Source organism: Kitasatospora sp. NBC_01539, from assembly GCF_045040525.1.
Classification (GTDB): Bacteria; Actinomycetota; Actinomycetes; order Streptomycetales; family Streptomycetaceae; genus Kitasatospora.
Genome location: NZ_CP109390.1, coordinates 2231212 through 2288375, shown reverse-complemented (window position 1 = coordinate 2288375; position 57164 = coordinate 2231212). Strand labels below are relative to the sequence as shown.

Sequence of the window (57164 nt, the reverse complement as noted above, 5' to 3'; positions counted from 1 at the left end):
GCGGTGTGCACCATGGCGACCGGTTCGCCGCCGATGACCTCCAGCCGCACCCGGGCGGTGGAGTAGTCGTCGAAGCCCTCGGAGAAGCCGACGTTCTTGATGCCGACCGAGTAGCCGATGCCGCGGACGATGCCCTCGCCGTGCGAGGTGTTGGAGAGCGCGCCGGGCAGGGTGCGCACGTCGACGTTCTCCGGGTCGAGCGGCGGCGGCAGCGGCATGTCCTTGACGCGCTGCAGCAGTTCGGCGACGGGCGCGGGCGCGTCGATCTCCTGGCCGGTGGGCATGAGGTCGCCCTGGGTGACGGCGTTGAGCTGGCGCAGCTCGACCGGGTCCATGCCGAGGGCGGTGGCGAGCTTGTCCATCTGCGACTCGTAGCCGAAGCAGGCCTGCACCGCGCCGAAGCCGCGCATCGCGCCGCAGCTCGGGTTGTTGGAGTAGAGCGCGAGCGCCTCCATCCGCACGTTCGGGATGACGTACGGGCCGTGGCCGAGCGAGGCCGCGTTGCCGACGACCGCGGGGGAGGCGGAGGCGTAGGCCCCGCCGTCCAGCACGATGCGGCAGTCGGCGAAGACCAGCCGGCCGTCGAGGGTGGCGCCGTGCTCGTACGTCATCGTCGCCGGGTGGCGGTGCACGTGGCCGAAGAACGACTCGTCGCGGGCGTAGACGATCTTGACGGGCTTGCCGGTGTGCAGGGCCAGCAGGCAGGCGTGGATCTGCATCGAGAGGTCCTCGCGGCCGCCGAAGGCGCCGCCGACGCCGGCCAGCGTGAGGCGCACCTTCTCCTCCGGCAGGGCCAGCACGGGCGCCATCTGCTGGCGGTCGACGTGCAGCCACTGGGTGGCGACGTAGAGGTCGACCCCGCCGTCCTCGGCGGGCACCGCCAGACCGGACTCCGGGCCGAGGAAGGCCTGGTCCTGCATGCCGACCTCGTAGCTGCCCTTGACGATCACGTCCGCCAGGGCCCGCACCTCGTCGGTGACGCCGAGGCCGGAGACCAGCCGCTGGCTGTGGCAGACGTTGCCGGAGCCGTGCGACTTGTACTCGTGCGGCTCGTGGACGTAGCCGTACGTCGCCGGGTCGAGGCACTGCTCCTCGGTGGTGATCGGGGTGAGCACCTCGTACTCGACCCGGATCCTCTTCATCGCGCGGCGGGCCGTCTCCGGGTGGTCCGCGGCGACCAGGGCGATCGCCTCGCCGTGGTAGCGGACCTTGTCGATGGCCAGCGCCGGCTGGTCCTGGATCTCCAGGCCGTAGAACTTCGTGCCGGGGATGTCCTCGTGGGTGAGCACGGCGTACACGCCGGGCACCTTCAGCGCCTCGGAGACGTCCACCGAGAGGATGTTCGCCCGCGGGTGGGGGGAGCGCAGCGCCGTGCCCCAGAGCATGTCCTCGTGCCACAGGTCGGACGAGTACGCGAACTCGCCCCGGACCTTCAGGTTGCCGTCCGGGCGCAGCGGGGAGCCGCCGATGCCGTCCTTGGACGCCTGGTGGATGTTCTGGAGGTTCTTCTCCCCCTGGATCGTCCGCGTCGTCATGCCGAGGCCGCCTTCTCGCACGTGCGGGCGGAGGCGAGCCGCACCGCGTCCATGATCTTCTCGTAGCCCGTGCACCGGCACAGGTTGCCCGACAGGGCCTCGCGGATGTCGGTGTCGCTGGGCTGCGGGTCCGCGGCGAGCAGCGCGTCGGTCTGCACCAGCAGGCCGGGCGTGCAGAAGCCGCACTGCACGGCGCCCGCGTCGACGAAGGCCTGCTGGACGATGCCGAGCTCGCCGTTCTCCTCGGTGAGCCCCTCGACGGTGCGCACCTCGCGGTCCTGCACCTGGCCGGCCGCGACCAGACAGGAACAGACCGGCACGCCGTCGAGGTAGACGGTGCAGGAGCCGCACTCGCCCTGCTCGCAGGCGTTCTTGGAGCCCGGCAGGCCCACGCGCTCGCGCAGCACGTACAGGAGGCTCTCGCCCTCCCACACGTCGTCGGCCTCGACCGGCCTGCCGTTGGCGGTGAATGTGACCCTCATGCCGCGCTCCTGATCTGCTTGCTGTAGTCGTTCCACGTCCAGGTGAGGGTGCGGCGGGCCATCACGGCCAGCGCGTGCCGCCGGTACGCGGCGGTGCCGCGGACGTCGTCGATCGGTGAGGCCGCGCCGCGCACGAGTTCGCCGAAGCGCTGCACGACCTCGGCGCCCAGCAGTCCGCCGGACTGCCACAGGCCGCGCTCGGCGAGCACGCCCCGCAGGTACTCCTCGGCCTCGACGGCCCGGCGCGGGGTCGGGGCGGCCGAACCGATGCCCGTGCCGACGGTGCCGTCCTTCGGGTGGAGGGCGAAGCCGAACGCGCACACCGCGATGACCATCGCGTTGCGGGTGCCGATCTTCGAGAACTGCTGCGGGCCGTCGGCGGCCGGGATGCGCACCGCGCGGATCAGCTCGTCCGGCTCCAGGCTGTTGCGCTTGACGCCCGTGTAGAAGTCGTCGATCGCGATCAGCCGGGTGCCGCGCACCGACGCGGCCTCCACGTAGACGTCGCGGCCCGCCGCGAGCAGCGCGGGGTGCGAGTCGCCCGCGGGGGAGGCGGCGCCGAGGTTGCCGCCGACGGAGCCCCGGTTGCGGATCTGCGGCGATCCGACCGTGTGCGCGGCCAGCGCCAGGCCCGGCAGCGGGCCGGACAGCTCGTCGATGATCCGGCTGTAGGGCACCGAGGCGCCGAGCCGGACGACGTCGCCGTCGTGCGACCACTCGGTCAGCTCGGTGACGCGGTTCAGGTCGAGAATCGCGGATGGCCGGTGCACGTCGAAGTTCAACTCGACCATGACGTCCGTACCGCCGGAGATGGGCAGCGCGGTCGGGTTCTCAGCCTTCGCCGCGAGTGCCTCGTCCCACGTAGCGGGCCGAAGGAACTCCATGCGGGTGTCTCCTCAAGTCGTCGCCAACCGGACAGTGGGCACAGTGCCCGGAACTCGGTACCGGGACCCTGCCACGGCTTCGTTGCGCCGGCGTCGATCCCTGGTCACCGGGGTGTTCCGTCGGCGTGTGGCCAGTGAACCCCTGTGACGGGGGCCACTGGCAGTCACCGATGGCATGAAGCCCGCGCGCCGGTCCCGGCCGGCGTCCTGTACGTTCCTCTAAGGCAGAGACATGCCCCGTCCGGCGGTTCTCCTACCACCGTCCCCGACCGTGATCCGGCCGTGACGGCGAGGCGACGGCCCCGTGATCCGCCCGCCCGCCGGGGCGGCCCGCCGGCGCCCACGGCATCGTGCACACTGTGAGCCCCCACACCACCCGACCCCCGCCCCCTGCACGAAGGAGTCTGCGGATGCGTGTCCGCGACCTGCTCGCCCCCGGCGCCCCGCGGCTGCGGCTGCTCGCCGCGGAGGACGAGCTCGACCGGCAGGTCGGCGGTGTGATGACCACCGACCTCCAGGACCCGGGCCGGTACCTGCACGGCGGCGAACTCGTGCTCACCGGCATGCTCTGGCGCACCGTGCCGGAGGACTCCGAGCGGTTCGTGCGCACCCTCGCCGCGGGCGGCGCGGTGGCCCTGGCGGCGGGCGAGGCCGAGGTCGGGCCGGTGCCGGACGACCTGGTCGAGGCGTGCCGCCGGCACCGGATGCCGCTCCTCGCGGTGCCCGACGACATCGCCTTCGGCACGGTCACCGAGTTCATCGGACGCCAGGTCTCCGCGGACCGCGCCGCCGACCTCGCCGCCCTCGTCGACCGCCACCGGCAGCTCGTCTCCGCGGCGGGCGGCGGCGGCCTCGACGCGGTGCTCGACCTCCTCGGCGGCGACCTCGACCTCGACTGCTGGGTGCTCACCCCCACCGGCCGGGTCATCGCCGGGCCCGCCGACCGGCTCTCCGCCGAGGACCGCGACCAGCTGGTGCGCGCCCACCTCGCCGCGCAGCGCCGCCGCCACCGCCCCCCCCACCGGGCCCGCCTCGCCGCCGGCGCGTACTCGCTGCTGCCCGCGCCCGCCGAGCCGTCCGGCGAGGTCCCGCAGCCCGAGCGGCTGCTCGCCGACTGGATGCTCGCCGTCGCGGGGGACGTCACCGAGTGGACGCCCAAACGCCAGCAGCTCGCCGACAACCTGGCCCGGCTGGTGGGCGCCGAGCGCACCCGCCGCGACGAGGGCCGCCGGCTGCGCCGCCGGATCGCCGACGAGGTGCTCGGCCTGCTCCAGCGGGACGCCGACCCGGCCGAGATCTCCCGCGCGCTGCTCGCCTCCGCCACCATGGCCCTGCGCTACGAGGGCGGGCGGCCGGAGGAGTCCGACGCCTGGCTGATCGTCTCGGCGGAGGGCACCGGCCTGCCGGACGGCGCCGTGCGCGGAGTGCTGGAGGAGGCCCTCACCGAGGCCACCGACCGCGCGCTGGTGGCCGGCGCCGGGAGCGGCGCGGTCGTGGTGCTGCCGGCGCCGGAGGGCGGGGTGCCCGCCGACGCGATCCGCGAACTGCTGGCCCCGCTGGAGGCGGGGCTGGGCCCGGAGGGCCGGATCACCGTCGGCGTCTCGGCCCCCGCGACCGAGGCGGGCGGCCTGCGCGGCGCCCTGGAGGAGGCCCGGCACGCCCGCCGGATCGCCGCCGCCCGGGTCGGCCGGGTGTGCGTGGCCGGGCCGGAGGAGCTGGCCTCGCACGTGCTGCTGCTCGCGGCGGTGCCCGACGAGGTCCGCCGGGCCTTCCGCAGCCGCCTGCTCGACAAGGTCATCGCGTACGACCTGGAGCACCAGGCCGACCTGGTGCGCACGCTGGAGGCGTTCCTGCGGTCCGACGGCTCGTGGACGCGCTGCGCGGCCCAGCTGCACGTGCACGTGAACACCCTGCGCTACCGCATCGGCCGGATCGAGGAGCTGACGGGCCGTGACCTCTCGCGGCTGGAGGACCGGGTCGACTTCTACCTTGCCCTGGAGCTGGCCTGACGCACCGGCGGCCCGCCGCGACCCCCCCCCGGGGGGGGTCGCGGCGGGCCGCCGGCGCGTCGGCGCTCAGTGCTCCGCGGGGATGACGCCGGTGAGCCAGATGAAGGCCTGCGGCAGCAGGGGCTTCCACACGTCGACGGCGTGCGGGCCGGCCGTCTCCACGACGGTCACCGTGGTGGGCGGCTTCGCCGCCTGACGGAGGGCCATGCCGCTCTCGTAGCCGTCGCCCCTGTTGCCGCTGACGAAGAGCGCGGTGCGCGGAGGCTTTGCCGCGTTCCGCAGGACGTGCAGCGGGTCGGCGGTCTCGCGCAGGTGCGGGTCCCTGGCGGTCAGCGAGTCGGGTTCGGCGGCGGGGTCGTTGTAGCCGGAGAGGCTGATGCCGGCGCGGTAGCGGTCGGGGTGCGCCAGGGCGAGCAGGGCGGCGCAGTGGCCGCCCGCGGAGTAGCCGGCCACCGCCCAGCGCGCGGGGGAGGGGTCGGCGCGGAAGTTGTCGAGCACCATCTGCGGGACGTCCCGGGAGAGCCAGGTGTCGGCGTTGACCTTGCCGGGCACGTCGGCGCAGCCGGTGTCGGTCGACCGGCCGAGCAGCAGGGTGCGCGGCGACACCAGGATGAACGGCGCGACCCTGCCCTCCCGCATCAGCGGCTCCAGCTGCCGGGTGACCTTGAGCGTGCCGTACCAGGTGCTGGAGGAGCCGGGGAAGCCGGGCACGAGCTCGACGACGGGGAAGTTCCGGTCGCGGTAGGCCGGGTCGTCGTACTGCGGGGGCGTCCAGACGAGCACCTCGCCGTCGACGCCGGAGGTGCGGCCCCTGAGGTCGGTGCGCCGGACGTCGTCGGGCACCATCGGGTCGTCGACCCGGCGGAACTGCTGCAGCACCTTCGGCTCGGCCGCGTCGTGCCCGGGGCCGCCCGCGGGGACGGTGGGCACGGCGCGTACGTGGCCGCCGGTGCCGAGCAGGTCGCCCCAGGTGCCGTAGATCAGGTTGGCGTTGTTGACCAGGACGAAGACCAGGGTCACGGCCGTCGCCTGGCAGAGCATCAGCATGACGAGTCTGCCCAGCAGTCGTACCGTGCGCGGGCCGCGCACCCGGCCCCACAGCAGCAGGGCGGCCGCGACGGAGACCGGCACGAGCACGATCGTGACGATGAGGAAGGGTGTTCCGGTCAGTTGCATTCAGGTTCTCGTATCCGGGGTCGCAGGCCGCCCGGGCCCGGCCCGGTACGCGTTCCGATGTGATCGACAGGTGGAGTCCGCGCCTCGGTTCCGCCCGATCCTGAGCGAAACCTGAGAGGAACATCACGTTTCCATGAGAATCCCCCGCGCGGCCCAGTCCGGTCCGCGGCCCGGGCGAGCGAATCCCCCGAACGGGGCAGTCCGTACGGTCATCCGGATGAGGAGGGCCGGGCCCCGGGCCGGTCGGCACCGGGGGAGGGCGGTGCCGGCGGGCACCGAGGGGGCAGGATGGCGGGAGCCGCCCCGCCGGCCGCCCCCGGAACGGCCGGTGCCCCCGCCCCCGCCGGACCCGACCCGAAGGAGCCCCCACCGCCGTGACCAGCCCCCACAGCAACCAGCGGCCGGCCGTCCTGCCCACCCTGCTCGGCCTCGGGCCGCGCAGCGCCGACCGCCGCCGGCGCACCCTGCCGGCCGGCGTGCTGCGGCTGCCCACGATCGGCGTCGACATCGGCGGCACCAAGGTGGTGGCGGGCGTCGTCGACGGCGAGGGCCGGGTGCTGGACCGCGTCCGCACCGAGACCCCGCACCGCAGCAAGAGTCCCAAGGTCGTCGAGGACGTCATCGTCGACCTCGTGCTCCGGCTCGCCGACAGGCACGACGTGCACGCGGTCGGGGTCGGCGCGGCGGGCTGGGTGGACGCCGACCGCTCCCGGGTGCTCTTCGCCCCCCACCTCAACTGGCGCGACGAGCCGCTGCAGGAGGCGCTCAGCGAGCGGCTGCGCTTCCCCGTCGTCGTGGAGAACGACGCCAACGCGGCGGCCTGGGCGGAGTGGCGGTTCGGCGCGGGCCGCGGCGAGGACCACATGGTGATGATCACGCTGGGCACCGGCATCGGCGGCGCCGTCGTGCGCGACGGCCACGTCGACCGCGGGAAGTACGGCCTGGCGGGCGAGTTCGGCCACATGCAGGTGGTGCCGGGCGGGCACCGCTGCCCGTGCGGCAACCGCGGCTGCTGGGAGCAGTACTCCTCCGGCAACGCGCTCGTCCGGGAGGCGCGGGAGCTCGTCGCGGAGGAGTCGCCGGTCGTCCAGCAGCTGCTGGCACGGGCCGGCGGCACCCCGGAGGGCATCACCGGCCCGCTCGTCACCGAGGCCGCCCGCGAGGGCGACGCGACCGCCGTCGAACTGCTCTACGAGATGGGCACCTGGCTGGGCGTCGGCATCGCGAACCTCGCCGCCGCCCTCGACCCGGGCCGGTTCGTCGTCGGCGGCGGCGTCTCCGAGGCCGGCGACCTGCTGATCGTCCCGGCCCGGGAGGCCTTCCGGCGCACCCTCACCGGCCGCGGCTTCCGCCCGGAGGCGGGCATCGTGCACGCCGCGCTCGGCAACGAGGCGGGCCTGGTCGGCGCCGCCGACCTGGCCCGCCAGGTCGCCCGGCGGTTCCGCACGATCAAGCGCCGCCGGGTGGAGCGGTCCGGATAGATCTGACTGAACGTCATGTCCGCAGCTTCCAAAGGGATCCCGGCCGGCCTCCCCTCCGCTACGGTGGGGGCCCGCCGTGTTCTGACGCGGCCTGTCGGGGCCTCGTGCGGGTGCCTCGTGTGACGTCCCTGAGGAAGGACCCTGCGACGCCCATGGCTGCGCTGACCCCGGACGAGTTCGAAGAAGAAGTCCGACGAGTTGCCCGTGCTCTCTGGCCTGCTGCCGAACACGGCGGGCCGGAAATGATCGACAACCGCGAGGTCGACGGCATCTTCGACACGGAGGAGGTGTCCCACCTCGTCGAGGCGACGATGGACCGGAGGGTCGACAAGGCGCACAACGTGGGGCCGAAGCTGCGCGATCACCTGAAGAGGGCCCGCGCGCGCGGTGACTTCGCGAAGTCGTGGTTCATTACGTTCCACCCGCCGACGGCGGACCAGCGGAAGGTGCTCCACTCGCAGTACGACCGGAGCATCCAGATCCTTTCGTACGACCAGTTCCGCTCGAAGATCGTCGATGCGAGGGAGTACCTCAGCCTTCGCACTCGAGCGAGCTGGGGCAGTGCGGCCAACCCGAAGACCAATAGCCCGACCGATCTGATCAAGTACGTTCCGCTCGGTATAGGCATGACTCCCGGGGCGTCCCAGGTCGGCTTGCGGCCGGACGCCAAGCGGTCGCGGAGCGGCCGGGAGTCCGCCTCCGTGTCGATCGCCGATCTCGCGTCCGCCGTCGAGGTGGGGCAGCGGGTGGCCCTCCTCGGAGACTACGGCGCAGGCAAGAGTATGACCCTGCGGGAGGTGCACACCCATCTTGCCTCGCTCTACCTGAGGAGCGAGTCGCACCGATTTCCGATCACCCTGTCGCTGCGGCGTCACTACGGCCAGGAGGATCCGGCGGAGGCCTTGACTCGGCATGCGATCCATCTGGGGTTCGCGAGCCCGCATAAGCTGGTGAACGCCTGGCGAAGTGGATACACCTACATCCTTCTGGACGGCTTCGACGAACTGGCGGCGCCCGGGTGGAGCGGATCACCCGAAGCGATCCGTGAGAATCGTAGGGCTGCCACCGTGCTGATCAAGGAGTTCTGCCGGGAGACGCCATCGGAAACCGGAATGATCGTCGCCGGTCGCCGTTTCTACTTCGACTCACTGGCCGAAATGGGTACGGCGCTCTTCGACGGCGGACAGCACAACATCGCTTCCCTGAACGACTTCACGGATCAGCAGGCGAAGAGGTTCCTCGCGCAGTTCGAGGAGGCCGGCAACGGAGCACTGCCCGAGTGGCTCCCCGTCAGGCCCCTTCTCCTGGGCCACCTGGCAGCCGAAGGCGTGCTCCAGACGTTCTCCGGGAGCGAGGGACTGGCGCCCGCCTCCGGCTGGGAGTGGCTGCTGGACAAGATCAGCGAGCGGGAGTCCTTCATCCGGCAGGGTGTCGACGGCGTCGCGGTGCGTTCGGTGATCGAACAGCTCGCAGGGTTCGCCCGGCAGACACCACAGGGCGTCGGGCCCGTGACGATGCGGGACATCGTCGACGCCTTCACAGTCGTGCGGCGTCAGGCCCCCAGCGACAAAGAACTGACCCTCCTGCAGCGGCTCCCCGGCCTCGGCGGCGAGGAGGACGACTCGGAGAAGGGGACCCGTCAGTTCGTCGACGTAGACCTTGCAAGCGCAGCACAGGCGGCCCAGGTCACCCGGTTCGTCATCGACCCGCACGGGAGCCATGCCGGGTTCGAGCCGCGCAAGTGGACATCCTCGATGGAGCCGCTGGGCATCGAGGTCGCGGCTCATCAGCTGACCGCGTACGGGATTTCCCCCGGGCAGGTCAGAACGGCCCTGGACCGGGCCGCCAAGGCCGAGTGTCACGAACTTGCCGCAGACATCGTTCGCGTGGCGATGACACTGGATTTCGATCTGCCGACGGTGAACGGATTCACCACCCTGGTGTCGAGTGCCGTTATTCCCAGCCTGGACCTGAGCGAGGGGAGCTCGGATCTCAGCGGCGTGGACTTCAGCCATTGTCTGTTCGCCGAGATCCTCGTCTCCGGGGAGCCTGACGAGCACCGCCTTCCGCACTTCTACAGGTCGGACTTCATGTCGATCTTCGGTCGACTCGGGGAGGCGGATCTGCCACCCGGCAGATTCCAGGACTGTGAGTTCGCTGATTTCCCGGACGCCGCCGACCGGAACGCCGAGATCATGGATTCGGAGATACTCCCGATCGGCACCCGCGTGGTCATGATCCTTCTTCGGAAGCTCTACATGCAGAGGGGGAGCGGCCGGAAGGACAGCGCTCTCACCAGAGGGATGAGCGGGACGGACGCGGCGCTCGTGGCTCCGGCGTTGAAGCTGCTTCAGCGCGAGGGGCTGGCATTCGAGACCAGGCAGGGAAAGAACAAGATCTGGCTTCCCGATCGTAGTTCCGGGCCGCGGGTGAGGAATTTCCTCAACTCGCCGCGCGTGGGCGATGACCCCCTCGTGGCGGGGAGCAAGGAGATCACGTCCCGCCGGTAGCGCAGTCCCCGGTGCCCCGTCGCACCGTCCCCTGGGACCGGGAGGCCGGGCTGTCGCGGAAGGCGGCGACAGCACCGGCGTCACCTCAGCGGCACGGAGATCCAGGACGGGTCGCCCGCGGCGGAGCCGAAGGTGAGGGTCGACCAGGCCGGATTGTGGGTGATGTAGAGCGGGTCGGCGCTGTCGACGACCAGGGCGAGCCGGTGCCCGGCCGGTACGTCGTACGCCGTGGCCTGCATCCGGACGTCCGCCGTGAAGCGGGCGCCGGGCGTGCGGCCGAGGAAGGCGTACGGCGCGCGGGCGACCATCCGGCCGATGCCGAGCGCGTCGACGTCGTACAGGTGGGCGATCAGACTGCCGCGTTCCGCGGAGGGCGTCACACCCAGGTGGAGGCGGACGCTGCCGCGCACCCGCTGGGTGCTGCCGTACACGCCGGACTGCCACACCGCGGCGACGGCGCGGCAGCAGCGGCACCGAGACGGTCGGCGGCACCCTGAGGAACTGCTCGGCGAGGTTGCTCAGGAAGATCACCCCGCCGTCGGCGCCGGAGTCGGGGCCGGTGGCGATCGGGGTGGTCCAGCCGGTCGGGGCGGCGGAGGTCAGTGAGCCGGTGCCGAGCGGGTTGCGGCCGCCGAGGCCGAGGGTGCGGGTGGAGCCGGTGCCGGCCTGCCAGTCGGGGTAGTCCTCGTAGCCGTCCTGGAGCTGCGGCCTGATGTGCACGGGGAGGCGGCGGTCGATGCCGTTGTCGACGCCCTTGAGGTGGTGGTCGAGCCAGGCGCGGGCGTCCGTCCAGACGTCGTTCGGCAGGCCGACCAGGCCGGTGGCCTCGGCGGTGGCGTGGTCGCCGGGGCGCAGCTCCAGGCGCTTGGGGCCGGTGAGGCTCTCGTAGAAGGCGGTGAGCTGGTTCGGCGGGAAGATCGAGTCGCCCCAGGCGTTGGCGAGCATCACGGCGGTGCCGTTGGTGTTGATGCGGTCGACGTAGGTGGCGGCGGAGCGCCGGGCGGCCCAGGCGCGGATGGCGGGCTCGTTCGCGTAGTCGCTGCCGAAGAAGCGTCGCAGGGTGGTCTCCAGCTCGTCGCCGGGATGGCCCGTCAGGTAGCCCGCGACGCCGAGCAGCGCGGCCGACTGGAGGTTCTGGGTCTCGTCGCTGAAGAGGGAGCCGGCGAGGTCGGCCCAGCCGCTGAGCGCGGCCACGGTGCGGATGCGCGGGTCGAGGGCGGAGCCGAGCAGGCTGATGCCGACGCCGTACGAGACGCCCGCGGCGCCGATGCGCCGCGGGTCGGCGGTGGTGCGGGCGAGGGCCCAGTCGACGACGCGGGAGAGGTCGGCGACGTCCTCCGGGCCGGCGACCTCGATCTCGCCGCCGGATCCCCAGAAGCCGCGCGGGGTGTACGAGACGACGACGTAGCCCTGCTGGGCGAAGCTGTGGGCCTGCGCGAGGTATTCGAGGTCGTTGAGGCTCCAGCCGGCGGGCAGCACGAGCAGCGGGTGCCCGGTGGCGCCGTCGCCGGGTTCGTAGACGTTGCCCTTGAGGACGACGCCGCCGTCGCCGGGGATGTCGGTGAAGCGCAGCGAGGGGCCGGCGGCCTGGGCGGAGGCGCTCGTGGCGAGCTGGGCCAGGGCGACCGGGGCGGTGGTGAGCAGGGCGGTGGCCAGGGCGAGCGCGGCGGCGCTCCGGCGGGCGCGTGCGGGCATGGGGCACTCCAAGGGTCGGGTCCGCGGGGTGGGTGTACCGGACGGTAGCTTGTGAGACGCGGCGTCAGTAGCCGGTCGGTCGATTGCGGAGCGATAGCGGAGCTACCGGCGGGTAGTGGCCGGAGGCGCTGTTGTCCTGCACACCGCATCTGTGACAGAACGGGTAGCTGACGCTGCCTCAGGAGGCTTCCGCATGAGAGCTCTGGCCCGAATCGTCCCGCCGATCGCCCTCGCCACCGGCCTGATCTGCGGCACGGTCGCACCCGCCCAGGCCGCCGCACCCCCGAAGACCCCGGAGGCCGTCGGCTACGGCGGCGCCGTCGCCAGCGTCGACGCCGACGCCACCGCCGCCGGCATCGAGGTGCTGCGCCGCGGCGGCAACGCCGTCGACGCCGCGGTCGCCACCGCCGCCGCCCTCGGCGTCACCGAGCCGTACTCCTCCGGCATCGGCGGCGGCGGCTACTTCGTCGTCTACGACGCCCGCACCGGCCGCGTCTCCACCCTCGACGGCCGGGAGACCGCCTCCCGCACCGCCGACACCTCGCTCTTCCTCGACGCCGACGGCACGCCCCTGCCCTTCGCCGACGCCGTCACGAGCGGTCTCTCCGTCGGCGTGCCCGGCACCGCCGCCACCTGGGAGAAGGCCCTCGACCTGTGGGGCACCCGCCCGCTCGGCGAGGTGCTGCGCCCGGCCGAACGGATCGCCGAGCACGGCTTCACCGTCGACCAGACCTTCCGTGACCAGACCGCCGCCAACCAGGCGCGCTTCCAGGACTTCCCCGAGACCCGGCGGCTCTTCCTGCCCGGCGGGCAGCCCCCGGCGGTCGGCTCCCGGCTGCGCAACCCCGACCTCGCCGCGACCTACCGCGAGCTCGGCCGGCACGGCACCGCCGCCCTCTACCGCGGCCCGATCGGCGCCGACGTCGTCAGCACCCTGCAGCACCCGCCCGTCGACCCCGCCTCCGGGCGCACCGCCCGACCCGGCCGGGTCGACGCCGCCGACCTCGCCGCCTACCGGGTGCGGCGCCAGGACCCCACGCACGTCACCTACCGCGGCAACGACGTCTACGGCATCGCGCCGTCCTCCAGCGGCGGCACCACCGTCGGCGAGGCGCTCGGCATCCTCTCCCACTCCGACCTGGCGGGCCTCGACGCGACGCAGTACTACCACCGCTTCCTGGAGGCCTCCCGGATCGCCTTCGCCGACCGCAACCGCTGGGTCGGCGACCCGGCCGCGGTCGACGTGCCCACCCGGGAGCTCCTCTCGCCCGCCTACACCGCCGCCCGGGCCTGCCTGCTCGACCCGGCCCGCGCCCTGACCAGCCCGCTCGCCCCCGGCGACCCGCGCCGGCCCACGGCCTGCGGCAGCAGCGGCCCGGCCGTCACCGAGTCGTACGAGGGCCCCAGCACCACCCACCTGACCGTCGCCGACCGCTGGGGCGACGTCGTCTCCTACACCCTGACCATCGAGCAGACCGGCGGCAGCGGCATGACCGTGCCGGGCCGCGGCTTCCTGCTCAACAACGAGCTCACCGACTTCTCCTTCACCCCGGTCGTGCCCGGGGTGCCCGACCCCAACCTGCCCGGGCCCGGCAAGCGGCCGCGCTCCTCGATGTCGCCGACCGTCGTGCTGCGCGACGGCCGGCCGTTCCTCGCCGCGGGCTCGCCCGGCGGCGCCACGATCATCACCACCGTGCTCCAGGTGCTGCTCGGCCGGATCGACCGCGGCCTGACGCTGGAGCAGGCCATCGCCGCGCCCCGCGCCAGCCAGCGCAACGCCGCCACGACCGCGGCCGAGGCCGGCTTCCTCGCCCTGCCCGAGCGGGCCGGACTGGAGGCGCTCGGCCAGGTGCTCGCGTCCTCGGCCGAGATCGGCGCCGCCACCGGCGTGGAGCGCCTGCCGGACGGGCGCTGGCGGGCCGCGGCCGAGCCGGTCCGCCGCGGCGGCGGCTCCGCGGCCGTGGTGCGGCCCGCCGGCTGACGGACCGGCACTGTCGGTGCCGGGCGGTATGTTCGGGGTGGGTGCCCGCCGGGTGCCCGCCCCGTCCGTACCGTCCGTACGCCGTGTCCGCTCCACCCGGGAAGGCCGCCCGCCGTGACCGTCCGCATCGCCACCTGGAACATCAACTCCGTCACCGCCCGGCTCCCCAAACTCCTCGAATGGCTGGAGAGCGCCGCCCCCGACGTGCTCTGCCTCCAGGAGCTCAAGTGCGCGGCCGACAACTTCCCGTACGAGGAGGTCGGGGCGCTCGGCTACGAGACCGCGGCGCACGGCACCGGCCGCTGGAACGGCGTCGCGGTGCTGTCGAGGATCGGCCTCGACGACGTCGTCCGCGGTCTGCCCGGGCAGCCCGGCTTCCAGGCCGACGACGCCCTGCTGCCCGACGTCGAGCCCCGCGCGATCGGCGCGACCTGCGGCCCCGTCCGCGTCTGGTCGGTGTACGTGCCCAACGGCCGGGAGGTCGGCCACGCGCACTACCGCTACAAGCTGGAGTGGCTGGAGACGCTGCGCAGCACAGTCCTGGAGGACGCGGCCGGCCCGCGCCCCTTCGCCGTGCTCGGCGACTTCAACATCGCCCCCGCCGACGAGGACGTCTTCGACATCGCCGCCTTCGACGGGCTCACCCACGTCACCGCACCCGAGCGCGCCGCCCTCACCGCCCTGCAGGGCGCCGGCCTGCAGGACGTCGTGCCCCGCCCGCTCAAGTACGACCACCCCTACACGTACTGGGACTACCGGCAGCTCGCCTTCCCGAAGAACCGCGGCATGCGGATCGACCTGACGTACGGCAACAAGGCCTTCGCCGACGCCGTCACCGACAGCTACGTCGACCGCGAGGCGCGCAAGGGCAAGGGCACCTCCGACCACGCCCCGGTCGTCGTCGACCTCGACCTCTGACCCCGGCCGCACACCGGCCCGGCGGCCGCCCGCCCCGCTGCGGAGCGTGACCGTCCGGGCCCGAACGGTCCCCGAACGGGCGCGGTGCGGTGGCCGGGCGCGGGGCCGCTGCCTAGCGTCGGGCATGACTGGGTGCAGCCGACCGACCACGGGGCGACCCCGCCCCCGGCCGCACCCGAGAACCTGGAGGTCCGGCATGCGCATCCCGCGTACCGCCGCCGCCGCGCTCGGCACGACCGCCCTGCTCGTCCTTGCGGCCCCGGCCGCGCAGGCGGCGCCCGCCAAGGCGCCCGAACCGGCCAAGGTCACCCCGGCGCAGGCGGCACCCGGCGAGAAGGTCACGGTGAACGTGGTCTGCCCGAGCACCACGACGAAGACCCTCACGGCCGCGTCGAAGGCGTTCACCGGCGGCACCCTGACCCTGACGGCGGGCCCCGACGGCACCTACAGCGGCACCGTCGCCCTGCTCTCGGCCACCGAGCTCACCGTCTCCGAGACGGAGACCACCACGCCCGCGTCCTGGGGCATCGACGGCAAGTGCCCCGGCGGCGAGCCGTTCACCGGCACCGTCGCCATGAAGCCGCAGCCCGGCTCGCACGCCTCGACCGCCCCCGCGCCGCACGGCAGCGTGGAGACCGGCCTCGGCGGCTCCGTCACCGGCGCGGGCCCGCGCGAGCTGGCCACCGGCGGCGCCCTCGTCGCCGCCGGCATCGCCGGGTTCTGGCTGCTGCGCCGCCGCAGTCCGCAGTCCTGATGCAGTGCCCCGCTCGGCGCCCCGCCCGTCAGGCCGGGGCGCCGAGCCGCGTCCCGGCGGGCCGACCCGCGGTGTCCGCCGCCGGGCGGCCGGCCCGCACCGCGCCCCGCGCCAGCAGGTACTGCGCCGCGCAGTACGTCGCCATCACCCACAGGTCGTGGCCCGGCAGGGGCGTCCAGTCGGCGAGCCGGGTCGCGATCAGCGTGTCGGAGAGCAGGAACAGCCCGCCTCCGACGCCCGTCCACAGCCCGAGACCGGCCGACGACACCGCCGTCGACGCCAGCAGCAGGCTGTACGCCGCGACCGGCACCCGCAGCCCGCCGAGGCCCGGCCACAGCTGCGTGATCAGCACCGCCCAGGCGGTCGCGTAGCCGGCGGCCACCAGCAGGCCGCGCCGCCGGTCGTCGAACGCGCCGAGCTTCGCGAACATCGTCACGTAGCAGACGTGCGCCGCCGCGAAGGCCCCCATGCCCGCGAGGAACGCGGTGTCCCCGCCCACCTGCAGCAGCACGTCGCCGGCGGTGCTCGCCAGCAGCGCCGGCACCAGCAGCCCGGGCGCCCGCGGCGCGGCGGCCAGGGTCCAGGCGGCGAGCAGCGGCATCAGCGCCGGCTTGGTGGCGTGCTGCAGCGCGGTGGCGCCGGCGGCGATCGCCCCGAGGTGCGCCGCAGAGGTCGCCGCGAAGGCGGTGAGCAGGCCGCGGGCGGCCCGGAGTCGTCCGGTGGCGGTCATGCGGGGGTGCCCTCCGGGCTCTCGGTGCGGGCGGGCTCCCAGCCCGGGCCCCTGGTCAGGTGGCGGAGCCGGTCGCCCCAGCTGCCGGCCCGGGCGACGTCCCGGGCGATCGAGGCGTACTCGTGGGTGGCGACCCGCAGCGGGTTGTGGCTCTGCAGGTTCTTCGTCAGACCGTAGACCGGCCGGGTCGTCTCCGGCGTGAACGAGCCGAACAGCCGGTCGAAGACGATGAGGATGCCGCCGAAGTTGCGGTCCAGGTAGCCGCCCTGCGAGGCGTGGTGCACCCGGTGGTGCGACGGCGTGTTGAGGACGAACTCGACCGGGCGGGGCAGCCGGTCGATCCGCTCGGTGTGGATCCAGAACTGGTAGACCAGGTTGACCGAGGAGCAGAACGCCAGCGCCGCCGGGTGCACGCCGAGTGCGATCACCGGCAGGTAGAACACCCAGGAGGTGGCGCCGGTCCAGGGCTGGCGCAGCGCCGTGGAGAGGTTGTAGCGGCGGCTGGAGTGGTGCACCACGTGGCAGGCCCAGAGGATCCGCACCACGTGGTGGCCGCGGTGCGACCAGTAGTAGCAGAAGTCCTGGGCGAGGAGCACGAGCGGCACCGTCCACCACAGCACCGGCACCCGCAGCGGCGTCAGCGCGTACAGCGCCGAGTAGACCGCCAGGATCGGGATCTTCCACAGCGCGTCGAACACCAGGCTGCCGAGGCCCATGGTGAGGCTGGTCGCGGTGTCCTTCGCCGCGTACCCCTCCTCCTCGTCGTCGGGGTGGAAGCGGTACGACACCATCTCGACGACGGTGAGCAGCACGAAGGCGGGTATGGACCACCGCACGACGTCGGGCAGGTTCGGCATGCGAGGACGATAGGCGACGCGCGCCCCCGGTGGAAGAGCCCGGTTACCCGCGCGTAACGCGTGGTGGCCCGCGGGCCGCCCGGACGCGTCCCCTCCGGGCCGGTGCACCGTCTAGGCTGGTGCGCGAGATGGAGCAGCACGAGTACGCGACCGGGGCCGGGGAGGCGACCGGTGGCACGGTGGTCGAGCGCTTGGGCGGGGCGGGGCAGCTCACGGCCCACGCGTGCACCGACGCGTCCTCGCAGGCCGAACTGCTCGCACGGCGCTTCGCCGACGCCGACGACCACACCGCGCACGGGCTGTTCACCGCCGTCTTCGGCCTCTACCCGGCCCGGCACCTCGGCGGCCGGCCCGCCGAACCGCACGGCCCCGCCGCCACCAGCTGGTGGCACGGCCCCAGCGTGCACCGCACCCCCGCCGCGGGCCGCCCGCGCGGACTGCGCCGGGCCCGCCAGGAGGCCGCCGCCCGGGTGCCCGCACCGGCAGGGCCGGGCCGCCACCGCAGGCCGGAGCGCACCCGCGCGGCCGGGCAGGGCGCCGCGGCCGGCGAGCGCCGCACCGCCGCGCGGCTGCTGCTCGCCCACCCGCTCGTCACCGCGGACGGCCCGCACGGCGAGGGCTTCCCGCTGATCCTCCGGCACGCCGACTGGCTCGCCGAACGCTTCGCCGACCTGCTCGGCTACCCGCTCACCCTCGACCCGTCGCACGCCCGGCTGCACAAGGCGCCGCTGCCCGGCCGCACCCGCCCCGGCTTCCGCCCGGCCGGGTACGCAGCCCTCGTGCTCGCCCTCGACGCGATAGCCGACGGCCGCACCCCCGACCTCGGACGGCCCGAGGTGCGGGCCCTCCTGGCGGACTGGCAGGTCGCCACCGGCCCCGCCGCCCTCGACCGCGAGCTGGCCCGGGCACTCGTCCCCGGGGCCCGCCGCGCCGCCGCCGGCACCGGCCCCGAGGTGGCCGTACGGCGGCTGCTCGCCGAGAACCCGGTCGTGCTCCTCGACGAACTCGCCGCCGCGGAACGCACCTGGCTGCTGGGCCGGCTGCCCGCCGAGGCCGAGCTGTTCGCCGACTTCCTCGGACTGGAGGCGGAGATCCGCACCGAGGGCGTCGCCCTGCTCGACCCGGCGCACGAGCTCACCGACCTCGCCCCCGGCGGCGGCCCGCTCGCCGACACCGCCCTGCTCCTCGCGGAACGGCTCGTCGAGGAACTCCGTCCGATGCCCGAGGACGCGGCCCCGCCGGCCGTCCTCGTCCCGGACGCGCTCATAGACGGCGCCCTCGGCGACATCACCGACGAGTACGGCCTGCCCGCCGCCCCGGACGCCGACTACCTCGCCGACCGCACCGCGCTGCGCCGCGACGCGCTCGACCTGCTGCACCGCATGCAGCTCATCGCCCCCGCGGGCCGCTGCTGGGTGCTGCGGGCCCCGGCGGCCCGCTACGCGCCACAGGCCGAACTCCACCCCGCCCCCGGCACGGGCCGGCACTCGCGCCCGGACGGGCAGGAGCTGCCGCACCCGCGCTCCGCCTGAGGTCGCGGGCCCCCGCCGCGCGGCCTCACTCCACCGCGCGGACCCGTTCGGCGACCTGGCGGAACTCCTGGACGGTGGCGTCGTACTCGACCCGCTGGCCGTCCGCGAGGACGTGCTCGGGGGCGCCGACGATCGAGTCGTAGTAGACGGTGAGCTCGGGCCCGCCGTCGTCGGGCGTGATGTAGCCGTAGCCGTGCCCGCTGGAGAACGTCTTCACAGTGCCGGTGGCCATGGGATCGCCCCTCTGCTCCGGATGGTGCCGATGACCGCAGTATCGGACGCCCGGCGGCCGCGCACCACCCGGTCGGCTCAGCGCCCGGCGGCGGCCGCCGTCGCGGCGTGCTGCTGGTGGCGGACGGTCTCGGCGGTCGCCGCCACGCCCAGGCCCCCGAGCGCCAGCGACGCGACGACGGCCGCGCTGGCCAGCCACCGGCGGTGGCGGCGGGGGAGCGGGAAGCGGGGCTGCGGTGCGGCGGTCGCGGATGGTGCGGTCATGCCGGGCAGTGTGCCGGGCCGGTGTGAAAGCCCGGCCACGGGCGGGTTAAGCCCGGGCGGGTGCCGGGCGTCGATCCGTCGCGCCGCAGGTCGGGTGCGGTGACGGGGTGGGTGCGGTGGCAGGTCGGGTGCGGTGACGGGGCGGGTGCGGTGACGGGTCGGGTGCGCGCGGGTCAGGCCGCCTCGTACGGGGTGAGCACGAGCCGCACCACGTCCTCCAGCCGCCGCCGCGCGTCGTCGAGGGTGGTGCGGCCGGTGACCCACGCGGTCAGCTCGCCCTGCCAGGCGTGCCCGACGATGTGGCGCACCACGTCGCCGTCGCGGGCCGGCACCTCCACCATCACGGCGCGCAGGGCGGCGCCGTCCGCCCGGGCCATGGCTTGCAGGGCCTCGCTGGCGAACGGGTCGGTGGAGGCCGCCACGGCGACCCGCAGCCGGGCGAGTTCGGGCTGCCGCTGGTAGGCGCGCATGCCGTGCCGGACGAAGCGCACCATCCGCTCGCTGGCCGACGGTCCGGCCCGGCGGGCGATCTCCGCCACCAGGTCCGTCAGCAGGGAGCGGTGCCACTCGGCGATGGCCGCGGCCAGCAGGTGGTCCCTGGAGGAGAAATAGCGGTAGGTCGTCCCGAGGGCGACCCCGGAGCGCTCGGACACCTGGCGCATCTGCAGCCGCTCGACACCGATCTCCGTCACCAGGGAGAGGGCGGCCGAGATCAGATTCCCGCGCCGTTCGAGCTGACGGGGCGACATCGCCTCCACCGGACGTGGTGACAGGTCAACCTTGGTCACCCTCACCATGATACGGGCCGGGGTGCCGCGCGGGTATGACGCGATCGGTCACGGACGGGTCGCGGGCCGCTCCCGCAGCAGCGTCTCCTGCACCGCGGACGCCACCAGGTGCCCGGCCCGGTCGTAGAACTCGCCGAGGGCCAGCCCCCGGCCGTCCGAGGCCGACGGGCTGCGCTGCGCGAAGAGCAGCCACTCGTCGGCCCGGAACGGGCGGTGGAACCACATCGCGTGGTCGAGCGAGGCCAGCATCGTCCGGCGCGGCTCCCGGCGGCCGAACCGGTGCGGCTCCAGGTGCAGCGCGGTGGTCGACGCCAGCGTCAGGTCGGAGAGGTAGGTCAGCGCGCACACCTGCAGCAGCGGGTCGTCGACCGGCAGTGGCGTGCCGGACCTCAGCCAGACGAACTGCTGCGGCACGCCCGGCAGTTCCGGCGGCATGCCGGGCGCCCCGGCGGGCAGGAAGCGCATCTCCAGCGCACGGAAGCCGGTGGACTTCGCGAAGTCCTCCGGGTTCGCCTCGCGCCAGGCGGCGAACGGGTCCGGCAGTTCCTCGGGCCCCGGCACCGGCGGCATCGTCCGCTGGCGCTCGGTGGACGCCTCCGGCCGCTTGAACGAGGCGGAGAGCGTGAAGATCGCCTCGCCGCGCTGAACGGCCGTCACCCGCCGGGTCGCGTACGAGAGGCCGTCGCGCACCCGGTCGACCTGGTAGACGATCGGCCGGGTCGGGTCGCCGGGGCGCAGGAAGTAGCCGTGCAGCGAGTGCACGGTGCGCTCCGCGCCGATCGTCCGCCCGGCCGCGGTGAGCGCCTGCGCGGCGACCTGCCCGCCGAAGGCGCGCATCGGCGCCCCGGCATGGCAGCTCCCGCGGAACAGGTTCTCGTCCAGCTCCTCGATGCGCAGCAGGTCGACGAACGGGGCGACCGGGTCGTCCCCCGATCCCTCCAGGTCCATGGCTTCCGTCACGGGCCCATACTGGCAGATCACGGCCCGCGGGGATGTGACGCGGGTTACCCGCGGGGCACTTCCGATGGTGGAACGCGTTGCAGGAATCGACCCGGTGTCAGTGCCCGCCCCTAGCGTCCCCGGCATGACGCAAGCCGTACAGACGTACGCCTACCTGCGGTCCTCCGCCGTGCGCGAGACCCCCGGCGGACACCGCCTCGCCCTGGAGACCTCCGGTGGCACCGGCCCCCTCGGGGCCGCCGCCCACCCGCGCTTCTTCGCCGGGTTCCTCACCTCGCCGCAGGCCGCCGCGGCCGCCCTCCTCGCGGTCGCCGACGTCGCCGGCGCCCGCTACCACCAGCCCCGGCAGCTCGCCTCCCTCGACCCGGTGGTCACCGCCGGCGGCGACCGGCTGCGCTTCGAGTCGTTCTCCGGCTGCTGCGGCGTGCACGCCCGCCTCGACGTCCTCGCCGACGTCCTCGACGGCGACGAGATCGGCCACGGCACCACCAACGTCGACGTCAACCACCCGCTCCGCGAAGGCCTGAGCCGCGTCGGCACCGGCGACCCGCTGCACCTGGCCGTCGGCCCCGACGCGCTGGAGGTCACCACGGCCGAAGGCCCGCTGACCGAGAAGAAGGTGCCGCTGCCCGACCGCTGGCTGCGGGGCTTCGCCGAGACCCAGGTGCTCGCCGCCGGCTTCGACCTGCGCGCCGAACTGCCCGCCGCCGAGGCCGTCCGCTTCCTGCGCGCCCTGCCCCGCGGCGGCGGCCGCACCTCCACCGTCGGCTGGGTCGTGCCCGCCGGCCGCACGCTGCGCCCCACCAGCCGCCCGGCACCCGGCGCGGTCTGCCTGCCCGGCCCCGAACGGCTGGGCGCCCTGCAGCGGGTGCTGCGGCACGCCGTCGCCCTGCGGGTGTACGGGCCGGCCCGGCCGACCGCGCCGACCGCGTCCGCCTGGGAGGTCGTCCTGCCCGGCATGCGCCTCACCCTGACCCTCTCGCCGGACACCGCACGCGGCTTCTCCGGCGAGGGCGGCGTGCTCACCGCGCTCGCCGCCGAGGGCTCGGCGGAGGACGCCGACCTCGTCGCCACGCTGCTCGCCTGGGAGCCCCGGATCGACCCGGCCGAACTCGCCGAGCAGTCCGGCCTGCCCGTCGGCCGGGTGCGCGCCGCGCTCACCCGCCTCAGCACCGCCGGGCAGATCGGCTACGACCCGGCCGAGGCCGCGTACTTCCACCGCAGCCTGCCCTACGCCGCGGGCCGCGCCGAGGCGCACAACCCGCGGCTGCGGGCGGCCCGGGCACTGGCGGCGGCGGGAGCCGTACGGCTGGAGGACGGCCTCGCGACGGTCACCGTCGACGACCACGTGCAGCGCGTGCGCACGGGTGCGGACGGCGAACCCGGCTGCACGTGCCTGTGGTGGGCGAAGTACCGGGGCGGGCGCGGGCCGTGCAAGCACGTGCTCGCGGTCGGCCTGGTCCGCGCCGGGCAGGCCGGGGGCGCGCGGTGAACCTGACCGACCTCGTGCGCCGCGGCGACACCGCGGGCGTCGCCGTCGCCCTGGCGGACTTCACGCCGGAGCAGCGCCGCGCCGGGATCCCCGCGCTGCGCGAGCTCCGCAAGGAGTTCCGTGACACCTGGAGCGGCTCCGCCGACGCCTGGACGGCCCTGCTGATCGCCGGCGCGGGCTGCCACACCGCGCCGTCCGCCGCCGCGGAGTGGCTCGGCAGCCCGGCCTTCGAGGACCGCGCCGGGTGGCGCAACCCGCTGGTCGTCGCGGTCGTCGACGCGCAGCCGGCCGCCTGGCGCGAGGAGGTCGTCGCCCGGCTCGCCGTCCGGCGGGCCCCGGGCTGGGGCTGGTCCGAGCACTTCCCGCTGCTGGAGCACCTCGTGCGCACCACCGGCTGCCCGGTGCCGACGGCGGACCCCTTCGTCACCCAGTGGATGCGCGAGCGCGCGCGGCCCGAGCCGCGGGCCCGCGCCTTCGGCGCCCTGCCGCCCGGCCCCGATTTGCACGCCCGGCTGGCGGCCGACCCGTTCACCCCGGTGCTCGCCCCGCGGCTGTTCGAGGTGGACGACGCCGCCGCCGAACTGGAGGGCCCGTGGGTCGCCCGGGACGACACGGAGCGCTGGCCGGGGGTGCTCGCCCGGCTCGCCGCCGACGGCGTCCTCGACCGCGCCGACCTGGTCGACCGCTGCCTGGCGCGGCTGCTGCGCGGCGGCCGCCCGGCCGACCAGCGGGCCTTCCTGGCGGTGCTGAAGGCGCTGGCGCCCACCGGTGACGAGTACGTCGCGCACGTCCGCACCCTGCTTGGCATGCTCGACGGGGTGTCCACCGCCGCCGGCCACGCGCAGGAGGTGCTGGCCGCCCTCGACGCGGCCGGGCGGCTGGACGCCGAGGCGGTGGCCGAGGCCTCCCGCACGGTGCTGTTCCGCCCGGAGAAGAAGCTCGTCCGCGCCCAGCTGGCCTGGCTCGGCCGGGCGGCCCGCACCGCTCCCGACCGGGCCGGGCCGGTGGTGCTGGCGGCCGCGGGCGCCTTCGGCCACCCCGACCGGGCGCTGCAGGAGTCCGCGCTGAAGGTGGTCGCCCGTCATCTGCCCGCCGCCGGCACCGGGGTGCTCGCCGAGCTGCGTGCCGCGGCCGAGCAGCTCGACCCGGCCCACCACCGGCGGGCCGCCGAGCTGTTCGGGGCGGAGGTGCGGGTGGAGGCGTACACCGAGCAGCTGCCCGCCGTGCCGCGCCCGCGGCCGGTGCCGCCGCCCGTCGCCGGTGCCGCGGAGCTCGCCGAGGAGCTGGCCGCGGTGCTCGCCGGCGACACCGACCCGGTCGTGTGGGAGCGCGTGCTCGACGGCCTCGTCCGCCACGCGTGGCTCGACCGCGCCGGGCTGACGGAGGCGCTGGAGCCGGTGTTCCGGCTCGGCACCCGTCAGGACCTCGGTCTGGTCGCCGAGGCCGCCGCCGGGCGGACGACGGCCGGCCAGGCGCACGAGCTGGTGCGCGCCCGGCACCACGGCCCGCTGCGGTTCAACTGGACGACCTCGTTCGACGCGCAGATCGCCGCCCGGCTGGAGGAGGCCGTGCTGCGGCTCGTCCTGCGGCCGTTGCCGTACCTGCTCGCCACCCCGACCCTCTCCACCGGCGCGATCGACGCCGGGGTGCTCGTCGAACGGCTCGCCGGCTACGAGCGGGAGGGCGTCGACGCGGGCCCGGTCGACCTCGGGCAGGCGCTGCTGCGGGTGACGCCCACGGCCGACCCGGCCGTGCTCGCCGCCGCCGGACGGCTCCGCTCGAATCCCGGCGGGCGGCTGGCCGACTGGCTGCGGACCGGCGGCCTGCCGCACCAGGAGTCCGTCCTCCTCGGGCCGTCGACGGGCCGCGGGCCCACCGGCCGTCGGCAGTCGCCGAACCGGCGCCTGGTGGAGCAGGCCGGCGCCGCCGTCGGCGCCGTCCTGCCGCCCGACGCCGAGCGGCTCGTCGGCCCGGTCCACAGCCAGCTGTCGCTGCGCGGGACGTGGTGGACCCCGCCGGCCCTGCCACGATGGGCGGCGATCATGCCGGGCCACCGCGAGGAGACGGCCGCGCGCCTGCTGGATCGCTTCGCCGGCTGCGCCGACCTGGACGAGCGCGGCGGCGCGGCGCTGCTGCCGGTCCTCGCCGAGGCGGACGGGCCCGCCGGGCTCGCCCTGCACCTCGCGGTCGGCTACGGGCTGGGCGCCCGTCACCGGGAGGACCGCACCGCCGCGGTCGACGCGCTGCTGGTGCTGGCGGCCCGCGGCGACCTCGACGCCGCGCTGCTCGGCCGCGAGGCGGGGGAGCTCGTACGGCTCGGCGCGGTCAAGCCGAACCGGCTGGCGGACGCGCTCCGCTCGGCGGCGGACACCGGCGCGTACGGCACGGTCTGGTCGGTGCTGGCGGCGGCGCTGCCGCCGGTGCTGACGGAGGTGCCGCCGCGCGGGGCGGGCGAGCTGGTGGCGGTCGCCGCGGACTGCGCGCGGCGGGTCGGCGCCCGGGGGCCGATCCCCGCGGTGACGGCGTTCGCCGGGCGGGCCGGAGCCTCGCAGGCCGTCCGCGAGGCGGTGGCGCTGCGGGAGGTGCTGGCGGGCTGACCGGCCGGGGCCGGGATCGAGGGGGGGAATTCAGGAACGGTCGTTCTTGACCGGTCGTTCCTGAACTCGCTACGGTACGGCGCATGGGAAGACCACGCGCCTTCGACGAGGACGAGGCCGTCGCGGCCGCCGCCCGGCTCTTCGCCGCCCGCGGCTTCGAGGGCACCTCGGTGGACGACCTGGTCGGCGCCCTCGGCGTCCACCGGGGCAGTCTCTACAAGGTGTTCGGCAGCAAGCGCGGCCTCTACCTCGCCGCGCTCCGCCGCCACCTCGACCACGACGTCCTGCCGCTCACCGCGGCCATCGGGACGGCCGCCGGACTGCCCGCCGGCCTCGCGCAGGCCGCCGCGGCCTACGACAGCGGCCCGGCCGCGGGCCTGCTGCTGCTCGCCGCGGCGGAGCGGGCCGCCGAGGACCCGGAGACCGCCGCGCTGGTCGAGGAGGGCTTCGCCGCCCTCGAATCCGCGATCCGCGCGGTCATCGGCCCGTCCGGCCCGCCGCCGGTGCTGGCCGAGGCGCTCGCCGCGACCGTGCTGGGCGTCCGGCTGCGCAGCCGCGCCACCGGCGGCGGCCCGGCCGCCGAGGCCGTCCTCGCGCTGGCCGGCCGCCTCACCCCCTGAACGGCCCGCCGCACCCTGCCGCACCCACCACCCGAGGAGTCATCAGATGGCACAGCTGTCCGTCGTGGGCGACCGCCTGGTCGTCGAGGTCGAGGGCCTCGACCGGCTCTGGGCCCTGAGGAGCAGGCTGGAGATCCCGCTGGCGCACGTCCGCGGGGCCACGGCCGACCCCGGCATCGTCCGCGAGTCCAAGGGCATCAGGGTCGGCGGCACGCACGTGCCGGGCGTCATCACCGCGGGCACCTTCCGCTCCGGCGGCGAGTGGATCTTCTGGGACGTCAAGGACCCGGCCGGAGCGGTCGTCATCGAACTCGCCGACGAGCGCTACCGCCGGCTCGTCGTGGAGGTCGCGGACCCGCGGGCCGCGGTGGCCCTGGTCGAGGCCGCCCGGCGCGCCGCACCCACGGCCTGACCGACCGTCCGGGCCCGACGGGCCGTCGGGGGCCGTCCCGGCCGGTCAGGGTCGGTCAGGGCCGTTCAGGGCCCGTCGGGGGCCGCCGGGGACTGCCGGGGCCCAGGGCCTAGGGTGGGCGCGTCCATGCCGAGCCAGCCCCGCCCGGAGCCACCGTGCTGCACCTGCGCCTGATCGTCCCGACCGACCTCCGCGAGCCCGTGCACGCCGCCCTCGACGCCTGCGTCGGCGCCACGCACGTGATCGTGCTGCCCGACACCGCCGTCCGCCCCGCGGGCGACACCGTGCTGTGCGACGTCGCCCGCGAGGCCGCCGACGAACTGCTCGGCGAGCTGCGCTCGCTCGGCCTCGCCGACCGCGGCGCGATCAGCGTGGAGGACATCACCCTGACGATCTCCAGGGCCGCGGACCGCGCCGAGGAGGAGGCCCCAGGCGAGGGCGCGGACGCCCTCGTCTGGGAGGCGGTCTCCGAGATCACCCACGAGGAGTCCACCCTCACCGCCGTCTACCTGGCCTTCCTGACGGTGGCGACGATGCTCGCCGCGTGCGGCGCCGTCCTCGACAGCGCCGTGCTGGTCGTCGGGGCGATGGCCGTGGGGCCGGAGTTCGGACCGCTCGCCGGGCTGTGCGTGGCCCTCGTCCAGCGCCGCGCCCGCCCGGCCGTACGCTCGCTCACCGCGCTGGTGGCGGGCTTCGCGGTGGCGATGCTGCTCACCGTCGGCTTCACCCTGCTCATGGACGCCCTGGGCCTGTTCACCCCCGCGATGTTCGAGGCCGCCCGGCCCAACACCTCGTTCATCTGGAAGCCCGACGCGACGTCCTTCGTGGTCGCCCTCCTCGCCGGGGTCGCCGGCCTGCTGTCGCTGACCTCGGCGAAGGCCGGCGCCCTGGTCGGCGTCGCGATCTCGGTGACCACCGTGCCCGCCGCCGCCAACGCCGCCGTCGCCGTCGCCTACGGCGACTACGCGCAGGGCTGGGGCTCCGCCCTGCAGCTCGGACTGAACCTCGCCGGCATCGTGGTCGCCGGCGTGCTCACGCTGGTCGTCCAGAACCTCCTGTGGAAGGCCGTACGGGCCCGGCACCGCCCGGCGCCGGGCCTCACACGGTGACGCCGTCGCCGTCCACCGCCGCGGCGCTCCCGGTGCCCGTCGCCGTGGCAGGACCGGTGGCCGGCGCGTCCGGTACCAGCAGGTCCACACCGTCCCGCGGCACCGCGGCGGCCGCCCGCCACCACAGGGCCGGCGCCGGCGGGTCGGCCGGCTCGAACGGCGCCCCCGGACGCGGCACCGCGAACCGGGCACCGAGCGCCTGAGCGGCCGCCACCGTCCGTTCCGCCGGCTCCTCCCACGGGTGCATCGCCAGGTCGAAGGTGCACCAGTGGATCGGCAGCAGCAGGTCGCCGCCGAGGTCCAGGTGCGCCCGGACCCCCTCCTCCGGCGTCATGTGCACCTCGGGCCAGAGGTCGCTGTACGCGCCGATCTGCACCATCGTCGCGTCGAACGGCCCCAGCCGGCCGCCGATCTCCGCGAACCCCGGGAAGTAGCCGGTGTCGCCGCTGTGGAACACCCGGTGCTCCGGGCCCGTCACCACCCACGACGCCCACAGCGCGTACGGGTGGGTGCGCGGGCCGCGGCTGCAGTAGTGCCGCGCGGGCGTCGCCGTCAGGGTCAGCCCGGCGACCTCCGCCGACTCCCACCAGTCCAGCTCGACGATCCGCTGCACCGGCACCCCCCAGTGCTCCAGGTGGGCGCCGACGCCGAGCGGCACCGCGAAGACCGTCCCGGTCGCGGCCAGCGCCTGCACGGTGGGCATGTCGAGGTGGTCGTAGTGGTCGTGCGAGACCACCACCACGTCGACCGGGCCGAGTTCGGCCAGCGCGATCGGCATCGGGTGCAGCCGCTTCGGGCCGGTCCACGAGAACGGCGAGCAGCGCTCGCTCCAGACCGGGTCGAACAGCACCCGGCGGCCGTCGAGCTCGGCGAGCACGGTCGCGTGGCAGAGCCAGGTCAGTCGCAGCCCCGAGGCGGGCGGCTCCGCCAGCTCGATCGGGCGCAGCCGGTGCAGCGGCACGGGCGCGGCCGGCACCCGGCGGGCCCGGTCGGCGGAGAACTGCGCCCGGCTGACGGAGAAGGGGGTGCACCCCGCGGCGAGCCGCCGGGTCGGCACCGGGTTGCGGAAGGCGCCGTCGCGGAACTGCGGAGAACGCTCGATCCGGGCCAGCCGCTCCCCGGCCGGGTCGGCGCCGAACGCCTCCGTGCGCAGCCGGTGCCAGGTGCGGCGCGGCAGTCGGCCGACACGGCCGCCGTCGGTGACGGCGGTGCCCAACCGTGCGGTGAGGTCGGCTGCGCGGGAGATCCACGGGACGGAGCTGGGCACGGCACCTCCACGGTCGGGACATCCGTACGGCGGTGGCCGTCCGGCGTCCGCGGTCGCGAGAGCCGGCAGGCCGGACGCGTACGGGAACGGCACGGTGGCCCCGCTGCCGTACGACGACCGTCGCACCGGACACTACCGCTCCCCGCCCGTGCGGGCCCGGCCGGAACCCGGCCGCGCGGGCCGTTCGGCGGACCCCGGCCCGGGCCGCCCGCGACACGCGGGCGGCCGGGCCGGACCGGTGGGTCAGGCCGCGTAGAAGCGGGTGATCGTGTCCGCGACGCAGTGCGGCTTGGCGCTCTCCTCGCTGGAGACGGTGAACCGCACGACGGCCTGCAGGCCGCCGGGCACCGCGTCCGCGGAGACCAGCTCGGCCGTCGCCCGCACCGCGGTGCCGACCGGCACGGGCGCCGGGAAACGGACCTTCTCCGAGCCGTAGTTCAGGGCCATCGCGATGCCCTCCACCGCGTAGCACTCCTTGGCGAGCACCGGGATCAGCGACAGCGTCAGGTAACCGTGCGCGATCGTCGTGCCGAACGGGCTGTCCTTCGCGCGCTCCGGGTCGACGTGGATCCACTGGTGGTCGCCGGTGGCCTCCGCGAAGAGGTTCACCTGCTCCTGGGTGATGGTGTGCCACGCGCTGGTGCCGAGCTCGGAGCCGACCGCGGCGGTCAGGTCGGCGAGGGTTGCGAACGTCGTCAAGGTGCGCTCCAGGTGGGGGTCGAGGGCTGCCGTCCCCGGCCGGACGCACCCGGCGGGGACAGTCGCAGAGTATGCCTACCCGTCGGTCACTTGTCAGCGGGCGACCGCACCGCGGACGGCCCCAGCCGCCGCCCGGCGACCAGTTCCGGTGTCAGCGCCACACCCGCCCCGGGCGCCCCGCCGCCCCGCGCACCGGCCGCCGCCGGAGGCTCCCGCAGCACGTGCGCCCGCCCGTGCACCAGCACGCTCCAGCCGGTCCGCGTCACCGGGTCGACCAGGTCGGCCTGGAACGCGGCGACCGTGCCGTCGAGCGCCCGCGCCGCCGCGCAGCCCGCCCGCAGCGCCAGCAGCAGCCGCCCGTCCGGCGCCACCTCGAACGCCACCGGCAGCACCGCCGGCAGCGCGCGCTCCGTGTACACCACGCGCCCCACGGGCACGGTGGCGAGCAGGCGGCGGCACTCGTCCTCACCGAGCCGCGCCGCGGGGTCGTCGTACTCCATAGCACGATGGTCGAGCGGTCCGGCGAAGGCCGGTAGGGCCGATGGTCCCCCTCGGTGACGGCGTACGGCGGTAACTTGTGGCCGGAAGCGGTGGATGCCGGAGGGGGATGGTGCAGGGTGGGCAGCGGTATCGAACTGGTCGTGATCGGCGCGGACGGCGGACCGGACCGCACCTACACCGGCTCGGCCCAGGCCGCGGACGGCGCCCGGGCCCTCGCCGAAGCCCTCCCCGGCCGCGCCTTCGACGCCGGACCGAACGGCTGCCGGCTCACCCTCCTCGACCCCGCCGCCGACGCCAACACCATGCTCACCGCCCTGCGGGCCGCCGCGGCACGGCCCGCCCGCTGGCTGGTCGTCTGCCTCCTCGGCCAGCTCGCCGTCGACCCGCGCGGCCGCCGCCTCGCCCTCGTCACCGCCGGCTCCACCCCCGACAACGCCTACCGGCGCGGCCTCGCCTGGGACTGGGTCGTCAGCGCCATGGTGCACGGCGGCCAGGAGGAGACCCTCCTGATGATCGACGCCGTCGCCGACCGCGACACCTGGTCGGCGCTGGTCCGCGAGGACGCCGCCAACGAACTGCTCGCCCACTCCCGGGTGCCGCTCTGGGGCCGGATCGGCCGCCACCAGACCGGCAGACGCGGCCGCGACGCCGTCCGGCCCGGCGGCGAGGGATCGTTCAGCCGCCTCCTCGGGCAGGTGCTCGACCAGGGCCTTCCCGGCGGCCCCGCGGCGATCGGCCCGCAGGAACTCCAGCCCGTGCTCGACGTCGAACTCGCCCGCCACGACGGCGGCGCCGCGGCCGCCGGGCAGGCCGTCACGCTGATGCCGTGGGACGGGGGAAGACTCCTGATGCGCAATCGCGCCGCCGTACGGGGCGCATTGGCCGGATTGTCGCTTTCTGAAGAACTGTTGGCCGTTCTGTGGCGGGAAAACGCCCCGACGGATCCGCCCAACGCGTAAGGTCGGACCGCCCCGAGGTGTTGCCGTGTCAGGCGGGCAGGCGAAGAATCGACGCCTCCCCCGTAACACCGGGGGGCGGCGGACAACTTCTGCGACCATGACCACGGACGCGGTCGGGCGCGATGGGGTGGGGCGATTGCGGCAGCGCGGAAATCTCTTGCGCCCTGGGGCGGTTGGGGTCGTCGGGGCGGCACTTCTGGTACTGCTGAGTGCGTGCGCGAGCACCGGATCGGCCGGCTCCGCCGATCGTCTGGGTACCCCTGGGACGGGAGTTACGGGCGGGACTGCCGTCACACCTTCGAGTGGTTCGGGCGGTGGCGCCGCGGCGCCCACGGAAGGGGCCGAAGGCGCGGTCGGGAGACTGGTCCTGAGCGCCTATCAGTCCTGGTGGGACGCCAAGACGGACGCCTTCGGCCGGGCGGATTCGGACGGCTCCCAGTTGCAGGCGTACTCGACCGGTCAGGCATTGAGCGACTCCCTCTCCAGCCTCCACCAGTTGCACGAGGCGAATCTGGTCATGACCGGCGCGCCCCGGACTTCTCCGGTGGTCAGGAAACTCGATGTTCAGGCCAATCCGCAGACCGCCGAGATCGAGGACTGCCTGGATGTCACCGGATGGCACCAGGCGGACCCGGTGACGCGCGCAATCAAGGATCCGGAACAGCGGCTCGCCCGCTACGTCTCGACCGCCGCTCTGCGAAAGAACGGCGCCCGATGGATCATTGTGGAAGTCACCCGCGAGGTGGGACGGACATGCTGAAAACACTGTGGCGGCTGGTAGTTGCGACACTCTTTCTGGTACTGGCCGCGACCCCGGCGGTAGCCGACCCGGGCACCGGCGGCACGGCGGGCGAGTGCAAGAACCGATACATCTGCGTCGTCGTCACCGAGCCCGGCAGCACCGCCGATCCCGGGGGCGGGAGCGGCGGCACCTCGGGCGGGTCGGACGGCGGCGTGCAGATGTGCGCCTGGAACGGCCAGCAGTGGCCGTGCTGGGACGACGACCTCGGGTGGTTCTCCACCGCCAACGGCTGCTACTACCACCGCTCCGACCCGCAGCCGCCCGCCGGCGACCCCTCATGGGAGGGGCACGACCCCGCCGACGGCGCGGTCTACGAGGTGAACTGCCGTCAGACCGGCGACACCCTGACGCCGCTGCCGCCGCAGTTCTTCGCGCAGCCGCCCGGCGGGCCGCCGCCGCCGGACCGCCCGTACGACCTCGGCATGAAGGCGCTCGGGATGATCCACTTCGACGCGCCCGAGCTGCACGCGGCCCCGGCCGGCACGGCCGTCGTCGGGGTGCCGGTCTGGCTCTGGTACGCGAAGAGCCCGACCTCCTCGGGCCCGCAGCACGCCACCGCGCAGGGCCGCACCATGCACGTCACCGCCACCGCCGCGCTGCGCACCGTGCACTGGGACACCGGCGACGGCTCGCCCGGCGCCGACTGCAACGGGCCCGGCACGCCGTACGTGCCCGGCACCGGTGCCAACGTGCAGCCGCCGTGCGGCCACACCTACCGCAGCACCTCGGCGGGCGCCCAGGACCAGACCCTCTACCTCACCGCCCGGGTGGTGTGGCGGGTGGTGGCCGTGCGGTCGGACACCGGCGCGCAGGTGTTCGCCGTCGACTACACGGTGACGACCGACGTGCCGCTGCCGCTCAAGGTCGCCGAGGTGCAGGCGCTCAACTGACGGCCCGCGCACCGCCGTACGACCCCGCAGACCATTTGCTCCGGAAAGGCCCGAGCCCGGTGGAAACACGCAACGTCCCGACGCCGAGCGCAGGCAGCGCCGCCCTCGCCCCCGACCCGGCCCGCCCCGCGCCGCACGTGCCGCCGCGCACGCTGCGGGCCCGGCGCCGCCGTCCCGCGGTGCTGGCGATGGCGGTCGCGCTGATAGCCGCCGGCGGCCTCGGCGGGGCGGTGCTCTACACGAGTTCGGGGCAGCGGATCGCCGTCCTCGCCGTCGCACGCGACGTGCCGATGGGTCAGGCCATCACCGCCGACGACCTGGTGGTCGCGCACATCGCGAGCGACCCGGCGCTGCGCCCGCTGGACGCCCGCGACCGCACCCGCACGATCGGGCTGCGGGCGACCACCGACCTCAGGCGCGGCGCCCTGCTGCTGAAGGCGGACGTCACCGCGGACGCCGCCCTGCAGCCCGGCCGGCAGGTCGTCGGCCTGGCCGCCAAGCGCACCCAGCTGCCCGCCGCCCGGCTGCAGCCGGGCCTGCAGGTGCTGGTGGTGTTCACGGCCGACACCAAGAGCGACCAGTCGGCGGCCACCCGCACCCCGGAGACGCTGACCGCCGTCGTGGTGACGGTCGGCCGGGCCGACAGCGACGGCAGCCAGGTGGTCGACGTCGCCGTCCCGGCCGAGGACGGCCCGCGGCTGGCCGCGTGGGTCGCGACCGGGCGGTTCCAGGTGATCCTGGCGCCCCGCACGCCGGCCGGCGGCACCGCGGGGGCGGAGCCGTCCGGGAGCAGCACACCGCAGAGCCCGTCCGAGAGCCCCACGGCGAGCGCGGGGGCGATCGCGAGCCCGTCCGGCCCGGCGCCGTCCGGTACGGCACGCGCGACCGCCGGGCGCTCCCCGGGCAGGGGGGCCTGATGGCCGTCGTCGCCGTGGTCGGCGGCCCCGGCGCCCCCGGCGCCACCACCACCGCCCTTGCGCTGCTGCTCTCCTGGCCGCTCCGGCCAGGCCGCCGGGTGCTGCTCGCCGAGTGCGACCCGGACGGCGGCGCGGTGCTGGCCGGTGCGCTGGAGGGCCGCATCGAGGCGGTGTACGGGCTGCGCAACCTGGCCGTCGCCGACCGCCGCGGCCTGCTCGCGCAGTCGGTCTGGGAACAGCTGATCGACCTCTCCCCGGACGGCGCGGGCGACCGCCTGCTGCTGCCCGGGCTGACCGACCCGGCGCAGGCGTCGGGCCTCGCCTACACGTGGGAGCCGCTGGCGGAGACGTTCCGCGGACTCGACCGGCAGGGCTACGACGTCATCCTCGACCTCGGCCGTTCGGGCGCCTCCGGTCCGGGCGCGGTGCTGGCCCGGCGGGCGGACGTCGTCGTGGCGGCCGTCCGGACGACGCTGCGCGGGCTGTCCGCCGCGCGGCCGCGGCTGGCCGCCCTGCGGGACGACCTGGAGGCCGCCGGGTCGGGCAGCGACGCGGTCGGCCTGCTGCCGGTCGCCGAGGGCCCGTACCCGCTGGCGGAGGCCGCCCGGGAGCTCGGGCTGCCCGCCTTCGGCCTGCTGCCGTACGCGCCGCGCACCGCGCGGGTCCTCTCGGACGGCGGCGACACCGCCGACCGCAGGTTCGTCCGTTCGGAGCTGATGCGCACGGTGCGCACGGCGGCCGACGTCATCCAGCAGGCCGCCGCCGGGCGCCGCGCACGGCTGGCCCCCGAGCCGCCGCCGGAGCAGGCGCAGCCGCAACAGCCGCAGCAGCCGTACCGGCCGACCCCCCGGACGCCGGGCGGGCCGGTGCTGGGGCCCGTGCACGCCCAGCAGCCGTGGGCGCCGGCCGCCGAGCCGCCGCCGGCCTACCCGCAGCACATCGCCCCGCCCGTCGCCCCGCAGCAGCCCGCCCCGGCGCCGTTCCCGCCGCAGGCCCCGTCGTCGTGGCCCGCGCAGGCGTACCCGCAGTCGTACCCGCAAACGAACGGGCAGGTGAACGGGCACCGGAACGCGCAGCCGTACGCGCAGCCGCTGCCCGGTGCAGGGGAGGTGCTGCGTGCGCGGTAGTCCGCTCCATCAGGGGCCGTCGGCGCTGCCGTGGTCCGCGCCGGCCGCCACCGGGCCCGTCCTTCCCCAGGCCGTCCCCGGGTCGGCGTCGGCCGTGCCCGCGCTGCAGCCGGTCGGCGTGCCGGTGCCCGGCGCGGTGCCGCCCGGCGTGCAGGCCGTCGTCGACCAGCAGGTCGCGCGCGAGCTGAAGCGCCAGGTCGCCGCCGAACTCCACCAGCAGCTCTCCCGCCTGGAGGCCTCCGGCGAGGTCGACCGGGCCACCCGGCGGCAGCGCGGCCGGGCCCTGATCGAGGAGAGCGTGGCCCGCTGGTCGGACGCGTACGCGCAGACCCACGGCATCCCGCCCACCCGCGACCAGGACCGGGCGCTGTCGGAGGCCGTCTACGACCTGCTGTTCCGGGCCGGCCGGTTGCAGCCCTACCTCGACGACCCGGACATCGAGAACATCCTGGTCAACGGCTGCGACGACGTGTGGATCTCCCGCGTGAACGAGCCGCTGCGGCAGGTGCCGCCGGTCGCCGACACCGACGCCGAACTCGTCGAGCTGCTGCAGGACCTCGCCCGCCAGCACGGCGGCGGCGAACGCAGCCTCTCCACCGCCAGCCCGACGCTCGCGCTGCGGCTGGAGGGCGGCATGCGCCTCCAGGCGCTGACCGAGGTCACCCCGCGCCCGTACGTGGCGATCCGGCGGCACCGGGTCGCCTCGGCGACGCTCGGCGACCTCGTCGGGCTCGGCACGCTCGACGCGACGCTCGCGGCGTTCCTCGCGGCGGCCATCCGCGGCAAGAAGAACGTCATGGTCACCGGCACCCAGGGCGTCGGCAAGACCAGCCTGCTGCGCGCGATGGCCGCCGAGATCCCGCCCGACGAGCGGGTCGGCACCCTGGAGACCGAGTTCGAGCTGTGGCTGCACACCCTCGGGCACCTCCGCCAGGTGGTGCCGATGGAGGCCCGCGAGGGCAACGGCGAGCGCGTCGACGGCCGGGTCGCGGGCGAACTCACCATCGGCGAACTCATCCCCGCCGCCCTGCGGATGACACTCTCCCGGATCATCGTCGGCGAGGTGCGCTCCGCCGAGGTCGTACCGATGCTGCGCGTCATGACCAACGGCGAGGGCGGCTCCATGTGCACCCTGCACGCCCGCGCCCCGCACATGGTCGTCGACCGCATCGCCGAGCTGTGCCTGGAGTACGGCGCGCACATGACCGACAGCCTGGCCTACCGGCTCACCGCCAACGCCGTCGACTTCGTCGTGCACGTCACCATGGTCGACGAGACCCCGGTCGGCGGCCGCCGGCACCGGTTCGTCTCGCACGTCCTGGAGATCACCGGCCTCGGCGAGAGCGGCCGCCCCGCGATGAACCAGGTGTTCGGCCCGCGCCCCGAGCAGGGCGAACCCCGGGCCGTGCCGCACACCCCGCCGCAGTGCCTGGACGACCTGCGCCGGGCCGGCTTCGACGCCGGCCTGCTGCAGTCGCCGTACGGGAGCTGGGGCGCCCCGCTGCCGCTGCGGATCGGCGGCGGACGCTGATGCTGCTGTACGTGATCTGCGGACTCGCCGTCGCCGGCGGGCTGGTCGCCCTGGTGGCCGGGCTCGTCGGCAGCCCCGACGGACCCGACGGACCGTCACCCCGCAGGACGGCCGGCACCGGCCGGCTGCACGTGTTCTGGTACGGCGCGCCGGGCAACGCCGCACCGTCGACGGCCCGACGGCGCCGCGTCCAGTCGGTCGCGGCGGTGCTCGGCGCGGCCGGCGCCTGGCTGTTCACCGGCATCCTGCTGACGGTGGTGCTCGTGCCGCTCGCCGTGTTCGGCCTGCCCTGGCTGTACGACGCGACCCGCTCCGACACCCGCCGGATCGAGCGCCTGGAGGCCCTCGCCGAGTGGACCCAGCGCCTCGCCGACGTGCTGCTGCTCGGCGTCGGCCTCAACCAGGCCGTCATCACCAGCCGCCGGACGGCCCCGCCCGCCCTGGAGACGGAGATCGCCGACCTCGCCGCCCGGCTGCAGTCGCGCTGGCGGCCCGAGGACGCGCTGCGCGCCTTCGGCGACGAGATCGCCGACGCCACGGCCGACAAGGTGCTCGCCGCCCTGCTGCTGCGCTCCGGTGACAGCGGCCCCGGCCTGGCCCGGGCGCTCTCCGACCTCGCCGGGTCCGTCCGCGAGGAGGTCCGCCAGCGCCGCACCATCGAGGCGGACCGCGCCAAGCACCGCACCACCGTGCGCTGGCTGGTCGGCATCATCCTCTGTGTGGTGCTGGTGGGCGCGCTCAACTCCCGCTACACCGCGCCGTACGCGTCGGTCACCGGCCAGATCGTGCTGGCGGTGGTGGCGGCCGCGTTCGTCGGGGTGATCGCCTGGATGCGGGCGCTGGCCGCGCACGACCCGCTGCCGCGCCTGCTGGAGGACGACCGGCGCAGCAAGGCGGGCCGCATGCCCGGAGACGCACCCGCCGACGCCGAGGCGTCCGCCGACACCGCCGTGCCGGCCGCCAAGGAGGCCCGATGATCTCGCCCTGGGCGGTGCTGGCGGGCGGTGCCGCCGCCGGCGGCCTGGCCCTGCTGCTCGCCGAACTCCGCCCGGCCCCGCCGGACCTGGGCCAGGCGCTGGGCCGGCTGCACACCGCCCCCGACCCGCGGGCCGCCGAGGACGTGCGGACCTCCTGGTACGACCGGATCGGCGCCGACTCGCTGCGCCTGCCGGGCGCCCGGATCCCGCACCGGCAGCTGGCGCTGGTCGGCCGCAGCCCGGCCCGGTTCATGGCGCACAAGCTGCTGTTCGCACTGGCCGGGCTGGTGCTGCCCGGCTACCTCACCGCGATGGCCGCGCTGGGCGGCATCAGCCTGACCGTCGTGGTGCCGCTCGTCGCCGGGCCGCTCCTGGCCGCGCTGCTGTGGTTCGTGCCGGACGGCATCGTCGCGGGCGAGGCGAAGGCCGCCCGGACGGAGTACCTGCACGGCATCGCCGCCTACCTGGAGCTCGTGGCCCTCGAACGCGCCGCCGACTGCGGCCCCGCCGAGGCGCTTCGCCGGGCCGCCGCGGTCGGCCGCAGCACCGTCTTCCGCCGGATCAGGGACGCCCTCGAACGGGCCGCCACCGACCGGCTGCCACCGTGGGACGGCCTCGACATCCTCGCCGCCGACCTCGGCCTGACCCCCCTTCAGGACCTCGCGGACATCATGCGGATCTCCGGCACCGACGGCGCCGCCGTGTACGACACCCTGCGTGCCCGCGCGCAGAGCCTCCGCGGCGAGCTGCTCGCCGAGGAACTCGCGCAGGCCAACACCGACAGCGAGCGGATGGTCGCCCCCGGCACCGTCCTCACCCTGCTCATGACGGTGCTGATCGTCTTCCCCGCGCTGTACCAGATGCTCGACGTCACCTGAGGCCCAGCAGCCTCTCCCGCCCCCGTCCTGGAGACCACACCATGACCTCGACCACGGCACAGACCCCGACCCGGCCCGAACGGCGCCCGGCACCCGCGCGGGTGCTCGCCGCCGCACTCGGCCACGCCCACCTGCTCCTCGCCGCCCTGCTGGCGACGGTGCTCGCCCCCGCCCGGCTCGGCAGGCCGGTGCTCGACCACCGCCTCGGCCGGCTGCGCGCCGCCCGGGCGGCCGGCGACCGCGGGGCGATCAGCATCGAGCTCGCGCTGACGATCATCGTGATGGTCGCCATCGCCGGCGCGGTGCTCGCGGCCGTCAAGGTGCTCGCGGGGAAGGCCAAGGACAACATCCCCACCGACATCCCGGACGCCGCCGACGGAGGCGTCGCTCCGTGATCCTCCGCCCGGTCCCGCTCCACGCCGTCCGCGACCGCGGGGCCGTCGTCCTCGGTCTGGCCATCGTGTTCCCGATCGTGCTGACCTCCGTCATGCTCGTGGTGCAGGCCTCTCTCTGGTGGTACGCCGACCAGGTCGCCCTCACCGCGCTGCGCGAGGGCGTCGACGCGGGCCGGGAGCTCGGTGCCACCGCGGACGCCGGGGACGGCCGGGTGGCGGAGTTCCTCGGGCGGTTCGGCAGACTCGCCCAGCTCGACAGCGTCGACCACGTCGGATCCGACGACGAGGTGCAGAAGATGACGGTGACCGTGCGTCCGCAGTCGGTGCTGCCGTTCTTCGACGGCCTGCGCATCACCGAGACGCTCAGCGCACCGCGCGAGCGGTTCGTCCCGCAGGGGGCGCAGCCGTGAGCGCACCCGCCGCGGCGGCGACACGGCGGCGCGACGCGGGAGCCGTACCGGTGGAGGCGGCGATGCTGCTGCCGGTCGTCCTCGCGTTCGTGCTGATCGTCGTCGCCGCCGGGCGGGTGCAGAGCACCGGTGCGGTCGTCGACGCCGCGGCCCGGGCCGGCGCCCGGGCCGCGTCGCTCGCCCGCTCCGAGGAGGGCGCCCGCTCGGCCGCCGAGGACGCCGTTCGGGACGTCCTGGGCCGGCGCGGCGTGCAGTGCGGGTCGGGCGCGCAGTCGCCCGTCGCGTTCGGCACCATGGCGGGCCCCGGCGGTGACCTCGACACCGTCACCGTCACCGTGCGGTGCGACGTGCCGCTGCGGGACCTGCTGGGTGTGGACGCCCTGAACGGCAAGAAGACCATGACGGGCACGTTCACCTCGGTCGTCGACCGCTACCGCGGTGACTGAGCGTACGAAGGGGCAGGGGGGTCCGATGACACACCGGGGGAGCACCCGGCGGCGCCGCGGGCGGCCGGACGACGGCGCGCTGTCGGTGTACATCGCCATCTGCGCGGCCGCCCTCCTCATCCTGGTCGGCATCGTGCTCGACCTCGGCGGCCGGCTGCGCGCCGTCGAGCGCGCGGACGCCCGCGCGCAGGAGGCGGCCCGCGTCGCCGTCCAGCAGCTCGACGTCGACGCGGTGCTGTCCGGCAAGGGCTACCGCATCCTCGACGGCCCGGCGGCCGACGCCGCCGCGGCCTACCTGAGGACGTACGGCCTGACCGCCGAGACCCGCCTGGTGGTCGACGGCACCGTCGAGACCGTCGAGGTGCGCGCCACCGGCACCTACACCACCGCCCTGCTCGGCGGGGTGCTCCCCGACTTCACCCACCTCGAGGTGCACGGGTTCGGCAAGGCCACCCTCGTGCACGGCATCACGGAAGCGGAGAACTGATGGCCGCGCGACGAGCCAACGACCCGGCACACAGGGCCCACCCGGGCCACGGGACACCACCGGGCGGCAGCCGCAGACCCGTTCGGGTCCGCCGCCGCCGCGCCGGCTCGGTGGCCGCGGCACTCGCCTCCCTGGCGGTGCTGCTCGTCCTGCTCGCCGGCCTGCCGGCCGTGCTGCTGTACGGCACGCTCGCCGTCACCTCGATGGGCGGCCCGGAGACGGGCGGCAGCGTCGCCGGGCTGCTCACCACCCCCGACGACGGCCGACTGTTCCTGTGGGCACTGGTCGGTGTCGGCTGGATCGCCTGGCTCTGCTTCGCGCTCGCGGTGCTGCTGGAGATCCCCGCGCAACTGCGCGGCCGGGTCGCCCGGCGGATCCCGGCGTTCGGCTGGAGCCAGCGGCTCGCGGCGGGCCTGGTCGGTTCGGTGATCGCCCTGCTGCCGGTGGCCGGTTCGGCGTTCGCCGCGGCCCCGGAGCACGGCACCCGTACCGCCGCCACGGCCCTCGCCCTGCCCGCCGCGGGCGGGTTCGCCGCCCTGCCCGCCGCCGCCCCGGCCGCCGCGCCGGCCGCACCCGCGCTCGACCGGCCGACGTACACGGTGCGCGACACCCGCCCCGCGGACAGCCTCTGGTCGATCGCCGAGCGCCAACTCGGCTCGGGCGAGCGGTGGCAGGAGATCGCCGACCTCAACAAGGGCCGGGTGATGGACGATGCGGGCCGCCGCTTCGACGCCGACCGGCCGATCCACCCCGGGTGGAAGCTGCTCATGCCCGACGGCGCCAAGACCGACGCGGCCCCCGCGCAGCAGCCCGCCGCGGAGCTGCCGGCACCGCGGCACGCCTCCGTCACGGTCGCGCCCGGGGACAGCCTCTCCGGCATCGCCGAGCGCGAACTCGGCAGCGGCGACGCCTGGCCCCGCCTCTTCGAGGCCAACAAGGGCGTCCGCGCGCCCGACGGCGAGCGGCTGACCGACCCGGACGTCCTCGTGCCCGGCACGGTGCTGGCCATCCCCGGCGCGCGGGCCGACCAGCCGGCCCCGCCGCAGCAGCCCGAGGAGCAGCCGCCCGCCACCCCGGCACCGGCCACCCCGGCACCGGCCACCCCGGCACCGGCCACGCCCGCACCCGCCACGCCCGCACCGTCGGCACCCGTGCAGGGCCCGCAGGCCCCGGCCGCCGCCGACCCGGCGCAGCAGCCGTCCGACGACTACAGCACCGCGCTCGCCGCCTCGACCATCGGCGTGCTGCTCGCCGCCGTCATGGTCGGGGCGGTCGCCCGCCGCCGCGGCGACCAGCAGCGGGCCCGGCGCCCGCGGCACCGCATCGCCATGCCCGAGGCCCCGGCCGCCGCGTTCGAGGCCGAGCTGAAGGCCCGGCAGAACGTGCCCGCCCTGGAGCTGCTGGACCGCGCGCTGCGCACCCTGGCGCGCAACACCGTGCGCACCGGCAAGCGGCTGCCCGTGCTGGTGGCCGCCCGGATCACCCCCGGCCGCACCGTCGAACTCCACCTGGCCGCACCGGCGGTGCCCGTCGCGCCGTTCCGGGCTGCGCACGCGAACAACGTGTGGTGGTGCCCGGAGGACTCCTCCGACCTGCTGTCGCCCGGGCAGGCCGCGAAGGCCGCGGCGCCGTACCCGGCCCTGGTCACCCTGGGCGTCGCCCCGGACGGCTCGATCGTGCTCGCCGACCTGGAGACCGTGCGGCTCGTGCACCTCGCCGGACACCCCGACGACGCCCGCGACGTGCTGCGCACCCTGGCCGTGGAGCTCGCGCACAGCCCGCTCGCGGACCGCCTCCACCTGCACCTGGTGGGCTTCGACGACCTGCCGGTGGCCGGCCGGGCCGCCGAACGCGTGCACCGCTACGACTCGTTGGAGCAGGCGCTCGGCGCCGTCGGCCCGCGGGCCGCCCGGGCGCGGGCCACGCTCGTGGCGGCGGAGGCCAGCAGCCCGCGGGACGCCCGCAGCCGCGGGGCGGCCGACGAGTCGTGGGTGCCGGAGATCGTGCTCTCCGCCCAGCCCCCGGACGGCGACGTGCCCGCCGAACTCGGCCGGCTGCTGGACGCCAAGCCGCGCAGCTGCCTCTCCGTGGTCACCCGCGCGCCCGAGCGCGGCGCCGGACCGGTGGCGCGCTGGACCCTGCCCAGCACCGGCGCGGCCACCCTGCCGGGCCTGCACCTCCAGGTCGAGCTGCAGCGCCTCGACGCCGCCCAGTACGCCCACCTCGGCGAGCTGGTCCGTACCTCCGGCGACACGACGCAGCACCCGGCGCCGGAGTGGACGCTGGACGGTCCCGGGACCGACCTCGAACCGGTCGAACACCTCGTGCCGGTCTCCGTCGGGGCGTCGTCCGCCGACGGGCCGGCCGAGGCCGGGGACGCCGCGCCGCGCCCGGTCACCCGGGTGATCGGCACCGGCGTCAGCCCGTTCGCGGGCACGGCGCCGACGGCGACCCCGCCGCAGGCGGTGGCACCCCTGCAGCCGGTGCCGCCGGTCGTGCCGTCCGTTCCGCAGGCCGCGCCCCCGGCGCACCCGTACGCCGTCCCGCCGGCGCACCCGTACGCCGTGCCTCCGGGCAGTGCGGTGGCCGTCCCCCCGGCGGACCCGCGGCCGACCCGCCACAGTGCCAACGGCGCCGGGCGGCACGCCTCCGGCAGCGGCCACCCGCCGCAGCCGCCGGTGCCGCAGCAGCCCACCCCGCAGCAGCCCGCCTCCCCGCAGCCCGGCCCGCTGCCGCCTGCGCTGCCCGCACCCGGCGGACCCGCCGCGCCGCCGGCCCGTGCGGCGGAGCCCGTGCGCGAGCGGCTCCCGGAGCGGGCGCCGGAGCCGGTGCCGACCCACGACCCGGCGCCCGACACGGCCGCGCCGTCCGCGCCGGGCCGCCCCTCGGGGCAGGGCCGCACCGACAGCGCCGACCTGCTGGCCATCCTCCGCTCGCCGGAGGCCCACGCGGGACGGACGGCGCCCCGCATCCGGCTGCTCGGTCCGGTCGACGTGAGCGGCGCGGCCGGCACGGCAGAGCCCGCCGCGGTGCCGCGCCTCACCGAGCTGGCCACGCTGCTGGCGCTGCGTCCGGGGATCGAGCACACCGCGCTCGACCAGGTGCTGCACCCGGGCGGCGCCCACCTCGCGGACCCGGCCGACGGGCACGCGCCGACGAGCCCGCTGCCCGGCCGGCTGACCCGGCTGGCGGCCTGGCTGGGCGGTGCCCCGGACGGGCGCCCGTTCCTGCGGATCGACCGGCCGGACGGCTACACCTTCGCCCCCACGGTGACCTGCGACTGGGACGAGTTCCGCAGCCTCTACCGGCGCGGCATGCGCTCGACCAGCACGACCGCCGACGCGGCCCTCGCGCACGCCCTGGCGCTGGTGCGCGGCGCACCGTTCGCGGAGGCCCCCGCCGACGCGTACGGCTGGGCCGAGGCCGAGCGACAGGACATGATCGCCGCGATCGTCGACACGGCGCACGAGCTCGCCGCCCGCCGACTGCAGTACGGCGACCACCGCACCGCCGAGGCCGCGATCTTCCGCGGGCTCGCGGTCGCCCCGGACGTCGAACTGCTGCACCGCGACCTCTTCTACGCCTACGCCTCGGTCGGCGCCCGCGACCAGCTCGTCCGGGCGGTCAACCGCCTGGACGCGCTGAGCCGGCGCACCGGCCGCGACCTCGACCCGGACACGGTGGCGCTGCTGCGCGACCTGCTGGCGGCCTGACGGCGTCCGGGCCGGGCTTGACCTCAAGTCCGCTTCACCTTGCACGCTGGTGCCGCCAGGTCGGGAACGAGCAGGGGAGCGGTCGTGCGGGCAGTGTGGTTGACGGAGTTCGGCGGGCCGGAGGTACTGGTGGCGGGGGAGGCGCCGGACCCGGTGCCCGGCCCCGGAGAGGTGCTGGTGGACGTCGCGTTCGCCAACATCACCTTCGTCGAGACGCAGTTCCGGGCGTCCGGCCGGGGCCCGTTCGCGGCCCGGCCGCCGCTGATCCCCGGCAACGGGGTCGGCGGGGTGGTCGCCGCCGTCGGCGAGGGCGTGGACGACGCGCTGCTCGGCCGCCGGGTGGTGACCGCCACCGGCGGGTCCGGCGGGTACGCCGCGCGGGCGGCGGTCCCCGCGGCCGGGGTGTTCGAGGTGCCGGACGGCCTCGCGCTCGACGACGCCGTGGCCCTGCTCGCCGACGGCCGGACGGCGCTGCTCCAACTGCGCGCCGCCCGGGTGGCGGCCGGCGACCGGGTGCTCGTGGAGGCCGCCGCCGGGGGAGTCGGCAGCCTGCTCGTGCAGTTGGCCTCCGCCGCCGGTGCGACCGTGGTGGGCGCGGCGGGCGGCCCGCGCAAGGCGGAGCTGGCCGCCGGACTCGGTGCGTCGACCGGCGTCGACTACCTCCGGCCGGACTGGACGGACCGGGTGCGCGAGGCGCACGGCGGCGTGGACGTCGTGTTCGACGGCGTCGGCGGCCCGATCGCACGGCACGCGTTCGACCTGCTCGCCCCGGGCGGACGCATGGTCAGCTACGGCCTGGCCGGCGGGGAGTGGGCGGAGATCCCGCCGGAGCTCGCCGCCGCCAGGGGCGTCGAACTGGTCGGCCCGTCCCGTCCCGACCCGGCCCTGATGCGGACGCTCACCGCCGAGGCCCTCGCCCGGGGCGCCGCCGGCCGGCTGCGGCCGGTGATCGGGCTGCGCGTGCCGCTGGAGGAGGCCGCGCGGGCCCATGCCGCGATCGAGGGCCGGGCGACGACCGGCAAGACGCTGCTCGTCGTCTGACGGCGGCCGATCGGTATCCCGGAATTCGTCCGGGGGCGGTCACGGCCCGGTCCTAGGATCGGGCCATGACCGCTCCCGTCCACCCTCCCAAGCCGCGCCCGGGCGACCGGATCGCCGTGCTCTCCCCGTCGTCCGGCCTGGCCGGGCTCCTCCCGCTGCCGTACGAGCTCGGTGTCCGGCGCCTGGTCGAGGAGTTCGGCCTGAAGCCGGTGGAGTACCCGACCACCCGACGGTTCGGAAGCACCCCGCAGGATCGCGCCGCCGACCTGCACGCGGCCTTCGCCGACCCGGAGATCAGGGCCGTCGTCTCGACGATCGGCGGCGACGACCAGATCACCCTGCTGCCGTTCCTGGACGACGAGCTCATCCGGGCCGACCCGAAGCCGTTCTTCGGGTTCAGCGACAACACCAACCTCCTCACCCACCTGTGGAACCTCGGCATCGTCGGCTACCACGGGGCGAGCGTGATGACGCAGTACGGCCGCCCCGGCGCCCTGCACCCGGTGACCGCCGCCTCCGCCCGCGCCGCGCTCTTCACCCCGGGGCCGTACGAGCTCACCGAGCCCGCCGACTTCAACGACGTCGACCTGCCCTGGGACGACCCGGAGACGTTCGCCGGCGAGCCGCCGATGCAGCCCGCGCGGGGCTGGACGTGGCACCGTCCCGAGCGGGTCGTCGAGGGCGTCAGCTGGGGCGGCAACCTGGAGATCCTCGGCTGGCTCATGATGGCCGACCGCGGCATCCGCACACCCGAGGCGTACGAGGGCTGCGTGCTCTTCCTGGAGACCTCCGAGGAGCTCCCGGGCGGCGAGGAGGTGTTCCGCATCCTGCGGAACATGGGCGAGCGCGGCCTGCTGGCGCGGTTCCCCGCGCTGCTCATGGGCCGCGCCAAGGCCTGGTCGTTCGACCGGCGCCACACGCCGGAGGAGCGCGAGGCCCACCGCACCGGGCAGCGCGAGGCGGTGCTGCGCGCGCTCGCCGCGTACGCCCCCGACACCATGGCGGTCTTCGACGTCGACCTCGGCCACACCGACCCGCAGGTGGTGATCCCGTACGGCGGCCTGATCCGCGTCGACGGGCCCGCCCGCCGGATCACCGTCACCTACTGACGCCCCGGACGGCCCGCCCGTCCCGGCGCGCGGGTGCCGCGACGGGCGGGCCGTCCTGACGGCGCGACGGAGCGGGGTGACGGCCCGTAGCCCGGCGGGCCGGGCGTGTTCGCGCACCCGGCCTGGAGCCGCCGGGGGATCACCCCGTATGGTGGCGAAATCGGGGTGCGGTGGTGGTCACCGTGCAGGCACGGACGATGTCGCTGCTGGCGGCGGGGCGGGGCGGTGACCGGGCGTGTCGGACGTGACAGCGGCCTCCGGGGGCGGCGGACGGACACCGTTCGACCATGACACGGGCAGCGGACCGGCGGACCGCCAGGTGCCGGCCCCGATGCCCACGACCGGCTGGACGACGACGATGCCGGCCATCACTCTGCCCCCGGCCCCGGCCCCGGCCCCCGTGCCCGTCCCCGCCCCGGCTCCCGCGGCGGCCCCGGCCCCGCCGCAGCTGCGCGGCATGGGCGCCGGCCTGCGCGGCCGGATCCTCGTCGTCGAGGGCGGCTACGGCAGCACCGGCCGCCGCCCCTGGGGCCGCGGCTCCGCGCAGGCACCCGTGCTGTCGGCGATGCTGGCGGCCGTCTCCCCGCACGTCCTGCTGGCCGCCGACGCGGTCGACGCCGTCCACCTGCCCGGCGCCGGCGACCCGCCGACGGTGCTCGCGCACCTGCGCGCCGCCGCCCGCCACCCCGGCCCGCTGCTGGTGCACCTGGGCGGGCACCTCGTCACCGACCGGCGCGCCGAGCAGCTCTTCCTGACCCTGCGTGACTCCCGCGGCCACGAGAGCCTGCCCTGGCAGGCGGTCGCGGCGGAGCTCCAGCACCGCCCGCAGGACTGGCACACCCTGGTCGTCGCCGACCTGAGCGCCGACCAGACCGCGTGGCCGCTCGTGCAGAGCACGATCTCCCCGCTCACGGACGGCGTGCCGCTGTGGGCCGTCGTCAACCCCGACCCCGACCAGGTCGGCATGTTCACCCGGGCCCTCATCGAGGTGCTGCACGTCGGCGTGCCCGGCGCCGGGCCCGTCCTGGCCCCGGAGCACCTCCGCGGCCAGGTGCAGTCGGTGCTGCGCCCCGAGGCCGTGGTGCTCGTCTCGCACGCGCCCGACCGCCCGGTCTTCCGCAACACCTCGCGGCGCATCGGCGACACCTCCACGGAGGCCCGGCTCAGCGGCGCGCCGCGCCCGGCGGCCGTTCAGCCGCGGCACCCCGGCGACCGGCAGGCCCGCCCGCGGCCCGCCGCGTACGCACCGGCCGCGCCGCGGGTGGAGCTGGCGAAGCCGGTCGCCGCCGCGCCGCGCCGCCCGGTGTCGCTGCTGAAGCCCGGGGTGCCGCCCACCCCGCCGCGCCCGGCGCGTCCGGTGTCGCTGCTGAAGGGCGGCCCGCTCGGCGGGGCCGACCCGGCCGGGGTCCTCGCACCAGTGGACGCGCTGCCCGCCACTGCGCCCGAGCCCCGGGCCGTACCCGAGCCCGTACCCGTACCCGCACCCGCACCCGGTACGGAGCCCGCGTCCGAGCAGGAAACCGAGAGGCCCGAGCCCGAGGCCGTACCCGAGCGGGCGTCCGGTCCCCGGGCGGATCGTGAGCAGGCGAAGGACCCGCTGGCCGACTACCGCGAGGCCGTCGGCAGGATCGTCCTGGCGGCCGACGCGGGCGAGCACGACTCCGCGGCGGAGCTGGCCCTCGCGCTGGAGGAGCAGGCGGTGGACACCCACGGCCCGCTGGCCGCCGAGGTGCTGCAGGTGCGTCAGGTGCGGGCGCACGTCTCCCGTCTGGCGGGCCGGACGGTGCTGGCGGCGGACCTGTACCGGCAGGTCGCGCTCGCCCTGCTGCGCAGCTCGGGGGCGGACGACCCGGAGACGCAGCGGGCCGCGACCAACGCGGAGGCGTGCTGGCGGGCGGTGGGCGACCGCGCGGAGGCGCTGCGGATCGCCCCGGAGATCATCGAGCTGCGGGCCCACCTGCCCGGCCCGGAGGGCCGGAAGCTGCGGGCGGCGGAGCGGCACCTGGCGAAGCTGGCCGCACAGCCCTGACGGGCGGCGGCGTGGTGCGTGCCGTCCGCCCGTCGGGCCGGTGCGGTGGGGTCAGCGGGCGCCGCCGTTGATGTAGAGGGTCTGCCCGCTCACGTACGAGGCGTCCTCGCTGGCGAGGAAGGCGACGACCGAGGCGACCTCCTCGGGCCGGCCGACGCGGCGCAGTGGGGTGTGTGCGGCGGCCACGGCCTGGTGGTCCTCGGCGTTGGAGCCGACGCGTTCGGCGGTGGCGGCGGTCATCGCGGTGGCGATGTAGCCGGGGGCGACGGCGTTGACGTTGATGTTGTAGGGGCCGAGCTCGATGGCGAGGGTGGCGGTGAGGCCCTGGATGCCGGCCTTGGCCGCGGCGTAGTTGGCCTGGCCGCGGTTGCCGAGGGCGGAGCGCGAGCTGAGCGAGACGATCTTGCCGTACTTCTGCTTCACCATGTACGCCTGCGCGACGTGGGCGCAGTTGTAGGCGCTGGTGAGGTTGACGGTGATGACGGCGTCCCAGTCGTCCTTGGGCATGCGGAAGAAGAGGTTGTCGCGGGTGATGCCCGCGTTGTTGACGAGGACGTGCAGGCCCCCGAGGTCGGCGACGACCCGGGCGAAGGCGGCCTCGACGGCGTCGTGGTCGGCGACGTCGCAGCCGTAGGCGCGGGCGGTGCCGCCCTTGGCGGTGATGGCGTCGACGGTGGCCTGCGCGCGCTCGGCGGTGAGGTCGACGACGGCGACGGCCGCGCCCTCCTCGGCGAGGCGTACGGCGGTGGCGGCACCGATGCCCTGGGCGGCGCCGGTCACCACGGCGACCTTGCCGGCGAATCGTGTCATGGGAGTGCCTCTCAGGAGTTCTCGACGAGTACGGCGGTGCCCTGTCCGACGCCGACGCACATGGTGGCCAGGCCGCGCCGGGCGCCGGTGCGGCGCATGCGGTGCAGCAGGGTGGTGAGGATGCGGGCGCCGGAGCCGCCGAGCGGGTGGCCGAGGGCGATGGCGCCGCCGCTGGGGTTGACGCGTGCCGGGTCGAAGCCGAGTTCGCGGATGCAGGCGAGCGCCTGGGCGGCGAACGCCTCGTTGAACTCGGCCTCCTGGACGTCGCCGACCTGCCAGCCGGCCCGGGCGAGGACCTTGCGGGTGGCGGGTACGGGCCCGATGCCCATGACGTCGGGGTGCACCCCGGCGGAGGCGCCGGCGACGTAGCGGCCGAGGGATTCCAGGCCGAGGCGTTCGAGGGCGTCCTCGCCGACGAGCAGCAGCGCCGCGGCGCCGTCGTTCATGGGGGAGGCGTTGCCGGCGGTGACCGTTCCGCCGGGGCGGAAGACGGGCTTGAGGGCGGCGAGGCGTTCCGGGGTGGTGTCCTCGCGGACGGACTCGTCGCGGGTGACCTCGACGCCGTCGGGGCGGACGACCGGCAGGATCTCGGCGTCGAAGTGGCCGTCCTTGCGGGCGGCGGCGGCGAGCCGGTGGCTGCGCAGGGCGAACGCGTCCTGCTGTTCGCGGGTGATGCCGTACCGCGAGGCGACCTCCTCCGCGGTCTCGCCCATGGAGAGCACCCCGTGCAGGTCCTTCATGCGCGGGTTGGTGAGCCGCCAGCCGAGCCGGGTGTCGTGGGTCTCGATGCGGTGCGGCAGGGCCTCGTCGGGGCGGGGCAGCACGAACGGCGCCCGGCTCATCGACTCGCAGCCGCCGGCGACGACGACGTCGGCCTCGCCGGAGCCGATCGCGCGGGCGGCGGAGGTGACGGCCTCCAGGCCGGAGGCGCAGAGGCGGTTGACGGTGGCGCCGGGGATGCTGTCGGGCAGGCCGGCCAGCAGGACGGCCATCCGGGCGGCGTTGCGGTTGTCCTCGCCGGACTGGTTGGCGGCGCCCCAGTAGACGTCGTCGATCAGGGCCGGGTCGAGCTGCGGCACGTCGGCGAGCAGCCCGGTGAGGACGGCGGCCGACAGGTCGTCGGGCCGGACGGCGGACAGTGCGCCGCGCAGCCGCCCGATGGGGGTGCGGCGGGCGGCGGCGAAGTGGACGGGTCGCACGTCGGTGTGCTCCTTCGTCGGGTGGGTGGGGTCAGAAGGCGTTGACGCCGGTCAGGGATCGCCCGATCAGCAGTTTGTGGATCTGGCTGGTGCCCTCGTAGAGGGTCATGACGCGCGCGTCGCGCAGGTACTTGCCGACGGGGTACTCGTCGATGAAGCCGTACCCGCCGAAGACCTGCAGCGCGTTGTTGGCGGCGCGGACGGCGGCCTCGCTCGCGAAGAGCTTGGCGACGGACGACTCGGTGGCGAAGGGCAGGCCGCGGTCGACGAGGTCGGCGACCTTCCAGGTGAGCAGCCGGGAGGCCTCGACGTCGACGGCGATGTCGGCGAGGAGGTCCTGCACGAGCTGGTGGCCGGCGATGGGCCGGCCGAACTGCTCGCGTTCGCCGGCGTACTTCACGGCGGCCTCCAGGCAGGCGCGGGCGATGCCGACGCACCCGGCGGCGACCGACATACGGCCCTTGGCGAGGGCGGACATCGCGACCTTGAAGCCCTGGCCCTCGTCGCCGAGGCGGGCGCTGTCGGGCACCCGGACGGCGTCGAGGGTGAGTTCGGCGGTGGCCTGGCCGCGCAGGCCGAGCTTGCCGTGGATCGTGCGGCGCCCGAAGCCGGGCAGGCCGGTCTCCACGAGGAAGGCGCTGATGCCGCGGTGGCCGGGCCCGCCGGTGCGGGCGAAGACGAGGGCGACGTCGGCGTGGGTGCCGTTGGTGATGAACATCTTGCTGCCGCTGATCAGCCAGTCGCCGCCGTCGCGGACGGCCCGGGTGGTGAGGTTGGCGGCGTCCGAGCCGGTGCCGGGCTCGGTGAGGCCGAAGCAGCCGAGCGCCTCGCCGGAGGTCAGCCGGGGCAGCCAGTGCCGCTTCTGCTCCTCGGTGCCGTACGCGTTGACGGACTTGCCGACCAGGCCGAGCGAGACGGAGACGATGCCGCGCACGGCGGAGTCGCCGCGGCCGAGCTCCTCCAGCACCAGGCAGTACGCGAGGTGGTCTCCGCCGCTGCCGCCGTACTCCTCGGGGAGGGTGAGGCCGAGCAGGCCGAGCTTGCCGAGCCGGCCGACGATCGCCGGGTCGACGGACTCGGCGAGGTCCCATTCGCGGGCGAAGGGGACGATCTCGCGGTCGGTGAAGACGGCTGCGAGATTGCGGACGGCGGCCTGCTCCTCGGACAGCTCAAGGTTCATGGCGGCGGACACCTCTTAAACTAGCAGTGCAAGTTTTAAGGGGGACTGTAGCCCCACCCGGTCCGCCCGGGGAAGAGCCGCCTGCAAGAATGTGGGCCACCCACCCGATCGGAGGCCGCTCCCCATGGCCCGCCCGCGCACCCCGCTGCTCAGCCGCGAGCGGATCGTCGCCGCCGCCCTCTCCCTGGTCGACGCCGAAGGGCTGGCCGCGCTCTCCACCCGGCGCCTCGCCACCGAGCTCTCCGTCAGCGGGCCCTCGCTCTACAACCACTTCGCCACCAAGGACGACCTGCTCGACGCCGTCGTCGACAGCGTGATGGGCGAGGTCGACCTGTCGATGTTCGACGCGCCGGAGAGCTGGCGCACCGCCCTGCGCGACTGGGCCCGCTCCTACCGCGCGGCCCTCGCCGCCCACCCCAACGTCGTGCCCGTCCTCGCCCAGGGCCCCGGCCGCCGCCCCAACGCGCTCCGCCTCGCCGACGCCGTCTTCGGCTGCCTCGTCGACGCCGGCTGGCCGCGCGGCCAGGCCACCCGCATCGGCGCCCTCATGCGCTACTTCATCACCGGCTCCGCCCTCGGCTCCTTCGCCGGCGGCTTCCCCGAGGACGCCGCCGTCTACGCCGCCGACTACCCCCACCTCGGCGAGGCCCACCTGCTCGCCGAACACCGCCGCGCCATCGACGAAGGAGCCTTCGAGACCGGCCTGGCGGCCCTCCTCGACGGCCTCGCCCTGCGCCACCGCCCCTGAGCCCTGAGCCCCGAACGCCGCGCCCCGCGCCCCGCGCCGCCCGCTCCCGGGCCCGGCCCGGCTCTGTCACCGGCACCGGCCGGCGTACCGCCCTTCGCCCTGACGGGTCACACCGGGCCGCCCGGCGTTTGCCGGACCTGGCGGACGGTCACGTTCTGTCGGCCAGCACGGCCGGGCCACCGGCCGGCCGTCCCCCGTCCGGAGGTCGTCCCGTGCCCCCACGCCCCCGCCCGTCACGCCGTCCGTGCCGCGCCCGCCCGCTGCGCCCGGCGGTCGTGCTCGCCGCAGGCCTCGCGCTGGTCGGCCTGCTCCCCGCCCCGGCCGCGGCCGGCGGCCGGCCGGCCGCCCCCGACCTGCAGCAGCGCCTGCAGGAGCTGGTCGACACCCCCGGCGGCCCGCCCGGTGCCATCGCGGTGCTCCGTCGCGGCCGGCACACCGAGATCGTCCGGGCGGGCGTCGCCGAGCTCGGCGGCCGGGCGCCCCGCAGCACCGACCACATGCGGATCGCCAGCGCGGCCAAGGCCTTCAGCGGCGCCGTCGCGCTGCGCCTGGTCGACCGCGGGGTCCTCGGCCTCGACGACACCGTCGGGCAGCGGCTGCCCGGCCTCCCGGCCGACTGGCACGCGGTGACGCTCCGCCAGCTCCTCCAGCACACCAGCGGCCTGCCGGACTACAGCGGCTCGGCGGCCTTCCGGGCCGTCATCACCGCCGACCCGCACCACGTCTTCGACTCCCGGCACCTGCTCGACTACGTCGCCGGCGAGGACCTGCTCTTCACCCCGGGCAGCCGGTACGCCTACTCCAACTCCGACAACATCGCCGTCGCGCTGATGGCGGAGGCCGCCACCGGCCGCCCGTACGAGCAGCTCCTCGCCCGGCTCGTGTACCGCCCGCTGGGCCTGCACGAGACGAGCCTCCCGCAGGGCTACGAGCTCCCCGAGCCGTACCTGCACGGCTACGACACGACCCCGCCCGACCCGCCCGTCGACGTCTCCACGCTCTTCGGGGCGTCGGGGGCGTGGGCCTCCGGCGGCATCGTCTCCACCCCGCGCGACCTCGCCGCGTTCATCCGCGCGTACGGCGGCGGCCGGCTGACCGGGCCCGAGGTGCGGCAGCAGCAGCGGACGTTCGTCGAGGGCAGCTCGGAGCCCGCCGGGCCCGGCACCAACGCCGCCGGCCTGGCCCTCTTCCGCTACACCACCCGCTGCGGCGTGGTGTACGGCCACACCGGCAACACCGCCGGCTACACCCAGCTCGCCGTCGCCACCCCGGACGGCGGCGCGGCGCTGGCGTTCTCCGTCACCGAGCAGGTCTCGCAGTCCACCAGGCCCGCGCTGCTGGCCCGGCTCCGCGCCGTCCAGGAGGACTTCGTCTGCGCCCTGCTGGACGACCGCGGGCACTGACCGCCGCCACCGACCGCGCTGCGACGACCGTGCTGCGACGACCGCCCCGGTCAGGCCGTCCGTGCGGCGGCGGCCAGGGCGGCGCGCACCTCGGACGCGGGGTCGCCCTCGTGGTAGATCCGCTCGCTGGGCTCGATGCCGTCGAGGAACTCCTGGTAGCGCACCGCGTAGGCGAGGTGCATCAGCGGCTCCGCCAGCTCCAGGGCCCGCAGCGGATCGCTGCCCGGCACGGCCGCCGACCAGGCGCCGGCCCAGGCGTTCCGGACGTCCGCCCAGCGGGCCCCGTCGACGAAGTCGCGCGGCCGCAGCCCGTCGAAGGCCGGGTGCCCGAGGTAGGCGTCCGAGAAGTCCACGACGACCGTACGGCTCCCGTCGGAGCGCCAGTTGCCGGGATGGAAGTCGCCGTGCACCAGGGTCGTGGGCAGCCCGCAGGCCTCCAGCCCGGCGATGTCGGCGGGCAGCCGGTCGAGGAGGCGCTGCGCGGCGGCCCGCTCGTCGGCCGTCAGGTCGTCGAGGCGGGGCAGGAGGGCGGCGGCCGCCGCCGACACCCGGCGCGGCGACTGGTCGCGCAGGTCCCGCAGTCCGGGGTGCCCGGCCAGCCGGGCCTGGGCGGCGACCATCCGGTCGACGGCGCCGAGCATGGCGTCGTCCGGCACGCCCCAGCAGTCCTCGCCCGGTACGTGGTCGAGCAGCACCCGGCCCTCCGCCGACCCGAGCACGGGCGGCACCAGCCCGGGGTCCACCGAGGCGAGCAGGGCGATGACCCGGGCCTCGTCGGCGCCGAAGACCGGCGTGGTCTTGAGCCAGACAGGGCCCTGCGCGGTCGGGATGCGGGTGAGCCCGGAGAGGTTCCAGGTCTTCACCTGCTCGGCGCGGCCGGTCGGGGGCCGGCCGGCGTCCCGCAGCCGGTCCCCGGCCCAGCCGAGGGCCGCGCGCAGGCCGTCCGGGGTGGCCCAGGCGGCGCGCAGCGGGTCGGGTTCCACGGTGCGGGCGCCCCCGGCGAGCGGCACGGCCGGGTCGGCCAGCGCCTCGGCGTGGTAGGCGACGTGCCCGCCGCGGCCGCCGTCGCCGCCCTCCACGGAGAGCAGGCGCAGCACGAGCACGGGCACCCCGAGCCGCTGTTCCAGGGCGGCCGCGACCTCGCCGACCTCCTGCCAGCGCGGGTGGGCCACCGGGAAGGGTCCGACCTCCCCGAGCCGTTCGCCGTCGAGGGTCACCACTGCCGTCACCGTGCGCTGCGTCGTCCGATCCACCCGCGCATTGTCGTGACCCGCGGGAGGGCGCGCCACCGAATTAGGGCGGGCGCGGGCCGCCCGTCCGGCGCGGCGGTGCTCAGCCGGGCTCGCGGGGGAGGAAGGCCGGTCTCAGCCGCGGGTCGACCGCGTCGTAGTAGCGGTGGTAGACCGGGGTGATCCCGCCGGAGACCGGGGGCACGATCCAGCTCCAGTCGGCGGGCGTGGGCCGGCCCTGCCGCCGTTCCCGGTCGATGTGGGTGAGGAAGCGGGCCGACTCCGTGTGGTGGTCGGCGATCGTGACGCCGGCCCGCTCGAAGGAGTGCAGCACCGCGACGTTGAGCTCCACGAGGGCCCGGTCGCGCCAGAGGGTGCGGTCGGACGCGGTGTCGAGGCCGAGCCGCCGGGCGACCTCGCGCAGCATGTCGTAGCGGTCGGCGTCCGCGAGGTTGCGGGCGCCGATCTCGGTGCCCATGTACCAGCCGTTGAACGGTGCGGACGGGTAGCGGACGCCGCCGATCTCCAGCGTCATGTCGCTGATCGCCGGCACCGCGTACCAGCGCAGGCCGAGCGCGGCGAACCAGGCGTGCTCGGGGTGGTGCAGCGGCACCTGCAGCGCGGCGTCGTCGGGCACCTCGTACCACTGCGGGTCGGCGCCGGGGTGCTGCCGGACGAGCAGCGGCAGGACGTCGAACCGCTCCTCGCCGCTCTTCCAGCCGAGCGCGCGGGCCTGCGCGGTGAGGGCGCCGCCGGCCGGGTCGCCCGTCCAGCGGCCGTCCTCGCCGCAGTGGCCGGCGTAGCGGACGAGCTGCTGGTTGAGGATGCGGGGGGCGGGCCGGCCGGGCCGGTCGGGGGCGAAGACGGTGACCACCGGCCGGATCCGGCCGCCGTTGGTGGCGGCCCGCAGGTGCGCGAAGCACTCCTCGGCGATCGCGTCGGGTGTGTCGACGTGCCGCAGGTCGCGGACGACCAGGCTGCGCCAGTAGAGGCGTCCGATGCAGCGGGCGGCGTTGCGCCAGGCCAGCCGGGCGCCGAAGGCGAGCTCCTCGGGGGTGTGCCGGTAGGTGCCGGTGCGCTCGAGTTCGGAGAGCACCTGCCGGACGCGCGGTGCGGGATCGCCCGCGGCCGGCTGCTCGTGGTGGAACTGCCGGACGAAGGCGACGGCCTCGCCCGGCACGGACCCGGCGACGTACCCCGGCGCGGGTGGTGCGAGGGGGGCCGCGGCCGGGTGGTGGGCGTAGGGGCAGGCGGCGGCGACGGGCCTGCGGGCGCGATTCCGGCTGAAGATCAAGGACACATCCCTCCCTGACTCCATGGGTACCGGACGGCCCGGCGCGGCCGCGCAGAGTGTCGGATTACCCCACCGGCCGGGCCGGAACGGCGCTAGGGTGACCGGACGCGCGAGGGCGCCCGCCGTGCGGCGGACGCCCTGCGGGAGTGCGTGGTGCGGAGGGCGCGGTTCAGCCCATGTCCTCCAGGCGGACGCCCTTGGTCTCCTTCATGAAGCGGGCCACGAAGAGGAGCGAGCCGAGCGCGAACGCGGCGTAGATCGCGTAGGTCGCCGACAGGTTCCACTTCGACATCGCCGGGAACGACACCGTGATCGCCCAGTTGGCGACCCACTGCGCGGAGGCGGCGACGGAGAGCGCGGCGGCGCGGATCCGGTTGGGGAACATCTCGCCGAGCATCACCCAGACGACGACGCCCCAGGAGAGCGCGAAGAACAGCACGAAGAGGTTGGCCGCGACCAGTGCGACGGTGCCCTGCAGGTCGGGCAGGGTGACGTCGTCGCCGGTGCCGGTGGCGGAGCTGAACGCCCAGGCGGCCGCACCGAGGGTGACGGCCATGCCGGCGGAGCCGATCAGGGCGAGCGGCTTGCGCCCGATCCGGTCGACCAGCAGGATCGCGACGACCGTGCCGGCGATGTTGATCACCGAGCCGATGAAGCTGATCATCAGCGAGTTGCTCTGGTCGATGCCGACGGACTGCCACAGGATCGACGAGTAGTAGAAGATCACGTTGATGCCGACGAGCTGCTGGAACACCGACAGCCCGATGCCGACCCAGACGATCGGCAGCAGACCGGTGCGGCCGCCGAGCAGGTCGCGGAAGCGCGGCCGGTGGTCGGTGTCGATCAGGCCCCGGATCTCGGCGATCCGGCCCTCGGTGTCGGCCTCGGCGCCCTCGACCTCGCGCAGCACGGTGCGGGCCTCGTCCAGGCGGCCGGCGGAGATCAGGAAGCGCGGCGACTCGGGGATCATCGCGGCGAGCACGAAGTAGACCACGGCCGGCACGACGCAGATGCCGAGCATCCACTGCCAGGCCTCCAGGCCGAGCAGGTGGCCGCGGGTGTCGCCGTCCGCGGACTCCGCGAGCAGCCAGTTGACCAGCTGCGAGACGGCGATGCCGAGCACGATCGCGGCCTGCTGGAAGGAGGCCAGACGCCCGCGGTACTTCGTCGGGGCGACCTCGGCGATGTAGGTCGGCGCGATCACCGAGGCGATGCCGATGGCGGCGCCGCCGAGCACCCGCCAGGTGGCGAGGTCCCACGGCGAGAACGGCACCATCGAGCCGACCGCGCTGATCGCGAACAGCACCGCCGCGGCCTTCATGACGCGGATGCGCCCGTAGCGGCCGGCGAGGGCGGCGCCGAGCGCGGAGCCGAGCAGCGCGGAGGAGACGATCAGGCCGGTGGCGCCGTCCCCGATCCCGAACCTGCCCTGGATGCCGGAGACGGCGCCGTTGATCACCGAGCTGTCATAGCCGAACAGGAAGCCGCCGAGGGCGGCCGCGGCCGTGATGAAGACCACGAAGCCGAGCCGTTCGGGGGCCTGGGTGCGGGCCGCTACGGACTGTTGGGAGACGCTCACGATCTGACTCCTGTGTACTCAACATTGAGAGAGGCGTCGAGATCGTAACCCCAAACCGTTCATCACTTGTAAGCCATACCCGAAATATGCGCAGTAGTCCCCTGGCTCGGCCTTCAGTACCTGAACGATCAGGCCGGTTCGGCCAGCGACAGACCGAAGCGTCCGCCGCCGTCCGTCCACCAGTGGGAGAGCCGCATCCCGGCCGCCGCCAGCTCGTCGGCGACCCGCTCCCGGCGGAACTTCGCCGAGACCTCGGTGCGCAGCTCCTCGCCCGCCTCGAAGTGCACCGGCATGTCCAGCGCGGGGATCTTCACGGTCTGCGTGCGCGTCGAGCGCAGCCGCATCTCGATCCACTCCTGCCGGGCGTCCCAGTGCGCCACGTGCTCGAAGGCCTCCGGGTCGAAGTCGGCGTCGAGCTCGCGGTCGAGCACGTTCAGCACGTTGCGGTTGAACTCCGCCGTCACGCCCGCCGCGTCGTCGTACGCGGCGACCAGCACCGCCGGGTCCTTCACCAGGTCGGTGCCGAG

General features: G+C 75.5%; 50 protein-coding genes and 1 pseudogene (2 of these 51 only partly in view). 30 read left to right on the top strand and 21 right to left on the bottom strand.

Features of this window, described 5'->3' with window-relative positions; genetic code table 11:
- The 3 genes in view from pucD to OG335_RS09785 are tightly spaced (each overlapping or abutting the next) and all read right to left on the bottom strand, a layout consistent with a single transcriptional unit that may run on beyond the window.
- On the bottom strand, positions 1-1535 hold the 5' portion of the coding sequence (gene pucD, locus OG335_RS09795) for a xanthine dehydrogenase subunit D (protein WP_405010661.1). Its footprint begins 826 nt before the window's first position; the window shows 1535 of its 2361 coding nt (coding positions 1-1535); its start codon is at positions 1533-1535; its stop codon lies off the left edge, out of view.
- Positions 1532-2017 (bottom strand): (2Fe-2S)-binding protein, encoded by a 486-nt coding sequence (locus OG335_RS09790; protein WP_405010660.1) that lies wholly within the window; start codon positions 2015-2017, stop codon positions 1532-1534. The genes pucD and OG335_RS09790 overlap by 4 nt, the downstream gene beginning before the upstream one ends.
- Positions 2014-2901 carry an FAD binding domain-containing protein gene (locus tag OG335_RS09785; RefSeq protein WP_405010659.1) on the bottom strand — a complete coding sequence of 296 codons (888 nt, stop codon included), beginning with the start codon at positions 2899-2901 and terminating at the stop codon, positions 2014-2016. Before OG335_RS09785 ends, OG335_RS09790 begins: the two co-directional genes overlap by 4 nt.
- A 410-nt stretch (positions 2902-3311) precedes the next feature.
- Between OG335_RS09785 and OG335_RS09780 the strand changes: the two genes are divergently transcribed.
- A complete protein-coding gene (locus tag OG335_RS09780; RefSeq protein ID WP_405010658.1) occupies positions 3312-4910 on the top strand; it encodes a PucR family transcriptional regulator in 1599 nt (532 codons plus the stop codon).
- A 66-nt stretch (positions 4911-4976) separates the two neighbouring features.
- On the opposite strand, the gene OG335_RS09775 is transcribed toward OG335_RS09780, so the two are convergent.
- Positions 4977-6086 carry an alpha/beta hydrolase gene (locus OG335_RS09775; RefSeq protein ID WP_405010657.1) on the bottom strand — a complete coding sequence of 370 codons (1110 nt, stop codon included), beginning with the start codon at positions 6084-6086 and terminating at the stop codon, positions 4977-4979.
- A gap of 374 nt (positions 6087-6460) precedes the next feature.
- Between OG335_RS09775 and OG335_RS09770 the strand changes: the two genes are divergently transcribed.
- Positions 6461-7567, top strand: a complete 1107-nt coding sequence (locus OG335_RS09770) for an ROK family glucokinase (protein ID WP_405010656.1) — start codon at positions 6461-6463, stop codon at positions 7565-7567.
- Positions 7568-7719: 152 nt separating this feature from the next.
- Complete coding sequence (locus OG335_RS09765; RefSeq protein WP_405010655.1) at positions 7720-10077, top strand: NACHT domain-containing protein; 2358 nt, start codon at positions 7720-7722, stop codon at positions 10075-10077.
- A gap of 80 nt (positions 10078-10157) precedes the next feature.
- Here OG335_RS09765 and OG335_RS09760 read toward each other — a convergent pair.
- Positions 10158-11772: pseudogene (locus OG335_RS09760) on the bottom strand (CocE/NonD family hydrolase).
- Positions 11773-11965: 193 nt separating this feature from the next.
- On the opposite strand from OG335_RS09760, the gene ggt reads away from it, so the two are divergent.
- The 3 genes from ggt to OG335_RS09745 all read left to right on the top strand — a co-directional run bounded on the left by ggt (position 11966) and on the right by OG335_RS09745 (position 15425).
- The gene (gene ggt / locus OG335_RS09755; RefSeq protein ID WP_405010654.1) at positions 11966-13753 is read left to right on the top strand and encodes a gamma-glutamyltransferase; all 1788 of its coding nucleotides are present in this window, start codon (positions 11966-11968) and stop codon (positions 13751-13753) included.
- A 114-nt stretch (positions 13754-13867) separates the two neighbouring features.
- Positions 13868-14671: an exodeoxyribonuclease III gene (locus OG335_RS09750; RefSeq protein WP_405010653.1), complete on the top strand. Its 804-nt coding sequence runs from the start codon at positions 13868-13870 to the stop codon at positions 14669-14671.
- Positions 14672-14867: 196 nt separating this feature from the next.
- Positions 14868-15425, top strand: a complete 558-nt coding sequence (locus tag OG335_RS09745; RefSeq protein WP_405010652.1) for a hypothetical protein — start codon at positions 14868-14870, stop codon at positions 15423-15425.
- A gap of 28 nt (positions 15426-15453) precedes the next feature.
- On the opposite strand, the gene OG335_RS09740 is transcribed toward OG335_RS09745, so the two are convergent.
- Both OG335_RS09740 and OG335_RS09735 read right to left on the bottom strand, forming a co-directional pair.
- Positions 15454-16155, bottom strand: coding sequence for a lysoplasmalogenase (locus tag OG335_RS09740; protein ID WP_405010651.1), 702 nt, complete (start codon positions 16153-16155; stop codon positions 15454-15456).
- A complete protein-coding gene (locus tag OG335_RS09735) occupies positions 16152-17012 on the bottom strand; it encodes a sterol desaturase family protein (protein ID WP_405010650.1) in 861 nt (286 codons plus the stop codon). Before OG335_RS09735 ends, OG335_RS09740 begins: the two co-directional genes overlap by 4 nt.
- Positions 17013-17140: 128 nt before the next feature.
- On the opposite strand from OG335_RS09735, the gene OG335_RS09730 reads away from it, so the two are divergent.
- Positions 17141-18544 (top strand): DUF2398 family protein, encoded by a 1404-nt coding sequence (locus tag OG335_RS09730; protein ID WP_405010649.1) that lies wholly within the window; start codon positions 17141-17143, stop codon positions 18542-18544.
- 25 nt (positions 18545-18569) lie between these two features.
- On the opposite strand, the gene OG335_RS09725 is transcribed toward OG335_RS09730, so the two are convergent.
- The 4 genes from OG335_RS09725 to OG335_RS09710 form a co-directional block, all read right to left on the bottom strand.
- Positions 18570-18776, bottom strand: coding sequence for a cold-shock protein (locus OG335_RS09725; protein ID WP_405010648.1), 207 nt, complete (start codon positions 18774-18776; stop codon positions 18570-18572).
- 77 nt (positions 18777-18853) lie between these two features.
- On the bottom strand, positions 18854-19039 hold the full coding sequence (locus tag OG335_RS09720; RefSeq protein WP_405010647.1) for a hypothetical protein: 186 nt from the start codon (positions 19037-19039) through the stop codon (positions 18854-18856).
- A 173-nt stretch (positions 19040-19212) separates the two neighbouring features.
- Positions 19213-19827 carry a TetR family transcriptional regulator gene (locus OG335_RS09715; RefSeq protein WP_405010646.1) on the bottom strand — a complete coding sequence of 205 codons (615 nt, stop codon included), beginning with the start codon at positions 19825-19827 and terminating at the stop codon, positions 19213-19215.
- 48 nt (positions 19828-19875) lie between these two features.
- Complete coding sequence (locus OG335_RS09710) at positions 19876-20787, bottom strand: acyl-CoA thioesterase (protein WP_405010645.1); 912 nt, start codon at positions 20785-20787, stop codon at positions 19876-19878.
- A gap of 124 nt (positions 20788-20911) precedes the next feature.
- Here OG335_RS09710 and OG335_RS09705 point away from each other — a divergent pair, with 124 nt between their 5' ends.
- The 5 genes from OG335_RS09705 to OG335_RS09685 all read left to right on the top strand — a co-directional run bounded on the left by OG335_RS09705 (position 20912) and on the right by OG335_RS09685 (position 27017).
- A complete protein-coding gene (locus OG335_RS09705) occupies positions 20912-22279 on the top strand; it encodes an SWIM zinc finger family protein (protein WP_405010644.1) in 1368 nt (455 codons plus the stop codon).
- Positions 22276-24876 (top strand): DUF6493 family protein, encoded by a 2601-nt coding sequence (locus tag OG335_RS09700; protein ID WP_405010643.1) that lies wholly within the window; start codon positions 22276-22278, stop codon positions 24874-24876. Before OG335_RS09705 ends, OG335_RS09700 begins: the two co-directional genes overlap by 4 nt.
- Before the next feature lie 83 nt (positions 24877-24959).
- Positions 24960-25496, top strand: coding sequence for a TetR/AcrR family transcriptional regulator (locus tag OG335_RS09695; protein ID WP_405010642.1), 537 nt, complete (start codon positions 24960-24962; stop codon positions 25494-25496).
- A gap of 46 nt (positions 25497-25542) precedes the next feature.
- Positions 25543-25908, top strand: a complete 366-nt coding sequence (locus OG335_RS09690) for a hypothetical protein (RefSeq protein WP_405010641.1) — start codon at positions 25543-25545, stop codon at positions 25906-25908.
- A gap of 155 nt (positions 25909-26063) precedes the next feature.
- A complete protein-coding gene (locus tag OG335_RS09685; protein ID WP_405010640.1) occupies positions 26064-27017 on the top strand; it encodes a DUF389 domain-containing protein in 954 nt (317 codons plus the stop codon).
- On the opposite strand, the gene OG335_RS09680 is transcribed toward OG335_RS09685, so the two are convergent.
- The 3 genes from OG335_RS09680 to OG335_RS09670 all read right to left on the bottom strand — a co-directional run bounded on the left by OG335_RS09680 (position 27007) and on the right by OG335_RS09670 (position 29483).
- Complete coding sequence (locus OG335_RS09680) at positions 27007-28194, bottom strand: MBL fold metallo-hydrolase (RefSeq protein WP_405015346.1); 1188 nt, start codon at positions 28192-28194, stop codon at positions 27007-27009. The two genes, OG335_RS09685 and OG335_RS09680, sit on opposite strands and share 11 nt — an antisense overlap.
- Positions 28195-28527: 333 nt before the next feature.
- On the bottom strand, positions 28528-28983 hold the full coding sequence (locus OG335_RS09675) for a MaoC family dehydratase (RefSeq protein ID WP_405010639.1): 456 nt from the start codon (positions 28981-28983) through the stop codon (positions 28528-28530).
- 86 nt (positions 28984-29069) lie between these two features.
- Complete coding sequence (locus OG335_RS09670) at positions 29070-29483, bottom strand: pyridoxamine 5'-phosphate oxidase family protein (RefSeq protein ID WP_405010638.1); 414 nt, start codon at positions 29481-29483, stop codon at positions 29070-29072.
- 117 nt (positions 29484-29600) lie between these two features.
- Between OG335_RS09670 and OG335_RS09665 the strand changes: the two genes are divergently transcribed.
- The 16 genes from OG335_RS09665 (at position 29601) to OG335_RS09590 (ending at position 47195) form a co-directional block, all read left to right on the top strand.
- Positions 29601-30443 carry a hypothetical protein gene (locus tag OG335_RS09665; RefSeq protein WP_405010637.1) on the top strand — a complete coding sequence of 281 codons (843 nt, stop codon included), beginning with the start codon at positions 29601-29603 and terminating at the stop codon, positions 30441-30443.
- Between the two features lie 97 nt (positions 30444-30540).
- Positions 30541-31203, top strand: coding sequence for a hypothetical protein (locus OG335_RS09660; protein WP_405010636.1), 663 nt, complete (start codon positions 30541-30543; stop codon positions 31201-31203).
- Positions 31197-32135 carry a hypothetical protein gene (locus tag OG335_RS09655; protein ID WP_405010635.1) on the top strand — a complete coding sequence of 313 codons (939 nt, stop codon included), beginning with the start codon at positions 31197-31199 and terminating at the stop codon, positions 32133-32135. The genes OG335_RS09660 and OG335_RS09655 overlap by 7 nt, the downstream gene beginning before the upstream one ends.
- A gap of 59 nt (positions 32136-32194) precedes the next feature.
- Positions 32195-33052: an SAF domain-containing protein gene (locus OG335_RS09650; RefSeq protein ID WP_405010634.1), complete on the top strand. Its 858-nt coding sequence runs from the start codon at positions 32195-32197 to the stop codon at positions 33050-33052.
- Positions 33052-34179, top strand: a complete 1128-nt coding sequence (locus OG335_RS09645; protein WP_405010633.1) for a hypothetical protein — start codon at positions 33052-33054, stop codon at positions 34177-34179. Before OG335_RS09650 ends, OG335_RS09645 begins: the two co-directional genes overlap by 1 nt.
- Entirely contained in the window at positions 34169-35710 is a 1542-nt protein-coding gene (locus OG335_RS09640) for a CpaF family protein (RefSeq protein WP_405010632.1), read from the top strand. The genes OG335_RS09645 and OG335_RS09640 overlap by 11 nt, the downstream gene beginning before the upstream one ends.
- Positions 35710-36687 (top strand): type II secretion system F family protein, encoded by a 978-nt coding sequence (locus OG335_RS09635; protein WP_405010631.1) that lies wholly within the window; start codon positions 35710-35712, stop codon positions 36685-36687. Before OG335_RS09640 ends, OG335_RS09635 begins: the two co-directional genes overlap by 1 nt.
- Positions 36684-37565 (top strand): hypothetical protein, encoded by an 882-nt coding sequence (locus OG335_RS09630; protein WP_405010630.1) that lies wholly within the window; start codon positions 36684-36686, stop codon positions 37563-37565. The genes OG335_RS09635 and OG335_RS09630 overlap by 4 nt, the downstream gene beginning before the upstream one ends.
- A 41-nt stretch (positions 37566-37606) precedes the next feature.
- A complete protein-coding gene (locus OG335_RS09625; protein WP_405010629.1) occupies positions 37607-37960 on the top strand; it encodes a hypothetical protein in 354 nt (117 codons plus the stop codon).
- Positions 37957-38370, top strand: a complete 414-nt coding sequence (locus OG335_RS09620) for a TadE family protein (RefSeq protein ID WP_405010628.1) — start codon at positions 37957-37959, stop codon at positions 38368-38370. The genes OG335_RS09625 and OG335_RS09620 overlap by 4 nt, the downstream gene beginning before the upstream one ends.
- On the top strand, positions 38367-38816 hold the full coding sequence (locus OG335_RS09615) for a TadE/TadG family type IV pilus assembly protein (protein ID WP_405010627.1): 450 nt from the start codon (positions 38367-38369) through the stop codon (positions 38814-38816). The genes OG335_RS09620 and OG335_RS09615 overlap by 4 nt, the downstream gene beginning before the upstream one ends.
- A gap of 25 nt (positions 38817-38841) precedes the next feature.
- The gene (locus tag OG335_RS09610; RefSeq protein WP_405010626.1) at positions 38842-39303 is read left to right on the top strand and encodes a hypothetical protein; all 462 of its coding nucleotides are present in this window, start codon (positions 38842-38844) and stop codon (positions 39301-39303) included.
- Entirely contained in the window at positions 39303-43016 is a 3714-nt protein-coding gene (locus OG335_RS09605; protein WP_405010625.1) for a LysM peptidoglycan-binding domain-containing protein, read from the top strand. Before OG335_RS09610 ends, OG335_RS09605 begins: the two co-directional genes overlap by 1 nt.
- A gap of 84 nt (positions 43017-43100) precedes the next feature.
- Positions 43101-44057: a zinc-binding dehydrogenase gene (locus OG335_RS09600; RefSeq protein WP_405010624.1), complete on the top strand. Its 957-nt coding sequence runs from the start codon at positions 43101-43103 to the stop codon at positions 44055-44057.
- A gap of 65 nt (positions 44058-44122) precedes the next feature.
- Positions 44123-45166, top strand: coding sequence for a S66 peptidase family protein (locus tag OG335_RS09595; RefSeq protein ID WP_405010623.1), 1044 nt, complete (start codon positions 44123-44125; stop codon positions 45164-45166).
- A 331-nt stretch (positions 45167-45497) separates the two neighbouring features.
- On the top strand, positions 45498-47195 hold the full coding sequence (locus OG335_RS09590) for a hypothetical protein (protein WP_405010622.1): 1698 nt from the start codon (positions 45498-45500) through the stop codon (positions 47193-47195).
- 51 nt (positions 47196-47246) lie between these two features.
- Here OG335_RS09590 and fabG read toward each other — a convergent pair whose 3' ends face one another.
- From fabG to OG335_RS09575, 3 genes are read right to left on the bottom strand one after another with little or no spacing between them, the layout of a single operon-like run.
- Positions 47247-48005 carry a 3-oxoacyl-ACP reductase FabG gene (fabG, locus tag OG335_RS09585; protein ID WP_405010621.1) on the bottom strand — a complete coding sequence of 253 codons (759 nt, stop codon included), beginning with the start codon at positions 48003-48005 and terminating at the stop codon, positions 47247-47249.
- Positions 48006-48016: 11 nt separating this feature from the next.
- Entirely contained in the window at positions 48017-49204 is a 1188-nt protein-coding gene (locus tag OG335_RS09580) for a thiolase family protein (protein ID WP_405010620.1), read from the bottom strand.
- 31 nt (positions 49205-49235) lie between these two features.
- Positions 49236-50384: an acyl-CoA dehydrogenase family protein gene (locus OG335_RS09575; protein WP_405010619.1), complete on the bottom strand. Its 1149-nt coding sequence runs from the start codon at positions 50382-50384 to the stop codon at positions 49236-49238.
- 124 nt (positions 50385-50508) lie between these two features.
- Between OG335_RS09575 and OG335_RS09570 the strand changes: the two genes are divergently transcribed.
- Complete coding sequence (locus OG335_RS09570; RefSeq protein ID WP_405010618.1) at positions 50509-51132, top strand: TetR/AcrR family transcriptional regulator; 624 nt, start codon at positions 50509-50511, stop codon at positions 51130-51132.
- A 212-nt stretch (positions 51133-51344) separates the two neighbouring features.
- Positions 51345-52535 carry a serine hydrolase domain-containing protein gene (locus tag OG335_RS09565; protein WP_405010617.1) on the top strand — a complete coding sequence of 397 codons (1191 nt, stop codon included), beginning with the start codon at positions 51345-51347 and terminating at the stop codon, positions 52533-52535.
- 50 nt (positions 52536-52585) lie between these two features.
- On the opposite strand, the gene OG335_RS09560 is transcribed toward OG335_RS09565, so the two are convergent.
- From OG335_RS09560 to egtD, 4 genes are all read right to left on the bottom strand, one after another.
- Positions 52586-53788: an aminoglycoside phosphotransferase family protein gene (locus OG335_RS09560; RefSeq protein WP_405010616.1), complete on the bottom strand. Its 1203-nt coding sequence runs from the start codon at positions 53786-53788 to the stop codon at positions 52586-52588.
- 79 nt (positions 53789-53867) lie between these two features.
- Positions 53868-55058, bottom strand: coding sequence for a nitric oxide synthase oxygenase (locus OG335_RS09555; RefSeq protein WP_405010615.1), 1191 nt, complete (start codon positions 55056-55058; stop codon positions 53868-53870).
- A 169-nt stretch (positions 55059-55227) separates the two neighbouring features.
- Positions 55228-56640 carry a sugar porter family MFS transporter gene (locus OG335_RS09550; RefSeq protein WP_405015345.1) on the bottom strand — a complete coding sequence of 471 codons (1413 nt, stop codon included), beginning with the start codon at positions 56638-56640 and terminating at the stop codon, positions 55228-55230.
- Between the two features lie 125 nt (positions 56641-56765).
- On the bottom strand, positions 56766-57164 hold the 3' end of the coding sequence (gene egtD / locus OG335_RS09545) for an L-histidine N(alpha)-methyltransferase (protein WP_405010614.1). Its footprint extends 573 nt past the window's final position; only the last 399 of its 972 coding nucleotides appear in the window; the start codon falls outside the window, past its right edge; it ends in the stop codon at positions 56766-56768.

Bases quoted from the DNA above. Each gene is read 5' to 3' on its own strand.
- OG335_RS09790 (WP_405010660.1), bottom strand. From the start codon at position 2,017: ATGAGGGTCACATTCACCGCCAACGGCAGGCCGGTCGAGGCCGACGAC.
- OG335_RS09785 (WP_405010659.1), bottom strand. From the start codon at position 2,901: ATGGAGTTCCTTCGGCCCGCTACGTGGGACGAGGCACTCGCGGCGAAG.
- OG335_RS09780 (WP_405010658.1), top strand. From the start codon at position 3,312: ATGCGTGTCCGCGACCTGCTCGCCCCCGGCGCCCCGCGGCTGCGGCTG.
- OG335_RS09775 (WP_405010657.1), bottom strand. From the start codon at position 6,086: ATGCAACTGACCGGAACACCCTTCCTCATCGTCACGATCGTGCTCGTG.
- OG335_RS09765 (WP_405010655.1), top strand. From the start codon at position 7,720: ATGGCTGCGCTGACCCCGGACGAGTTCGAAGAAGAAGTCCGACGAGTT.
- ggt (WP_405010654.1), top strand. From the start codon at position 11,966: ATGAGAGCTCTGGCCCGAATCGTCCCGCCGATCGCCCTCGCCACCGGC.
- OG335_RS09745 (WP_405010652.1), top strand. From the start codon at position 14,868: ATGCGCATCCCGCGTACCGCCGCCGCCGCGCTCGGCACGACCGCCCTG.
- OG335_RS09740 (WP_405010651.1), bottom strand. From the start codon at position 16,155: ATGACCGCCACCGGACGACTCCGGGCCGCCCGCGGCCTGCTCACCGCC.
- OG335_RS09735 (WP_405010650.1), bottom strand. From the start codon at position 17,012: ATGCCGAACCTGCCCGACGTCGTGCGGTGGTCCATACCCGCCTTCGTG.
- OG335_RS09730 (WP_405010649.1), top strand. From the start codon at position 17,141: ATGGAGCAGCACGAGTACGCGACCGGGGCCGGGGAGGCGACCGGTGGC.
- OG335_RS09725 (WP_405010648.1), bottom strand. From the start codon at position 18,776: ATGGCCACCGGCACTGTGAAGACGTTCTCCAGCGGGCACGGCTACGGC.
- OG335_RS09720 (WP_405010647.1), bottom strand. From the start codon at position 19,039: ATGACCGCACCATCCGCGACCGCCGCACCGCAGCCCCGCTTCCCGCTC.
- OG335_RS09705 (WP_405010644.1), top strand. From the start codon at position 20,912: ATGACGCAAGCCGTACAGACGTACGCCTACCTGCGGTCCTCCGCCGTG.
- OG335_RS09695 (WP_405010642.1), top strand. From the start codon at position 24,960: ATGGGAAGACCACGCGCCTTCGACGAGGACGAGGCCGTCGCGGCCGCC.
- OG335_RS09690 (WP_405010641.1), top strand. From the start codon at position 25,543: ATGGCACAGCTGTCCGTCGTGGGCGACCGCCTGGTCGTCGAGGTCGAG.
- OG335_RS09670 (WP_405010638.1), bottom strand. From the start codon at position 29,483: ATGGAGTACGACGACCCCGCGGCGCGGCTCGGTGAGGACGAGTGCCGC.
- OG335_RS09660 (WP_405010636.1), top strand. From the start codon at position 30,541: ATGACCACGGACGCGGTCGGGCGCGATGGGGTGGGGCGATTGCGGCAG.
- OG335_RS09655 (WP_405010635.1), top strand. From the start codon at position 31,197: ATGCTGAAAACACTGTGGCGGCTGGTAGTTGCGACACTCTTTCTGGTA.
- OG335_RS09645 (WP_405010633.1), top strand. From the start codon at position 33,052: ATGGCCGTCGTCGCCGTGGTCGGCGGCCCCGGCGCCCCCGGCGCCACC.
- OG335_RS09635 (WP_405010631.1), top strand. From the start codon at position 35,710: ATGCTGCTGTACGTGATCTGCGGACTCGCCGTCGCCGGCGGGCTGGTC.
- OG335_RS09630 (WP_405010630.1), top strand. From the start codon at position 36,684: ATGATCTCGCCCTGGGCGGTGCTGGCGGGCGGTGCCGCCGCCGGCGGC.
- OG335_RS09625 (WP_405010629.1), top strand. From the start codon at position 37,607: ATGACCTCGACCACGGCACAGACCCCGACCCGGCCCGAACGGCGCCCG.
- OG335_RS09610 (WP_405010626.1), top strand. From the start codon at position 38,842: ATGACACACCGGGGGAGCACCCGGCGGCGCCGCGGGCGGCCGGACGAC.
- OG335_RS09605 (WP_405010625.1), top strand. From the start codon at position 39,303: ATGGCCGCGCGACGAGCCAACGACCCGGCACACAGGGCCCACCCGGGC.
- OG335_RS09595 (WP_405010623.1), top strand. From the start codon at position 44,123: ATGACCGCTCCCGTCCACCCTCCCAAGCCGCGCCCGGGCGACCGGATC.
- OG335_RS09590 (WP_405010622.1), top strand. From the start codon at position 45,498: ATGCCCACGACCGGCTGGACGACGACGATGCCGGCCATCACTCTGCCC.
- fabG (WP_405010621.1), bottom strand. From the start codon at position 48,005: ATGACACGATTCGCCGGCAAGGTCGCCGTGGTGACCGGCGCCGCCCAG.
- OG335_RS09575 (WP_405010619.1), bottom strand. From the start codon at position 50,384: ATGAACCTTGAGCTGTCCGAGGAGCAGGCCGCCGTCCGCAATCTCGCA.
- OG335_RS09570 (WP_405010618.1), top strand. From the start codon at position 50,509: ATGGCCCGCCCGCGCACCCCGCTGCTCAGCCGCGAGCGGATCGTCGCC.